The sequence below is a fragment of the Pilimelia columellifera subsp. columellifera genome, assembly GCF_039532605.1.
Classification (GTDB): Bacteria; Actinomycetota; Actinomycetes; order Mycobacteriales; family Micromonosporaceae; genus Pilimelia; species Pilimelia columellifera.
The window spans coordinates 55,905-113,254 of record NZ_BAAARY010000002.1 but is presented as its reverse complement, the minus strand read 5'-3'; the positions used below and the strand labels follow the sequence as shown (position 1 = coordinate 113,254).

Sequence of the window (57,350 nt, the reverse complement as noted above, 5' to 3'; positions counted from 1 at the left end):
GGGCGCCCGGCCGTCGTCGGCGGCGCGGCGGTCCGGCGCCGGCCGTAGCCGATGCGCCCGTGACGAGTCGGGGCGGCTTACCGACGCTCGACTCGGCCCGCGCGTTACGCTCTGCGCAGTTGCCGTGCGCGATCGCGCCGGCGGCGTGCTGGGACGCTCACGGAGCGTGTGAGTGGACCGCTTCCGGTTCGCCCGTCGCCGTGGCGCCGGCGACAACCGTGAGAGGGGAGCACGCAGATGTCACGCGGTCGATCCGCCGGACGTCCCGGAGGCGCCCGGGCCGGGCGTTCCGGAGCTGCCCCGGGGCGCTCCGCCGCCCCACGCGGCGAGGCCGCGGCCCGGGTGCGGACCAACCGGGCCAGCAGTCCCGAGGCCGTCAGGCGCGACCGCGTCCGCGCGATCGTGGAGCCGGTCGTCGTGGCCGCCGGGTACGACCTTGAGGACCTGGCGATGTCCCGGGCCGGCCGCCGGCACCTGCTGCGCCTGACCATCGACGCGGACGGCGGAATCACCCTCGACGCGGTCGCCGTCGTGTCCCGGGCGGTGTCCGCGGCGTTGGACGCGGCGGAGGAGTCCGGCGGTGTGCTCTTCGACGGCGAGTACAGCCTTGAGGTGGGCTCGCCCGGAGTGGACCGCCCGCTGCGACTGCCCCGGCACTGGGGGCGTAACGTCGGACGACTGGTGCGGGTGCAGGTCCGGGCGGAGGATGCCGAGCGGCGCCTGACCGGCCGGGTCGTCGCCGCCGATGACGAGGGCGTTTGCCTGGACGTCGACGGCGACGAGCAGAGCTTCGGCTACGAGCGGCTCGGCCCGGGCCGGGTGCAGATCGAGTTCAACCGACTGGACGAGGTCACGGACGACGATCTCGATGAGATCGCTCCGGACGAGGACGAGGAGAGTGACCAGAGGTGAACATCGACCTCGCCGCGTTGCGGGCGTTGGAGCGGGAGCGGGAGATCCCGTTCGACACCATCCTGAACGCCATCGAGACCGCGTTGTTGACGGCCTACCGGCACACCGAGGGCGCCCAGTCGCACGCCCGGGTCGAGATCGACCGGAAGTCTGGCGCCGCGCTGGTCTACGCCCAGGAGATGGCCGAGGACGGCACGGTCGCCCGCGAGTACGACGACACGCCGCACGACTTCGGGCGGATCGCGGCGATGACCGCCAAGCAGGTGATCCTCCAGCGGTTACGGGAGGCCACCGACGAGGCCCACTTCGGCGAGTACGCCGGCCGGGAGGGCGACCTGGTCACCGGCGTCGTCCAGGCTCACGAGACCCGGGTGGAGAAGGGCATCGTCAGCATCGACCTCGGCAAGATCGAGGCGGTGCTCCCGCAGTCTGAGAAGGTGCCGGGGGAGCAGTACCCGCACGGGATGCGGGTGCGGGCCGTCGTGGTCAATGTCGCGCGAACGATGCGCGGGCCGCAGATCACCGTGTCCCGGACCCACCCGAGCCTGGTGAAGCGGTTGTTCGCGCTTGAGGTTCCGGAGATCGCCGACGGGACTGTCGACATTGCGGCGATCGCCCGTGAGGCTGGTCACCGCACCAAGATCGCAGTGCGATCGACGGTGGCTGGCGTCAACGCCAAGGGCGCCTGTATAGGCCCGATGGGGCAGCGCGTTCGGGCGGTGATGAGCGAGCTGCACGGCGAGAAGATCGACATCATCGACTGGTCCGACGACCCGGCCCAGTTCGTCGGCAATGCGCTCTCGCCGGCCAAGGCGCTCAACGTGGAGGTCGTCGACCTCGCCACGCGTACGGCCCGGGTGACCGTCCCCGACTACCAGCTCTCGTTGGCCATCGGCCGCGAGGGCCAGAACGCCCGGCTGGCGGCGCGGCTGACGGGCTGGCGGATCGACATCCGGTCCGACGCCGAGCAGGCTCAGGCCGAAGTCGCTCCGGCGGGCGCGGGCGGTCAGTCGAGCCAGGGTGAGCCAGGCGGCGCGCGGCGCGCGACGTAGGGGTAGACTTCCGGGGAAACGTTGCGTATGCACTCGTGGCGTGTCGTCCCGACGATCGCTCCAGGCAGACCGTTCGTGTCATCTGCGCCGGTTCGTGTCACCAACACGGGCCTGCGCGCTGGGCCCGGCGCCCCGCTCCTGTGGGCGCCCTGACCCGGACGACGGGCTTCCAGCGAGGTTGGGTGGGTTTTGGCAAGGCGTAGTCGTGCCGGAGCGGCCGCGGACGAGAGTCCGGGGGCTCCGACACAGGCCGGGCCGGTACGCACCTGCGTCGGCTGTCGGCAACGCACACCAATGCAAGACCTTCTGCGTGTTGTTGTGCGCGGCGCCGGGTCGGAGTTGACACTCCAGCCCGACCCGCTACGACGACTGTCAGGGCGGGGCGCGCACCTTCACCCCGATCTGGCCTGCTTCGCGTTGGCGGAGCGCCGCCGCGCTTTCGGGCGTGCGTTGCGCGTTCCTGGCGTCCCTGACGCCGGTCCGCTCGCCGAGCACCTCCGCGCGGTCACCGTGCCGCGCGGGACCACCGACGGCGCCGCCCCTGGGGCGTCGCCCGACAGCAAGGTAGGACGACCGACATGAGCACACGATGAAGTCGCACCAATGATCGGGCTTCAAGTGCAGTTATGAGGTCGATGCGGGCTGTCCGCACGACCTCAGAGTGAGGAGTGCAGTGGCAGGTAAGGCCCGCGTACACGAGCTGGCAAAAGAGCTCGGGGTCGAAAGCAAGACAGTTCTCGCCAAGCTCAAGGAGATGGGCGAGTTCGTCAAATCTGCGTCGAGCACGGTGGAGGTCCCGGTAGCCCGGCGCCTGCGCGCCGCGTTCGAGGCCGCTGGTGGAGCTGCCCCGGCCGCTCCCGCAGCGCCGGCGGCGCCGGCCACCCCGGCCGCCCCGGCAGCAGCTCCGACCGTCGCCGCCACGCCGGCGGCGCCGAAGTCGGCTGCTCCCAAGCCAGGACCGCCGAAGCGGCCCGCCGCTCCGGCGGCGCCGAAGGCTCCGGCGCCCGCCGCGCCCATGCCGGCGCCGGCCGGCAAGAGCGCCCACGACATCGAGGTCGCCGCAGCGGAGGCTCGCGCGGCGGCGCTCAAGAAAGAGCAGGAGGCGGCCGTCAAGGCCGCTCAGCAGGCGGCGAAGCAGCGCGAGGCCGACGGCCCCGTCAGCCCTACGCCGACGACCTCCTCGCCGCGTCCCGGTCCCGGCGCGATGCCGCCGCGGCCAGGCTCCCCGGCTGCCTCGCCGCGTCCCGGCGCCCCGGGCGCCGGTGGCGCTCCGGGTCGTCCCGCGCCCGGCGGTCGCCCGCCGTCGCGTAGCGGCGGCAACAACCCGTTCGGCATCACCCCGCCCGGCGGCCGTCCGTCGCCCTCGAACATGCCTCGACCCAACCCGGCCGGCATGCCGCCGCGACCCAGCCCGGCGTCGATGCCGCCGCGGCCGAGTCCGGCGTCAATGCCGTCGCAGCGCCCCGGCCGTCCTGGCGGCGGCCCCGGCGGCGGCGGTCGCCCGGGCGGTCCCGGCGGCGGCGCCGGTCGTCCCGGCGGGGCCGGCGGTGGCTTCCGTGGCGGTCCCGGTGGCGCCGGCGGTGGCGGTGGCGGTGGCTTCCGTGGTGGTCCCGGTGGCGGGGCCGGCGGTGGCTTCCGTGGCGGTCCCGGTGGCGGCGCTGGCGCTCCCGGCGCTGGCGGCGGCGGGTACCGTCCTGGCGGTCCCGGTGGCGGCGGTGGTCGTCCCGGTGGCGGCGGTCGTGGCCGTGGCGGCGGCGCCGCTGGCGCCTTCGGTCGTCCCGGTGGTCGGCCGACCCGCGGTCGTAAGTCCAAGAAGCAGCGTAGGCAGGAGTTCGACAACCTGTCCGCCCCGACGATGTCGTCGGGCGCCCCGCGGGGTCAGGGCCAGGTCGTCCGGCTCTCCCGTGGCGCGTCGCTGTCGGACTTCGCCGACAAGATCAATGCCAATCCGGGCTCGCTCGTCCAGGAGATGTTCAACCTGGGCGAGATGGTGACGGCGACGCAGTCGTGCTCTGACGACACGCTGCTGCTCATCGGCGAGCACCTGGGCTTCGACGTCCAGATCGTCAGCCCCGAGGACGAGGACCGTGAGCTGCTCGCTCAGTTCAACATCGACCTCGAGGCCGATGTCGACGTCACTCGCCTGGTCAGCCGGGCGCCGGTCGTGACCGTCATGGGTCACGTCGACCACGGTAAGACCAAGCTCCTCGACGCCATCCGTAAGGCGGACGTCGTCGCGGGCGAGGCCGGCGGCATCACCCAGCACATCGGCGCGTACCAGGTGCACTTCGAGCACGACGGCCAGGAGCGCGCGGTCACCCTGATCGACACCCCGGGTCACGAGGCGTTCACCGCCATGCGGGCCCGTGGCGCCCAGGTCACCGACATCGTGATCCTGGTCGTCGCCGCCGACGACGGCGTCATGCCGCAGACCATCGAGGCGTTGAACCACGCCAAGGCGGCTGAGGTGCCGATCGTCGTCGCGGTCAACAAGATCGACAAGGAAGGCGCCAACCCGGACAAGGTGCGCCAGCAGCTCACCGAGTACGGCCTGGTCGCCGAGGAGTACGGCGGCGACACCATGTTCGTCAACGTCGCCGCCAAGCCCGGCATCGGCATCGACGAGCTGCTGTCGGCTGTCCTGCTGACCGCCGACGCGTCGTTGGAGCTGACCGCTCCGATCGACGGGCCGGCTCAGGGCGTCGCGGTGGAGGCCCACCTGGACAAGGGTCGGGGCGCTGTCGCCACGGTCCTGGTCCAGAAGGGCACCCTCCGCGCCGGCGACTCGATCGTCGCCGGCGGCGCGCACGGTCGCGTCCGGGCGATGCTCGACGAGCACGGCAACCAGGTGAAGGAGGCCGGGCCGTCGCGTCCGGTGCTGGTCCTGGGCCTGACCTCGGTTCCCAGCGCTGGCGACACGTTCCTGGCCGCCTCGGACGACCGCACGGTGCGGCAGATCGCCGAGCAGCGGCAGGCCCGCCGCCGCGCGGCGAGCTTCGCCAACTCGCGCGGTCGGGCGACGCTCGAGAACTTCATGGACCAGATCAAGGAGGGGGAGAAGAGCTCGCTCACGCTCATCCTCAAGGGCGATGTCTCCGGTTCGGTGGAGGCCCTTGAAGACGCGCTGTTCAAGCTCGACATCCCCGAGGAGGTCCAGCTCAAGATCCTCGACCGTGGCGTCGGCGCGATCACCGAGAGCAACGTCATGCTGGCGTCGGCCTCGGACGCGATCATCGTCGGCTACAACGTCCGGGCGCAGGGCAAGGGCATCGAGACCCTGGCCGAGCGCGAGGGTGTGGAGATCCGGTACTACACGGTCATCTACCAGGCCCTGGAGGAGATCGAGGCGGCCCTCAAGGGTCTGCTCAAGCCGGAGTTCGAAGAGGCCGAGCTGGGCAGCGCCGAGGTCCGGGACGTGTTCCGTTCGTCCAAGGTCGGCACGATCGCCGGTTGTGTGGTCCGTTCGGGCATCATGCGGCGCAACGCCAAGGCCCGGCTCATCCGCGACGGCGTGGTGGTGGCGGACAGCGTCACCATCTCCTCGCTCAAGCGGTTCAAGGACGACGCGACCGAGGTCCGTGAGGGCTTCGAGTGTGGTCTGACGCTGAGCAACTACAACAATGTTCAGGTCGGCGACGTCATCGAGATCTTCGAGATGCGCGAGAAGCCGCGCGCCTGACAACGCCGAGCAGGTAGCACCACGGATGGGCCGGACGCCACAGGCGCCCGGCCCATCCGCCTACCCATTCCCTCCACCCGTCGAGGACGGGTGGGTAGGGTGGCTGGCCATGTACACCGGAACTGCTGTTTTCGACATGCTGCTGCCGGGGGACTCGCGGTCACTCAAGCAGAAGCGCTCGTATGTGCGTCCCATTCTCGCGGCGCTGCGCCGTCTTGAGGTGGCGGTGGCCGAGGTGGGAGCGCACGAGCTGCATGGACGGGCCCAGATCGGCGTCGGCGTGGTCGCTGCCGACAGTGGTCATGTGCGCGAGGTGCTCGACGCCTGTGAACGGCTGGTCGCCGCCCGTCCGGAGATCGAGCTGCTCTCGGCGCGGCGCGCGCTGCACACCGACGAGGATTGACCGGTTCCGGCACCGCCGTACACGCCATCACAGGGCGGACCTGCGGTGCGCTGGCCACCGTCCGGCGCGGGTAGGGTCGTTGTGGAAGGCGCGGTTCCGCCGTGGCGGACAGTGGCCCGGTGGACGGGGCGCGCGGACGGCGGCGCGGCCCGGGGTTCGTGTGACGGCCGCGCCAGGTGGCCGATTCCCCGGCTGGGATGGTACGCGGCGGGCGTTTGCAGGCCCGGTGGGACGAGTGGAGGTGTCCGAACGATGACGGACCAAGCGAAGGTGCGCCGGCATGCGGAGCGGGTCAAGGAGCTTGTCGCTTCGGTGGTGCGCACCCAGATCAAGGACCCCCGACTGGGGATGCTCACCGTGACGGACGCCAGGATCACCGCGGACCTGCGTGAGGCCACAGTCTTCTACACGGTGCTGGGCGGATCGGCCGCCGAGGTGGGCACCGCCGCGGCGTTGGAGAGCGCCAAGGGCCTGGTCCGTAGCACCGTGGGCAAGGCGCTGGGGCTGCGGCACTCGCCGACGATCAGTTTCGTGCTCGATCATGTGCACGAGAACGTCCAGAAGATCGACGAGCTGATCCATCTCGCCCGGGACGCCGACGCGGAGGTGCAGCGCCGGGCGGCGGCTGCCTCGTTCGCTGGCGACGCCCAGCCCTACCGCCTCGACGAGGACGACGACACCGACGGGGACAGCGACCGCGTCCCCGGCGACAGCCGGGACGGAGCCGCAACCACCCCCGGAGCCGGTGGCGTTGCCGGGGCAGTGGGCGGCGACGTCGATGCGGGCCGTGCCAGGGGCGAGCGGTGACGTCGACCGGGCCGGACGAGTCAGCCTGGGCGGCGGCGGTGGCCGCCGTGGAACGGCAGGCCCTGGACGCCAAAGTGCTGCTGATCTGCCATGTCAACCCGGACGGGGACGCCCTGGGAAGCATGTTGGGGTTCGGGTTGGGACTGCTGCGCCGCGGCCACACCAACGTGCAGGCGGTCTTTCCCGGCCCGTTGTTCATCGCGGAGCCGTTCCAGGGTCTGCCGGGCCTTGACCTGCTCGTCGCTGAGGGCGACGCGTGCCCTGAACCCGATCTGGTGGTCTGTTTCGACGCTGCCAGCCAGGCGCGGCTCGGCGGGCTGGTCGACCGGTTGGAGCGGGCGGGCGTGTCGATCGTGCTCGACCACCACGCCTCGAACCCGGGGTTCGGGGATATCCCGCTGGTGGATCCGGCCGCCGCGGCTACCTCCGTCGTCGCCGCCCAGTTGCTGGACCGGCTCGGTGTCGAGCTGGACGCGGCGATCGCCGAGTGCCTGTATGTGGCGTTGGTGACCGACACCGGCTCGTTCCGGTTCGCGTTGACGACGCCGGCCGTCCACGAGTTGGCGGCGCGGCTGGTGGCCACCGGGCTGCGTCCCGAGGAGATCTCCCAGCGGGTGCTCGACAGCCGCCCCTTCGGCGCGATCAAGCTGTTCGGGGACGTCCTGAGCCGGGCCGAGTTGGAGCCGGCCGCGGCCGGCGGCGTCGGGCTGGTGTGGACGTTTGCCACGTTGGAGGACCTGATCCGGCACAAGCAGGAGCCGTACGTCATGGAGGCGCTCATCGAGGCGGTACGGGGCGCCGCGGAGGCGGACGTGGCCTGCGTCTTCAAGCAGGTCGCCGAGCGTGAGTGGTCGGTGTCGATGCGCAGCAAGGGAGCCCGTGACGTGAGCCGCGTCGCGGTCTCGCTCGGCGGCGGCGGCCACCGGCTCGCCGCCGGCTACAGCTGCGCGGGCACGCTTGCGGATGTCGTCGAGGCGTTGCGTGCGGAGCTGACCCTCGCCAGCAGCTAGGTAGACGCCGTGTCCACGGTGGAGAGAGGGTCGCCGGGGGCGCCGGAGGCGTCGTTGGGCCGACTGGTCCGGCTCGCGGCGCCGACGCTGGTGGTCCTCGCTGCGGAGCCGTTGTACCTGCTCGTCGACAGCGCCGTGGTCGGCCGCCTCGGCGCGGTGGCCCTGGCCTCGCTGGCGGTCGGTGGCGGACTCATGGCGGTCTGCGCCTGGCTGGGCAATGTCCTGGCCTACGGCACCACGAGTCGGGCGGCCCGTCAGTTCGGGGCCGGTGATCGGGCTGCCGCGGTGGCTGAGGGCGTTCAGGCGTCCTGGCTGGCGCTGGCCGGCGGGTGCCTGATGATCCTTGTCGGACAGCTTTCGGCCGGGCCGGCGTGTCGGGCGTTGGCCGGGTCGTCGGAGGTCGCGGCCGGGGCTGAGGCGTGGTTCCGGGTCGCTGTGCTGGGCGCGCCTGGCCTGTTGCTGGCGACGGCCGGGAACGGGTGGCTGCGGGCGGTGCAGGACACCGCCCGTCCGCTGCGTTACGTGCTGGGTGTCAATCTGCTGTCGGCGGCGGCGTGTCCGTTGCTGGTGTACCCGGCGGGGTTGGGCCTGACCGGATCGGCGGTGGCCAACGCCGGGGCGCAGACGCTGGGCGGGCTGCTGTTCGTCCGCGCGCTGTTGGCCGAGCGGGTGTCGCTGCGGCCGCGCCCCGCCGAGCTGGGGGAGCAGCTGCGGCTCGGTAGGGACCTGCTGCTGCGCGGTCTGGCGTTCCAGGCGTCGTTCCTCACCGCGGCGGCCGTGGTGGCCAGGTTCGGGGCCGCATCGCTGGCGGCGCACCAGATCGCGCTCCAGTTGTGGATGTTCTGCGCGTTCTGCCTGGACGCGGTGGCGATCGCGGCGCAGGCGTTGGTGGGGGCCGCGCTGGGCGCCGGGCAGGCGGCGCAGGCCCGCGCGCTGGCCCGGCGGGCCGCGTCGCTCGGGGCCGGCTGTGGGACGGCGGTGGCCGTCCTCATCGCCGCTGGTTGGCAGGTCATTCCGCGGTGGTTCACCGACGACCCGCGGGTGTGGGCGGCGGCCGCCGACGCGTGGCCGTGGTTCGCGGCGATGCAGCCGCTGGCCGGCGTCGTGTTCGCCCTGGACGGCGTGCTCATCGGCGCCGGCGACGCCCGGTACCTGCGGGACGTGACGATCGTTGCGGCGGCGGGGGTGTTCCTGCCGGGCGCCCTGGCGGCCGGCTGGTGGGACCTGGGCCTGGGCGGGGTGTGGGCCGCGCTCGCCTTGTTCGTCGTGGCGCGGCTGGCGCTCCTGCTGGCCCGCCTGCGGCACGGCGGATGGGCGGTCACCGGCTCCCGTCGCTGATCTGTCACTCTGGTCGGCGTGACTACGGACGGACTGATCATCGTGGACAAGCCGGGCGGGATGACCTCCCACGACGTCGTGGCCCGGATGCGCCGCTTGGCCAGGACCCGCCGGGTCGGCCACGGCGGGACGCTCGATCCGATGGCCACCGGAGTGCTGGTGATCGCCGTCGGCCGGGCGACCCGGCTTCTCACCTACGTCATTGGCGCCCGCAAAAGCTACGACGCGACGATCCGGCTCGGCCAGGGCACCGTCACCGACGACGCCGAGGGCGAGGTGACGAGCGCCGCTGACGCGTCCGGCGTCTCCGACGCCCAGATCACCGCGGGCCTGGCTGCCCTCACCGGCGACATCCAGCAGGCCCCGAGCGCCGTCAGCGCCATCAAGGTGAACGGGGTGCGCGCCTACAAACGGGTCCGCGACGGCGAGGAACTGGCGTTGGCCCCGCGCCCGGTGACCGTCCACGAGCTGATCACGCACGACGTCCAACGGGGCGCCGGTCCGGTGGTGGACGTGCGCGTCTCGGTGACGTGCTCGGCCGGCACCTATATCCGGGCGATCGCCCGCGACCTGGGAGCCGCGCTGGGCGTCGGGGGGCACCTGACCGCGCTGCGACGCACGGCCGTCGGCGCCTTTCCCCTCGCTGACGCGGCGACCCTGGACCAGTTGGCGGAGCGCGACCCGGCGGAGATCCTCACCCTGCCGATGGCGGACGCGGCCCGGCGCTTCCTGCCCCAGCGGCAGGCCGACGACCAGGAGACCAGGACGCTGTCGCACGGCGGCCCGTTGGCGGCTGCCGGCCTGGACGGGCCCTACGCGGTGTTCGGCCCGGACGGCGCGCTGCTGGCGGTGGTCAGCGAACGCGACGGCCGGGCCCGGCCCGAGGTGGTCTTCAATGCCGCCTGACCCGGCGTCCTAGCCGCTGGGGCGGTCCTGCCGTCGTTTGAGGTGGGCGGCGAGTATGGCGACGAGATCCGCGGCTACGTACGGCTTGTCGAGGAACCCGTCGCAGCCGGCGGCCATCGCCGCGGCCCGTTCGGCGGGCAGCACGCTGGCGGTGAGGGCGACGACCTCGGGGCGGCTGTAGTCGTCGCGGCTGGACAGCTCGGTGGCCAGGGTGAGGCCGTTGCCGTCGGGCAGGTTGAGGTCGAGCAGCACAACGTCCGGCGGGTCGCCCGCCAACGCCGCCCGCGCGGTCGCCAGCGTCGCCGCCTCCACCAGCTGGATCTCCTTGACGGCTGGGTCGGTGGCCCGGGCGAGACTCGCCCGCACCAGCACCCTGTTCAGCTCCTCGTCTTCGACGAGTAGCACCTGACGCCCGGTCATGTCGCCCCTCCGGCGGTGTCGTGGATGGTGGCCGCCCGGCTGGCGAGCGCCTCGTCATGGTCGTCCGCGTTGTTCGGTGCGGAGTGACGTGCCCCGCTGCGGGATTGGTGGTCGTTGTCGACATGCCGCCGCGGACGGACGGCCGGATTATCCGCCCGATTGTCCGTATCTGTCGACTGGCGGTCTGACGGCGTGTCCGGTAGGTGGCGGTCCAGGGCGGCGAGCAGGTCGGCGGGGTCCACCGGTTTGACGAAGTAGCCGGCGGCCCCCATCGCCAGCCCGGTGCGCCGCTCGTCGACGACGGTGACGATGACGACCGGCACGCCAGAGAGGCCGGGATCGTTCTTGAACTGGCGCAGCACGTCCCAGCCGTGCATCCCGGGCAGCACCACGTCGAGCAGGACGAGCTCCGGCGGCTGCGCCCGGGCCGTCCGGAGTCCGGCCTCGCCGCTGGCGGCGAGGACGACCTGGAAACCGGCTGCGGTGAGGTGGGTGCGCATCAGCTCGGCGGCCCGCAGGTCGTCCTCGATGACCAGCACCCGACCGCGCTGGCCGTCGCCGTCGATGTCGGGGCGCTCGGCGCTGGCCGGCGCGGCTGCCGGCAGGTAGAGGGTGAAACGGCTGCCCTCGCCGAGGGTTGATTCGAGACGGATATCGCCGCCGTGGGCCTGGGCCAGGCGGCGGGTCAACGCCAGTCCCAGTCCGGTGCCGGCCTGGCGTTGGGTGGCCGAGCCGACCTGTTGGAACTCCTCGAACACCCGGCTCTGGTCGTCGGTCTCGATTCCGACGCCGGTGTCGGTGACCGCCACCAGGACGTGCGGGCCGTCCGCGCCGCCGGAGAGGGTGATGTGGCCGCCTTCCGGTGTGAACTTGATCGCGTTCGAGAGGAGGTTTTCGAGCATCTGGCGGAACCGGACCGGGTCTACGTGCGCGGTGAGCGGGGGCAGGTCCAACCGGGTGCGTAGCCGTTTGTTGTCGACCAGCGGCCGCAGCGCGGTGATGAGGTCGCCGGCGGCGATGTCGACCCGCAGCGGGACCGGCTGGAGGTCGAGGCGACCGGCTTCGACCTTGGTGAGGTCGAGCACGTCGTTGATGAGCCCGAGCAGATGCCGGCCGCTGGAGTGGATGTGGTCGACCCAGTCGGCCGGGACGACGCGGTTGTCCTCCTCGGCACGCTCGCCGCGCATGAGGTCGGAGAAGCCGATGATCGCGTTGAGGGGTGTGCGCAGCTCGTGGCTCATGCTCGCCAGGAAGCTCGACTTGGCCTGGCTGGCCTCGGTGAGCGCCCCGACCGAGTCGGCCAGCTCCTCGGCCAGCCGACCCCGTTCGGCGATGACCGCCCCGCGTTCTGCCAGGATGCCGGCCTGGCCGCCCAGGTCGGCGAGCATGCGAAGGTCGTCGTCGTGGAACAGGCTGCGTTGCTCGTCGATGACCAGCAGCGCGCCGCTGGTGTCGGGCGGGACGATGAGCCCGATCGCGGTGAGGTGCTGCCCGGGGTACGCCTGGGTGTAGTGCCGGGCCAGCGGCCCGCCGGCCCCGGGCTGGCCGAGGACCAGGGGTTGCCGGGCTTTGAGCAGCTCGTCGAGGTCGCGGGCGCGGCATCCGGCTGGCGGTCTCATATCGGACCCGGCTGCGGTCGGCTGGATGAGGTGGTCGCCGGCGCGGATGAGCACGGCGACGCCCCGTGATCCGGCGACGGAGCGGACGATCTCGGCGTAGCGGCGCCAGATCTGGTCGCTGGTGTCGGTGGCCGGGGCGCGCAGGATCTCCTCCCAGACGGTGTAGGCGGCCGCCGCCGACCACTGCCGGCGCAGCCACTGCGGCGGGAAGAAAGCGATGAGGTAGCCGGCGGCGGAGGCCAGCGCGAGCAGTCGGCTGGAGGTGGCCAGCGCCGGTCCGGTGACCACGCTCGCGCCCAGGGCGCCGCCGGCCGCGGCGAAGCCGGCGGTGGACCAGGCGGCCAGGTGCAGGCGGACGGTGGCCGCGCCGGTGCGCCGTCGCGCTTCGGCCCACAGGTAGACCGCCGCCACCCCCTCAGCGATCATGAAGACCACGATGAAGCTGAGGATGAGGCTCCAGGACAGTGGCCGCGGCGCGAGCAGCGCCGGGACGGCGGCCCCGAGGTAGCCGAGAAGCGTGGCGGTGGTCAGCCAGCGCGGCACGGCGTGCAGGCGGTTGATAAGGCGCAATGTCAGGTAGGGCTGGAGGAGCAGCATCGCCTGCGCGACGGCGACGACGGCCGGGTGCGCCCGCTGGCCGAGCATGCCCACGAGGTCGATGGCGAACAGGGCGGCGGCGGCGGCGAAGAGGATTGTGACGTCGCGTTGCATGGCGTCCCGGGTGCGCAGGTAGCCCCAGAGCGCACGGAAGAAGATCACGGCGAGTAAGAACTCGGCGATCAACGTAATCAACTGGTTACCGTCCATCACATCCCCAGGCAAACTGTAACCAGGGCAGCGCCTGCCCGGTCGTCCTCTGGTGTGATGGGCTCAGGTGGGCCCGCCGGATCCGACGGATGGTCGGCACGGAACCGGGCGCGCGGGCGGGAGATGTCGTGAACGACACCGAGGAGCTGGCGCGGCTTCGGGCACAGGTCGGCCGGACCGCGCACGATCTGGCGAACGTGCTCGGGATCGCGCTCAACTACACGCTGTTCCTGGAGGAGGACCTGCCACCGGAACCGGACCACCCCGCGCGGCAGAGCCTGCCCCAGCTTGAGTCAGCCGCGCGCCGGGCCGTCGAACTGGTCCGCCAACTCCAGGACGAGCTGGCGACGCCGTCCGGAGGCGGACGCGAGGAGCCGATGGCCCGCTCGTAGGCTGCCGGTATGCAGCGATGGCGGGGATGGGACGCGGCGCCGGCCGACTGGGGCCGTTCGGTGGTCACGATCGGCGTGTTCGACGGCGTGCACCGCGGGCACCAGGCGACCATCGGTCACGCCGTCGACCGGGCGCGGGAGCTGGGCCTGCGCAGCGTCGTGCTCACCTTCGACCCACACCCTTCCGAGGTGGTCCGGCCCGGGTCTCATCCGGCGGTCCTCACCTCGGCCTCCCGTAAGGCCGAGCTGGTCGAGCAGTTGGGCGTGGACGCGCTCTGGGTGCTGCCGTTCACCCCGGAGCTGTCCCGGCTGCCGGCGCCGGAGTTCGTCCATGACCTGCTGGTCGAGCGGGCGCACGCCGCGGTCGTGGTGGTGGGCGGCAATTTCCGCTTCGGTCATCGCGCCGCCGGGGACGTCGCCTTGTTGGGGCGGTTGGGGCGGCGGTTCGGGTTCCAGGTCACCAACGCGCCGCTGGTCGGCGGGCAGAGCGCCGAAGTGTTCTCGTCGACCCATGTGCGGGCCTGCGTGGCCGCTGGGGACGTGGCCGCCGCGGCGGCGGCGCTGGGTCGGCCGCACCGGCTGGAGGGCGTGGTCGTCCGGGGCGACCAGCGCGGTCGCGAGCTGGGCTTCCCGACGGCCAACCTGCTCACCGAACGGTACGCGGCGGCGCCCGCCGACGGTGTCTACGCGGCGTGGCTGGTGGGGCACGGGCCGGCTCCGCTCATGGCGGCGGTCTCGGTCGGAACCAACCCGACGTTCTCCGGCGTGGAGCGTCGGGTCGAGGCGTTCGTCCTGGACTTCGACGGTGACCTGTACGGCGAGCGCCTGGCGCTGGACTTTGTCGCCCGGCTGCGCCCGATGGTCGCCTACGACGAGGTCGGCGCGTTGGTCGACCAGATCCGGGTCGACGTGGAGCAGACCCGTGAGCTGCTCGCCGACGGCTGACGGCGACGCTGGCGTCGGTCGGACGCGGCGGGGCGCCTGATAGTGTGGGCTCGCGTCGGAAGCCCGACGCGAGGTTGCGCGAGCTGCCCGACGCCGTGGCCGTGACAACCCTTCAACCCCACCAGAAACAGGGAGATCATGGCGATCGATCAGGCAGCCAAGGCCAAGATCCGCGAGGAGTACGCGACTGTCGAGGGTGACACCGGTTCACCTGAGGTTCAGGTCGCGGTCCTCACCAAGCGTATCGCCGAGCTTACCGAGCACCTCAAGGTGCACAAGCACGACCACCACAGCCGCCGGGGGCTGCTGCTGCTGGTCGGCCGTCGTCGGCGACTGCTCAACTACATCCAGAAGAAGGACATCGCCCGCTACCGGACGCTCATCGAGCGTCTCGGTCTGCGGCGCTGACTCCCGCAGCCGCCGGCGGCCACGATGGCCGTCGGCGGCTGGTCAGTTTCACCAACGGGGCCTGAGAACGATCACTGGCGGGGGATGCCGGTGTAGCACCGGTCCTCGGTAGTGGCTCCCGGACCGCCGGCGTACCGCTGGCAGACATCGCCGGGCGCTTCGATCGAAGACCGGCCGCATGCGCGGCTTCCCCTCGGTGCGTGGCCCCACGACCGAAGGAGCACACCATATCCATGACCGGGCAAACCACTCTCGGCACCGCGCACAGCAGGGCGATCATCGACAACGGCGCGTTCGGCGTCCGTGAGGTCGTCTTCTCCACCGGGCGGCTCGCCCGCCAGGCCGCCGGCTCCGTGCTCGCCCAGCTTGACGACACGGTCGTCATGTCGGCGACCACCGCTGGCAAGCAGCCCCGCGAGGGCTTCGATTTCTTCCCGCTCACCGTGGACGTCGAGGAGCGGATGTACGCCGCGGGCCGGATCCCCGGCTCGTTCTTCCGCCGTGAGGGCCGCCCCAGCGAGGACGCCGTCCTCACCTGCCGGCTCATCGACCGTCCGCTGCGTCCGTCCTTCGTCAAGGGCCTGCGCAACGAGGTCCAGGTGGTCTGCACCGTGATGGCGCTGGACCCGGCCCACCCGTACGACGTCGTGGCGATCAACGCCGCGTCGCTGTCGACGCAGATCTCCGGCCTGCCCTTCTCCGGCCCGATCGGCGCCACCCGCATGGCGCACATCGACGGCCAGTGGGTCGCCTTCCCGACCATCGAGGAGCTGGCCCGGGCCACCTTCGACATGGTCGTGGCCGGTCGGGCGCTGCCCGACGGCGATGTCGCGATCATGATGGTCGAGGCCGAGGCCACCGAGAACACGGTCAAGCTGGTCGCCGGTGGCGCCGCCGCCCCGACCGAGGAGGTCGTCGCCAGCGGCCTGGAGGCCGCGAAGCCGGCCATCCGTGAGCTGTGCCGGGCCCAGGGCGAGCTGGCGGCCGTCGCGGCCAAGCCGGTCCAGGAGTTCCCGGTCTTCCTGGACTACCAGGACGACATCTACAACGCCGTCGCCGACGCCGTCCGCGGCGAGGTCGCCGAGGCCCTCAAGATCGCCCCCAAGGCGGAGCGCGAGGAGGCCCTGGACCGGATCAAGGCCAAGGCGGTCGAGCAGGTCGGCGGCAGGTTCGAGGGCCGGGAAAGGGAGCTGTCGGCTGCCTTCCGGTCGCTGACCAAGTCCGAGGTGCGCTCACGCGTGCTGCGGGAGCAGGTCCGCATCGACGGCCGGGGGACGCGCGACATCCGTCCGCTGACCGCGGAGATCCAGGTGCTTCCCCGGGTTCACGGCTCGGCGCTGTTCGAGCGCGGCGAGACCCAGATCCTGGGCGTCACCACCCTCAACATGCTCCGGATGGAGCAGCAGCTCGACACGCTCTCCCCGGAGAAGCACAAGCGCTACATGCATAACTACAACTTCCCGCCCTACTCGGTCGGCGAGACCGGCCGGGTCGGCGCGCCCAAGCGACGCGAGATCGGTCACGGAGCGCTCGCCGAGCGCGCTCTCATCCCGGTGCTGCCGACCCGCGAGGAGTTCCCCTACGCGATCCGGCAGGTCTCCGAGGCGTTGGGCTCCAACGGCTCCACCTCGATGGGCTCGGTCTGCGCGTCCACGATGGCGCTGTTGAGCGCCGGCGTGCCGCTGAAGGCGCCGGTCGCGGGCATCGCCATGGGCCTCATCTCCGACGAGGTCGACGGCAAGACCCGCTACGTGACGCTGACCGACATCCTCGGCGCCGAGGACGCGTTCGGCGACATGGACTTCAAAGTCGCCGGAACCCGTGACTTCGTCACCGCGCTGCAACTGGACACCAAGCTCGACGGCATCCCGTCGGACGTGCTGGCCGGGGCGCTGTCGCAGGCGTACGAGGCCCGTCAGACGATTCTCGACGTCATGCAGGCCGCGATCGACTCGCCGGCGACCATGTCGGAGCACGCTCCGCGGGTCACCACCGTCAGGATCCCGGTCGACAAGATCGGGATGGTGATCGGGCCGAAGGGCCAGACCATCAACGCGATCCAGGACGAGACCGGCGCCGAGATCTCCATCGAGGACGACGGCACGATCTACGTCGGCGCGACCAACGGCCCCGCGGCCGAGGCCGCGGTCGAGCGGATCAACGCGATCGCCAACCCGACGATGCCCAAGGCGGGCGACAAGTTCCTCGGCACCGTGGTGAAGACAGCCGCGTTCGGCGCCTTCGTCTCGCTGCTGCCGGGGCGCGACGGCCTGCTGCACATCTCCAAGGTCGGCGAGGGCAAGCGGGTCGACAAGGTCGAGGACTTCCTCAACGTCGGCGACCGGATCGAGGTGCAGATCGCGGACATCGACGCCCGCGGCAAGATCTACCTGGACCGGGTCCGGGCTGACGGCGACGCGGCCCCGGCCGAGGTGGCCGACGGTGACCGTCCAGCCCGCGCCCCTCGTGAGGACGGCGAGCGCGCTCCCCGTGAGGGCGGTGACCGGGCCCCGCGCGAGGGCGCCAAGGACGGTGGCGGCGAACGTCGTCGTCGGACGCGGCGCGACTGATTCATCAGGATGACACGATCCTCCTCCCGGGCCGGCGTCACGCAGACGCCGGCCCGGGCCGGCTCCCCCGGCCCCACCAGCCTCGATGCCTCCGGCGCTCTCGGCGGCACGATCCGCCGCACCGTGTTCGACAACGGTCTGCGGGTGCTCACCGAGGCCATTCCCGCGATGCGTAGCGTCTCTTTCGGCATCTGGGTGGCGATCGGCTCGCGGGACGAGACCGCCCAGAACAACGGCGTCTCGCACTTCCTGGAGCACCTGCTGTTCAAGGGCACCCGCTCGCGCACGGCGCTGGACATCTCCTCCCAGATCGAGGCCGTCGGCGGCGAGACGAACGCCTTCACCGCAAAGGAGTACACCTGCTACTACGCCCGGGTGCTCGACCTTGACCTGCCGCTGGCGATCGACGTCATGTGCGATCTGGTCGCCGACTCGCTCCTGACGCCCGAGGACGTCGAGACTGAGCGCGGCGTCATCCTCGAAGAGATCGCCATGCACGACGACGAGCCCGGCGACGAGGTGCACGACCTGCTCATCGGCGCCCTGTATCCGGGTCACCCCCTCGGTCGGCTGATCTCCGGCACCGAACAGTCGATCGCCGCGATGACGCGCGACCAGATCGTCGGGTTCTATCAGAGCCGCTACACCGCGCCCCGGGTCGTCATCGCCGCCGCCGGCGGCCTCGACCACGACGCCGTGGTGGACCGGGTGCGGGCCGCGCTGGTCGGAACGCCGCTGGACCCGGGCGCCGCGTCCGGCGCCCCAGAGGCGCCGCGTCCGTCCATGCCGGAGGTTCCGGTGACGACGGCAGCGCCGGTGGTGCGGCACAAGGACACCGAGCAGGCGCACCTGGTGCTCGGCGGGGCCGGCTACGGCCGCATCGACGACCGACGCTTCGCCCTCGGCGTCCTCAACAACGTGCTCGGCGGCGGGATGTCCAGCCGGCTGTTCCAGGAGGTCCGCGAGAAGCGCGGGTTGGCGTATTCGGTGTACTCGTACAACAGCCAGCACGCCGACGGTGGCATCTTCGCCGTCTACGCCGGCTGCGCCCCGGCCAAGGCCGACGAGGTGCTGTCGTTGGTGCGGCGCGAGCTGTCCCGGGCCGCCCGCGACGGGATCACCGACGAGGAGCTGGCCCGCGGCAAGGGTATGCTCCGTGGCTCCCTTGTGCTCGGTCTGGAGGACACCGGCTCGCGGATGAGCCGGCTGGCCAAAGGTGACATGCTCTACGACGACCATCTCTCCGTGGACGACCTGCTCGCCCGCATCGAGGCGGTGACCGTCGCCGAGGTGAACGCGGTGGCGGCCGACCTGCTCAGCCGGCCGATGTCGCTGGCGGTCGTGGGTCCGTTCACGGAGCAGGATTTCGGCTGACGGAGAAGGCGGGACTGATGACCGAGGAACTGGCGAAGGACCCGATCCGGGTGGGCGTGCTCGGGGCGCGTGGGCGGATGGGCGCGCATGTATGCCGGGCCGTCGATGGGGCCGCCGACATGGAGCTTGTGGCCATGATCGATCAGGGCGACTGGCTCTTCAACGCCTCCGACGCCAGCGCGGAGGTCGTCGTCGACTTCACCACGCCTGATTCGGTCATGGACAACCTGCACTGGTGCATCGACCAGGGCATCAACGTCGTCGTTGGCACCAGCGGCTTCACCAAGGCCCGGCTGGACCGGGTCCGCAGCTGGCTGTCCCACAAGCCGGAGCTGGGTGTAGTCATCGCCCCGAACTTCGCCGTCGGCGCGGTGCTCATGATGGAGTTCGCCGCCCGCGCGGCCGCGTACTTCGAGTCGGTGGAGATCATCGAGCAGCACCACCCGAAGAAGCTGGATGCCCCCAGCGGCACCGCCCTGGCCACCGCCCACGAGATCGCGGCCGCCCGTGCCGCCGCGGGCCTCGACGCCGTCCCGGACGCCACCACGGACGAGATGGCCGGCGCCCGGGGCGCGATGGTCGACGGGGTCCGGGTCCATTCGGTGCGTTCGTCCGGTCTGGTGGCCCACCAGGAGGTGCTGTTCGGCGCGACGGGGGAGACGCTGACGATCCGGCACGACTCGTACGACCGGGTGTCGTTCATGCCGGGGGTGCTGTTGGCGGTCCGTCAGGTTCTCAAGCGTCCCGGCCTGACCGTCGGCCTCGGCTCGTTGCTGCCCTGACGGAGGTGTCGACCGCACGGGCGATGGCGTGCCCGCAACCGTCGTTGCCTAGAGTGCTGGATCTGATGGACGAGTTGACTGAAGACGGCGCCCCCGGCGGCGCGACCCTGGGAATTGATCCGCTGCGGCTTGCCGAGTGCCTCGCGGTGCTCGCCGAGGCTGACGAGCTGCCCTCGGACCACCCGGATGTGCTGACCCTGCGCCGGGCCACGTCCCGGCTGTACAAGGGGGTGCGTCAGCGTCGGCGCAGCGAGCGCCGGAAGGCGATCACCGCGGCGGACGAGGCGGTCACCGCCCGTACCGCGACCGGTTCGCCGGAGCGGATCGACGACGAGACCGCCGGCATCCTGCTGTCGCCCTCGGCCGAGACGCCGACGGTCGGCACGCTGCTGCGCCCGCGGTCCTGCTACGTGTGCAAGGCCCGGTACACCGACGTCGACGCGTTCTATCACCAGATGTGTCCGGAGTGCGCCGCCGACAACCGGCGCCGGCGGGACATCCGGGTCGACCTGTCGGGGCGCCGGGCGTTGCTGACCGGCGGTCGCGCCAAGATCGGCATGTACATCGCGTTGCGGCTGCTGCGCGACGGCGCGCACACCACCATCACCACCCGGTTTCCGGCGGACGCGGTGCGTCGGTTCACCGCGATGCCCGACAGCGCCGACTGGATCGACCGGCTCACTGTCGTCGGCATCGACCTGCGTGATCCCGGGCAGGTCGCGGCGTTGGCCGACGCGGTCGCCGACGCCGGACCGCTGGACATCCTCATCAACAACGCGGCGCAGACGGTGCGGCGCAGCCGCGGCGCGTACGCCAATCTCATCGCGGCCGAGTCGGAGGCGTTGCCCGGCGGCCGGCTTCCTGAGCTGGTCAGCTTCGGCTACGTGCCCGGCGGGGGCAGCCCGGCCGAGCTGGTGGCCTCGCTGCCGCACCAGCGTGGGAACCTGTCGGCGACGGCGTTGACCGAGGCGGCCCTGGTCGCCGGGTCGGCGACCAGGGCCCGGATCGAGGCCGGCGTGGCGATCGACGCCGGTGGTCTGGTTCCGGACCTGGACGCCTCGAACAGCTGGCTGGCCAAGGTCGACGAGGTCGACCCGATGGAGCTGCTGGAGGTGCAGCTGTGCAACGCCACCGCGCCGTTCATCCTGGTCAGCCGGTTGCGTCCGGCGATGGCCGCGGCGGCGGCCCGGCGGAAGTACGTGGTCAACGTCTCGGCGATGGAGGGCCAGTTCTCCCGCCGTTACAAGGGTCCGGGCCACCCGCACACTAATATGGCCAAGGCGGCGCTCAACATGCTCACCCGCACCTCGGCCGCGGAGATGTTCGAGACCGACGGCATCCTCATGACGGCCGTGGACACCGGCTGGATCACCGACGAGCGCCCGCACCCGACGAAGATGCGGCTGCACGAGGAGGGGTTCCACGCCCCGCTGGACCTCGTGGACGGGGCGGCGCGCGTCTACGACCCGATCGTGCGTGGCGAGGCCGGCGAAGACCTGTTCGGCTGCTTCCTGAAGGACTTCACGCCCTCGCCCTGGTGACGCACGCGCGACGACAGCGCGGCCTCTGAACCGACCGGCTACTGGGCGACCGGGGTCACGCCGACGGTGGGGCGGGTAAGGCGGTACAGCCGCAGCCCGGCGCTGTGGATCTGGGCGATGTATCCCTGGCCCGGCAGCGCCGCGACGTGCTTGGCGTACTCCTTGGGCGAGATCGGCCAGCCGCCGGGATCGTCCTTGACCAGCACCCACGCCGGCCGCGTTCCCATGACCAGGGCGTCAGGGAACAGGTACACCTGGGCGCGGGTCACCAGGTAGGGGGCGACGAGGTTGTCAGCGGCCACCGACGCGCCGTCCGGGACGCTCGCCAGCACATACCGGACCTCGGCCGCGTTCCGCGGGGCTTCCCAGGTGGCTGGCCGGGCCAGTTGGCCGATCGGCTGCTCCTCGACGGTCCAGCCGACGGCGATGGCCAGCAGCGCCGCGACCGCGACGAGGCTGAGCCGGCTGCCCTCACCGAGCCAGTTCCCCCGCAGCCGCCCGATTCTGACCCGGGCGACGGCCCGGCGCCACCACTGGTCGCGTTGGAGACGACCGAGCCCGTCGAGGAACGCGGCGAACAGGACCGGCATGAGGATCGCGTTGTACTGGTACTCGGTGGACCAGTAGGCGGGCTTGACAGCCCAGAACCGCGCCGCGAGCGGCAGCGCGACGAGCAGCGCCAGCGGCGAGCGCGCCGCCACGAACGCGGTGATCGCGAACAGGATGAACAGCAGCTCCCATTTCTCCCTGGGGACCAGCAGCCGGAGCAGCCCGTTGCTTTCCGGCGCCACCGAGTTGAGGTAGTCGTACTGGCCCTCCACATTGAACGAGGGAATGATCACGAACAGGGTGAGCGCGCCCGCCGCCGCGGCGCCGACGGCCAGCATCGCGCCGACGCGCCGGCCGCCCTCCCAGAAGATGTAGGCCCCGATCGCGGCGATGATGAGGAACTGGTCCTCCTTGACCAGCAGCATCGGCAGCGCCCAGAGCGTCGCCGGCAGCCAGCGCCGCTGGAGCAGGGCGCTGACGCTGAATGCCAGCAGCGGCACCGAGAAGGCGATCTCGTGGAAGTCGAACAGCACGGCCTGCTGAGCGCCGAACGACAGCCCGAACGCGGCCCCGACGGCTGCCCCGAGGACCAGTCCCAGCCGCTGCATCGCGACCCGGGTGATCGGCCAGACCGCGACGGCGAACAGCAGCGCCTGTCCCACGAGCAGCGTCGCCGGGGTGGGGAAAAGTTTGTAGAACGGCGCCAGCAGCGCCAGGACGGGGTGGAAGTGGTCGCCTAACAGGTGGTAGCCGTCGGCCTTGAGCTCGGCGATCGGCGCCCGTCCCTCGGCGTAGGCGCGCACCGCCTGGGTGAAGATGCCAAGGTCGTAGCCGCTGGCCCCGAGGTTGGCGAAGCGGAGCAGCGAGACGGCGGAGTAGAGCGCGAAGAAGACGACGCACAGGGCGCCGGTCGTGAGCCGGGCTCGTCTCAGGTCAAGCTTCGGCTGACTGTCAGTCACGTTCGTGGCACTCCCTCGTTCGCCTGGCCGCGCGTCCGTCGGGTCGGCGCGGGCCGTACGCTGACCGCATGGCTCTCGGCTTTGTCCGCCCGGCCCGTCCCACCGAGGCCGGCGAGATCGCGCGCATCCAGATCGCCACCTGGAAGATCGCTTACCGCCGGATGCTACCCAGGCAGGTCCTGGAAAGCCTTGACCAGGAGTCGGTGACCCAGGCCTGGGCGGAGGCGGTGGCGTCGCCGCCATCGCGGCGGCATCGGGTGCTGGTGGCCGTCGAGCAGGCCGACGAATCCTATCTGGTGGGATTCGTGGCTTCCGGGCCGGCGGACGCTCACGCTACCGCCCCGGACGAGTCGGCGCTGGGCCCGGACGTCGCCGCTGTCACCGAGCTGCTGGTGGAGCCGCGTTGGGGCCGCCGCGGACACGGTAGCCGGCTGCTGGCCGCCAGCGTCGATCTGTGGCGCTCCGATGGCTACGACACCGCGGTGGCCTGGGCGTACGAGCAGGACGCGGCGACCGGGAAGTTTCTGCTCGGCGCCGGCTGGGCGCCGGACGGGGCGGTCCGCGCCCTTGATGTCGACGGACTGTTGGTGAACCAGCAGCGGCTGCACGTCGATCTGACCGCCACCGCCTGACGTGGTGGCCGACCTCTCGGTGGCCCAGGCCCGGCGGATCGCCTTGGCCGCGCAGGGCTTCGCCGACCACCAACCACGCGGCACGCCCGATATCCGGCATCTGCGCCGGGTGTTGGCCCGGACCGGGCTCCTCCAGATCGATTCGGTCAACGTGCTGCGGCGCGCCCACTATCTGCCGATGTTCAGCCGTCTGGGCGCCTACCCGACGACACTGTTGGACCGGGCCGCCTACCGCCGCCCGGCCGAGCTGTTCGAGTACTGGGGGCACGAGGCCTCCCTCATTCCGGTGGTCACGCAGCCGGCCCTGCGTTGGCGGATGGCCGCTGCCGCCGACCACGCCTGGGGCGGGATGCGTCGGGTCGCCCGCGAACAGCCGGAGCTGGTCGCCTGGGTGCTGGACGAGGTACGCGACAAGGGGCCGCTGACGGCGGCCGAGATCGAACACGACGTTCCCCGGGTCGCCGGCAACTGGGGCTGGAACTGGTCGGCGGTCAAGCAGGCGCTGGAGTGGCTGTTCTGGTCCGGACGCGTCGGCGTGGCCGACCGGACCAACAGCTTCGCCCGCCGCTACGACCTGCCCGAGCGGATCCTTCCGGCGGCTGTCCTGGCCGCCCCCACGCCGCCGGTGGGCGAGGCGATGCGGACTCTGGTCGGGACCGCCGCCCGGGCGTTGGGCGTCGCCACCGAGGCTGACCTGCGCGACTACTTCCGGCTTCCGACGGCCGCTGCCCGGGCCGCCGTTCGGGAGTTGGTGGAGGCCGGAACGTTGGCGCCGGTCCAGGTGGCCGGATGGCAGCCGCCGGCCTACCTGTACGTCGCCGCCCGCGCGCCCCGGACCGTGCCGGCGAGCGCCCTCGTCAGCCCGTTCGACCCGTTGATCTGGGAGCGGGCCCGCACTGAGCGGCTGTTCGGGTTCCGGTACCGGATCGAGATCTACGTCCCGGCCGCCAAGCGGCGGCACGGCTACTACGTGTTGCCGTTCCTGCACGACGAGCGGCTCGTCGCCCGTGTCGACCTCAAGGCGGACCGCCGGGCCAGCCTGCTACGGGTCCCGGCCGCGTGGATCGAGCCGGGGGAGGACCCCGGATCGACGGCGGCCGCGCTCGCCGCCGCGCTACGGCGGCTCGCCGACTGGCTCGGCCTGGGGGCGATCGTCGCTCCTGAAGCCGGCGATCTCGCGCCGACGCTCACGGCCGCTCTGCGCTGAGCGGCTGACCTGCGCTGAGCGGCTGACCTGCGCTGAGCGGTCCTGCCACCCGCGCGGTGTAACGTGGTGGCGGTGTCCGAATCGACGGTCGCCGCCCCTGCGCAGGCCCCCCACCCGCCCACCGGTGGGCGGGCGCCGTACGGTTCGCCGCCGCATCTCGACCCCCACTTCCCGTACGCGCCGCAGGGCCGGCTCGCTGGCTGGACGGCGCGGCTTTCCGCCAGGGCGCCGCGGTGGCTGGCCCCGGCCGGCGCCCTGGCCTGTTTCGGTGGCGCCGTGGCCTATGTGCTCGTGTCAGACCCGACCGACAGTCGGGCTGACGCCCTGCCCAGCTGCCTGCTGAAGTTCACCACCGGCCTGGACTGCCCCGGGTGCGGCGGCACCAGGGCTTTCTACTACCTCGTCCAGGGCAACGTCCCGGCCGCCGCCAGGCATCACGCCCTGTTCGTCTTCGCCGTGCCGTTCCTGCTCTACCTGTATGCCGCCTGGGCGACCCGCGCCGTGTTCGGCCGCCAGCTTCCGACGCCCACGTTCGGCCCGCGGGCGCTGGCGATCACCCTCGCTGTCACCGCGGTCTTCTCCGTCGCCCGGAATCTGCCCTGGTCGCCGTTCTCCTGGATGTACGTCTGACCGTTTCGCCCGAAGGCTCACCCGTCAGCGGTGTGACTGTGGCGATCGCCGCCGAGCCGCGCGAGGTCCGCCTTCGGCCCCGGGTAGGCTCGGCCGTCGACCCGAGACCGGGCGTCGACCTCGAAAGGAGCGCCTCGACCGTGTCTGAGATCGTCCCGCCGCAGGTGCGGCTCATCGGCTGGACCCAGTTCGCCCCGCCGGAGGACGTCCCGTGGTCCACCGACGCCGACGGCGGCCAGGCGCTCGCCGAGTTCGCCGGGCGGGCCTGCTACCAGTCCTGGAGCAAGCCGAACCCGGCGACAGCCACCAACGCCGGCTACCTCCGGCACATTCTTGAGGTCGGACACCTGTCGGTGCTGGAGCACGGCACGGTGAGCTTCTACTTCACCGGGGTGTCCCGTTCGTTCACCCACGAGCTGATCCGGCACCGGCACTTCTCCTACTCGCAGCTCTCCCAGCGCTACGTGCCCGAGCGCGACGCCGCGATGGTCGAGCCGGCGGTCATCGCCGAGGACCCGCAGCTGCACGCGAAGTTCCTGGCCGCCGCGCAGGCCAGCGTCGATGCCTACAACGAGCTGCTGGAGGGTCTGGAGGCGAAGTTCGCCGACGTCCCGAACGCCACGCTGCGTCGCAAGCAGGCCCGGCAGGCCGCCCGAGCGGTCCTGCCGAATGCGACCGAGACCCGGATCGTGGTTACCGGCAACTACCGCGCCTGGCGGCACTTCATCGCGATGCGGGCCACCGAGCACGCCGACGTGGAGATCCGGGAGCTGGCGATCGAGTGCCTGCGCCAGCTCCAGAAAGTGGCTTCGAACGTCTTCGCCGACTTCACCATCACCACCCTCGGCGACGGCACCGAGGTCGCGGCCAGCGCCTTCGCCTGGGAGTCCTGAGCGACCGGTCGGTCGGTCGGCGTCGTCCGATAGGTTGTCAACCATGACGCAACCGAATACGGAGCCGCCGACCGTCCTGTCGTCGCAGCCGCAGGCGCCGCCGTTCGGCCGCCTCATCACCGCGATGGTCACCCCGTTCCGCCCGGATGGCTCGCTGGACGCGGAGGCTGCTGCCCGGCTGGCCACGTTCCTGGTCGACGTGCAGGGCAACGACAGCCTCGTCATCAACGGCACGACCGGCGAGTCCCCGACGACCTCCGACGCGGAGAAGTCCGATCTGCTCCGGGCGGTCGTGGACGCCGTCGGCGACCGCGCGCGGGTGCTCGCCGGGGTCGGCACCAACGACACCACGTCCACGATCCGGCTCGCGCGCGACGCCGCGAAGGCCGGCGCGCATGGGTTGCTGGTGGTGACCCCGTACTACAACAAGCCGCCGCAGAGCGGCCTGCTGCGCCACTTCACCGCGGTCGCCGACGCCGCCGAGCTGCCGGTGATGCTGTACGACATCCCGCACCGGTCGGTCGTTCCGATCGCCACCGAGACCCTGGTCCGGTTGGCTGAGCATGAGCGGATCGTCGCGGTCAAGGACGCCAAGGGCGATCTCGCCGCCACTTCCTGGGTGCTGCGCCGCAGCGACCTGGCGATGTACTCCGGCGACGATGTCATGACCCTGCCGGGGCTGGCGATCGGCTGCGTCGGCGTCGTGGGCACTTCGACGCACCTGTGTGGGCGGCCGACCAAGCAGCTCATCGAGGCGTTCCTGGCCGGTCGGGTGGCCGAGGCCACCGACCTGCACCAGCGGCTGCTGCCGCTGCACACCGGCATCTTCCGCACCCAGGGCCCGATCCTGGTCAAGGCGGCCATGAACGCTCTGGGTCTGGCCGCCGGCCCGGTGCGGTCGCCGCTGGTGGATGCCACGGCGGCAGAGTACGACCAGCTGCGCGACGACTGCGCCGCTGCCGGAATCGACCTGCCGGAGGCAGCTGCATGATCGTCGCCCACCCTGAGCTGAGCCCGCCGCCCCCGCTGCCCGACGGCGGCCTGCGGATCACCCCGCTCGGTGGCCTGGGCGCCATCGGCCGCAACATGACCGTCTTCGAGCACGCCGGCAAGCTTCTCATCGTCGACTGCGGCGTGCTGTTCCCCGACGTCGACCAGCCCGGCGTCGACCTCATCCTGCCGGACTTCGCCCCGATCCTGGACCGGCTGGCCGACGTGCAGGCCATCGTGCTCACCCACGGGCACGAGGACCACATCGGCGCGGTGCCGTATCTGCTCGCCCACAAGCCCGACATCCCGCTGGTGGGTTCGCAGTTCACGCTGGCGCTGGTCGAGGCGAAGCTGGCCGAGCGGCGGATCCAGCCGTACACGCTGACGGTGACCGAGGGCCAGACGGAGAGCCTCGGGCCGTTCTCCTGCGAGTTCTTCGCGGTGAACCACTCCATTCCGGACGCGCTCGCGGTGGCGATCCGCACCACGGCCGGCCTGGTGCTGCACACCGGCGACTTCAAGATGGACCAGTTGCCCCTGGACGGCCGGCTCACCGACCTCAACGGGTTCGCCCGGCTCGGCGCCGAGGGCGTCGACCTGCTCCTGTCGGACTCCACGAACGCCGAGGTTCCGGGCTTCGTGACCCCCGAACGCGAGATCGGGCCGGTGCTGGAGCGCACTTTCGCCAAGGCCAGCGGTCGGATCATCGTGGCGTCGTTCGCCTCGCACGTGCACCGCGTCCAGCAGGTCTTCGACGCCGCGCAGCTGCACGGGCGCAAAGTGGCGCTCATCGGTCGGTCGATGGTCCGCAACATGGGTATTGCCCGTGATCTGGGACTGTTGCGTATCCCCAAGGGCCTGGTCGTCGGCATGGACGAGTTGATGACGTTGCCGCCGGAGCAGATGGTTCTCATGTCGACCGGCTCGCAGGGCGAGCCGATGAGCGCCCTGGGACGGATGGCCACCGGGGACCACCGCCACGTGACGATCGAGTCCGGCGACACGATCGTGCTGGCCAGCTCGTTGGTCCCGGGCAACGAGACGGCCGTGTACCGGGTGATCAACCAGCTCTCCCGGGCCGGCGCGACGGTGATCCACAAGGACGTCGCGAAGGTGCATGTGTCGGGTCACGCCCCGGCGGGGGAGCTGCTGTACCTGCTCAACATCGTCCGCCCGAGCAATCTCATGCCGGTGCACGGCGAGTGGCGCCACCTGCGGGCCCATGCCCGGCTCGGGATCGAGTCCGGTCTGGACCCGGACCGGATCGTGCTGTGTGAGGACGGCGACGTCGTCGACCTCGTGGACGGCCACGCTCGGCTCGTCGGCCGCGTGCGCAGTCGGTACGTCTACGTCGACGGGCTGGCGGTCGGGGACGTCAGCGAGTCTCTGCTCACCGAGCGCAGGATCCTCGGCGATGGCGGTTTCATCGCCACCACCGTCGTGGTGGATTCGGTCAACGGCAAGGTGGTTGGCGGTCCGACGCTGTCCACGAAGGGCTTCTCGGAGGACCCGTCGGCGTTTGATCCGGTGCTGCCGCTCATCACCGAGGCGCTGAACCGGGCAGCCCAGGACGGCATCACCGACCCGCACCAGTTGCAGCAGATCGTGCGCCGGACGGTCGGCCGTTGGGTGAACGAGGCCTACCGCCGCCGGCCGATGATCGTCCCGAACGTCGTCGAGGTGTGATCCGGCCGGTGGGCGGGGCGTGAACGCCCTGCCCACGGGTCGCGATCTGCGGTCATCCGGTCTTGTGCGTCCAGTGTGGCGCGGGTCACAATATGTTGACCCGCCCTGCGGGGACCGATAGCCCCGGAGGCCCCGATGGATGTTCGGGCGTCACGTCGTGTCATCTCCCTCCTGTCGTTTCTCCTTGTCGCTGCCACGACGGCCGTGGTCGCCCCAGCCTCAGCTTTCGCCGCCGCGTCCCCGACGCGGTACGTATCGCTCGGTGACTCCTACTCGGCGGGCGTCGGCGCCGGTGACTACGACGCCGCGTCCGGGTCTTGCCGGCGCAGCCGGCACGCCTACCCCCGCCAGTGGGTCGCCGCGCACGCCGGCGCCGTCGCCACCTACCTGGCCTGCTCCGGGGCGGACACCGCCACGCTGCTGCGGGACCAGGCGCCCGGCGTGCCCGTCAACGCGACGCTGGTCACCGTTTCGATCGGCGGCAACGACGTCGGCTTCGGCCAGGTGATCGCCGCATGCGTGGCCAGCGGCGAGTCGAAGTGCGCCAACGCCGTCAACACCGCCACCGGCAAGATCGAGAACGCGCTGCCGGCCCGGTTGGACGCCGTCTACCGGGACCTCCGGCGTCGCGCCCCGGGCGCCCGGCTGGTCGTCCTCGGCTATCCGCGTCTGTACGAGCTGAACATGGCCTGCGCCTCCGCTGTCAGCGCGACGAAGCGTCGCCGGCTCAACGGCGCCGCCGACGCGTTGGCGGCGGTCACCAAGGCCCGGGCCGAGGCCGCGGGAGCGGCGTTCGTCGATGTCCGCCCCCGGTTCGTCGGCCACGGCCTGTGCGGCGCCCCATCCTGGATCAAGGGATTGATCCGTGGCATTCCGCACGAGTCCTATCATCCGGACCGAACGGGCCAGATCAGCGGATACCTGCCGGCGCTCAGCGCCGCGGCCGGCTGACGGCCGGCGGACCGGCGACCGCGGACACGCATTCGGCGCGGCGTGTCGAGCACGGTTTACCGGCCCCGTTACGGTAGGCGGATGGCGGGCCGTACCTCTCAACCGAGCCGTCGCCGCACGCCCGCGGCGCGCGGGACGGCGACGCGCGCCGCCGGCACGGCGAAAACGTCCGCGACGACGCGCGCCAACGCCGCCCGGGGCAAGGGTCGGACACGCACCCCGTCCCGGGCCCGACGTTCAGCCGGCGGCGGTGTCGCCGCCGGCATGGGCCGCGCTGTCGGCGGGCTGTGGATGGGCGCCGCGCACGGCGTCGGCTGGTTGGCCCGCGGTGGCCGCGCCTCCGACGACGACACCGGCCCCGGCCTGGCCCCCGAACACCGCCGCGACGGCGCCGGCCTGTTCGTGCTGGGCCTGGCCATCCTCACCGGCATGGCGATCTGGTTCTCGCTGGCCGGGCCGGTCGGGCAGGTCGTCAACGACGGGGTCCGGCTGTTCATCGGGGAGATCGCGGTCGCTGTCCCGCTGCTGCTGCTGTACGGCGCCGCCCGCCTGCTGCGCGCCCCCGCCGAGCAGGAACCCCGGGGCCGCGGGCCGATCGGGTGGTTGTCGCTGGTCGCCTCGACGGCCGCGCTGCTGCACCTGGGCCGCGACCCGCAGGATCTCACCCAGATGGACGCCGCCGGCGGCCTGATCGGCCGGGCGCTCGGGGGAGCGCTGGAACGTCTGGTGACCGCCTGGGTGGCGGTGCCGCTGCTGGTCCTGCTGCTGCTGTTCGGCCTGCTCGTGGTCACCGCGACGCCGATCAACCGCATCCCGCAGCGCATCGCCGGGTTGCGTGATTTCCTCGGCCCGCCGGTCGACCCCGACGACGACCTCGACGACGATGACGACGACGTTCCGGCCCGCCGCCGCAGGTCCTCGCCCCGCCGCCGGCAGGCGGCCGCCATGGATGACTCGCCGACCGACGAGGCCGAGGTGCTGCACGACACCGTCGTCGTTCCCCGGATGGCGAAGCCCCCGAAGACCGCCGTCGCCCGCCAGCCGCCGCCGCCCCACTCGGCCCCGCCGGCCGAGGCCGAGCAGCTGTCGATCCACGCGGTCGTCGGCGACTACCGGCTGCCGCCGCCGGGACTGCTGGTCACCGGTCCGCCGGCCAAGACCCGCAGCAAAGCCAACGACGAGGTGATCGTCGCGCTCCGCAGCGTCTTCGAGCAGTTCGACGTGGACGCCGCCGTCACCGGCTTCACCCGCGGCCCCACCGTCACCCGGTACGAGGTCGAGCTGGGCCTCGGCGTGAAGGTGGAGCGGATCACCGCGCTGTCGCGCAACATCGCCTACGCGGTGAAGTCCCCGGACGTGCGGATCCTGAGCCCGATCCCGGGCAAGAGCGCAGTCGGCGTGGAGATTCCGAATGTGGACCGCGAGGATGTCGCGCTCGGCGACGTGCTGCGTTCGGCCGAGGCCCGCGCCGAGCGGCACCCGATGGTGGTGGCGGTCGGCAAGGACATCGAGGGCGGTTACGTCGTGGCGAATCTGGCCAAGATGCCGCACATCCTCATCGCCGGCGCGACCGGCGCGGGCAAGTCCTCCTGCCTGAACTCCCTGCTGGTCTCGGTCCTGGCCCGGTCCACCCCGGATCAGGTGCGGCTGCTGCTCATCGACCCCAAGCGCGTCGAGATGACCGGCTACGAGGGCATCCCGCACCTGGTGACGCCCATCGTCACGAACCCCAAGAAGGCCGCGGACGCCCTCGACTGGGTGGTCCGCGAGATGGACATGCGCTACGACGACCTGGCCGCGGCCGGCGTCCGGCACATCGACGACTACAACCGCAAGGTCCTGGCCGGCGAGGTGACGGCCCCGCCGGGCAGCGAGCGGGAGATCCGCCCGTACCCGTATCTGCTGGTCGTCGTCGACGAGTTGGCTGACCTCATGATGGTCGCCCCACGTGACGTCGAGGACGCCGTCGTCCGGATCACCCAGCTGGCCCGGGCGGCCGGCATCCACCTGGTGCTGGCTACCCAGCGGCCGTCGGTCGACGTCGTCACCGGCCTTATCAAGGCGAACGTGCCGTCGCGGCTGGCCTTTGCCACGTCGTCGCTGTCGGACTCGCGGGTCATCCTCGACCAGCCGGGCGCGGAGAAGCTCATCGGGCGTGGCGACGGCCTGTTCCTGCCGATGGGCGCCTCGAAGCCGCAGCGTATCCAGGGCGCCTGGGTCTCCGAGAAGGAGATCGCGGCGATCGTCAGGCACTGCAGGGATCAGCGGGAGCCCGAGTTCCGGCCGGACGTCACCACGGCCGTCGTCGATCCGAAGCAGAAGGTCGACGAGGAGATCGGCGACGACCTGGCCCTGCTCGTCCAGGCGATCGAGCTGGTGGTGACGTCGCAGTTCGGCTCCACCTCAATGCTCCAGCGCAAGCTGCGGGTCGGTTTCGCCAAGGCCGGCCGGTTGATGGACCTCATGGAGTCGCGCGGCATCGTCGGACCGTCTGAGGGCTCCAAAGCCCGCGACGTGCTCATCAAGCCGGATGAACTGGACGAAACCCTTGCCGCCCTCCAAGTCGGCGCCTGACCGGGCCCCGCCCGGGGCGTGAAGGGTGGCTGAGGCTGCCGGTACCCTCGTGTGGTGTCTGACTCCACTGCCTCCTCCGCGCCGGCCGGCCGCCGGGTCGCGCTGCTGACCCTGGGCTGCGCCCGCAACGAGGTGGACTCCGAGGAGCTGGCCGCCCGCCTGCACGCCGACGGGTGGCAGCTCAGCCAGGAAGCCGACGGCGCCGACGTCGTCGTCGTCAACACCTGCGGTTTCGTGGAGAAGGCGAAGCAGGACTCGATCGACACCCTGCTCGCCGCCGCCGACGGCGGGGCCCGGGTCGTCGCTGCCGGCTGCATGGCCGAGCGGTACGGTCGGCAGCTCGCCGACAGCCTCCCCGAGGCGTCCGCGGTGCTCAGCTTCGATGACTACCCGGACATCTCCGCCCGACTCGGCGCGGTGTTGGCCGGCGAGGAGCTGACCGCGCACGTCCCCCGGGACCGGCGCGAGCTGCTGCCGATCACCCCGGTGGCCCGCCGCGACCAGGCTGTTTCTGTTCCCGGCCACGGCGCCCGCACGATCGTCGACGATGCCACCCCCGCCCACCTGCGCCCGGTGCTGCGGCATCGACTCGTCGGCGGCCCAGTCGCCTCGTTGAAGCTGGCCAGCGGCTGCGACCGTCGCTGTTCCTTCTGCGCGATTCCCGCCTTCCGCGGGGCGTTCGTGTCCCGGACCCCGGACGAGCTGCTGGCCGAGGCCCAATGGCTGGCCTCCACCGGCGTCCGGGAGCTGGTGCTGGTCAGCGAGAACTCCACCTCGTACGGCAAGGACCTGGGCGACCCGCGCGCGCTGGAGAAGCTGCTGCCGCAGCTGGCGGCCACCGCCGGCATCGTGCGGGTGCGGGCCAGTTACCTTCAGCCGGCCGAGACCCGTCCCGGCCTGGTCGAGGTCATCGCCACCACGCCCGGCGTCGCCCCGTACTTCGATCTGTCGTTCCAGCACTCCGCCGAGCCGGTGCTGCGCCGGATGCGGCGCTTCGGCTCCACCGATCGCTTCCTGGAACTGCTCGCCTCCGCCCGTGAGCTGGCGCCGGACGCCGGGGCGCGGAGCAACTTCATCGTCGGTTTCCCCGGCGAGACCCGCGCCGACGTGGCCGAGCTGACCCGCTTCCTCACCGCCGCCCGGCTGGACGCCATCGGCGTCTTCGACTACAGCGACGAGGACGGCACCGAAGCCGCGACGTTGGACGCCAAGGTCCCGGCGGCCACGGTCCGCCGCCGCTACGACCGGCTGCTGTCGCTGAGCGAGGAGCTGTGCGCCCAGCGGGCCGAGGACCGGATCGGCTCGCTCGTCGAGGTCCTCGTCGACGCCGTCGACGCCGACGCGGACGCGGCCATGGGGGTGGAGGGTCGGGCCGCCCACCAGGCGCCCGAGGTAGACGGGGCGACGACGCTGGTGGCCAGCGGCGCGGGGGCGCCTGGCCGGGTGGAGCTGGCGGCGCTGCGTCCCGGGGATCTCGTCCGGGCCCGGGTCACCGCCACCGAGGGCGTCGACCTCGTCGCCGTCCCCGTCGAGATGATCGACGCGGCGGTCCGACCGTGACCGGGGGCACAGAGCTGGCGTCGTCCGGCCGAGTGCCGCCGTTGCTGAATCCGGCCAACGCGCTCACCGCGCTGCGGCTGCTGCTCGTCCCGGTGTTCATGCTGTTCGTAGCCATCTCGGAGATGGTCTCGCCGGGTTGGCGGGTGGCGGCCTGCCTTACCTTCGGGGTGGCCTCGGCCACCGACGCCGCCGACGGTTGGATCGCCCGTCGTTACGGCCTGGTGACCTCGTTCGGCAAGGTCGCCGACCCGATCGCCGACAAGGCCCTCACCGGCGCCGCGCTGGTGCTGCTGTCGGTCTACGACCAACTCCCCTGGTGGGTGACGCTGACGATCCTGGTCCGTGAGTGGGGCGTGACGGCGCTGCGGTTCTGGGTGATCCGGCACGGCGTCATCGCGGCCAGTCGTGGCGGCAAGGTCAAGACGATGCTCCAGTTCGCGGCGATCGCCTGGTACCTGTGGCCGATGCCGTCGGCGCTGGCGGCGGTCGGGCCGTGGCTCATGGGCGCGGCGGTCGTCGCCACGGTCGTCACCGGCGCCGACTACGTCGTCCGGGCCTGGCGTCTACGGCGCATGGCCCCGGCGCGGTGACCGCGCGGTGACCGACGGCCGCGCGGCGATCGCCGCCGCGCTGCTGGGCGGGCGCGGCGAGACAGTCGCCGTGGCCGAGTCCCTCACCGGCGGCCTGCTCAGCGCCGCACTGGTGGCGGTGCCCGGGGTCAGCGCCGTGTTCCGGGGCGGGGTCGTCGTCTATGCCACCGATCTCAAGGCGTCCCTGGCCGGTGTGCCGGCGCCACTGCTGGCTGAGCGTGGTCCGGTGGACCCGGACGTGGCGCTGGCTCTCGCGCGGGGCGTGCGCGCCCGCTGCGCGGCGGACTGGGGCGTGGCGACCACCGGCGTCGCCGGACCGCGGCCGCAGGGCGACGCGCCGGTGGGCCTGGTCTATGTGGCGGTGGCTGGCCCCCGGGGCGCCGTGGTCCGGGAGCGCCACCTCGACGGCGGTCGCGCGGAGATCCGCTCGTCAGCCGTCGAGGCGGCGCTGGCCCTGCTCATCGACGCGGCGCGCGCGGCCTGACCCGCTGCCCGCCGCGACGCGCTACCGGGCCCGGTCCGGCGTCGCTGTCAGCTGGCGCCTTTCCAGTCGACGAGTTGGACGATGACCCCGTTGGGGTCCTGGACCTGGAACGACCGCTCCCCCCAGCCCTCGACCGTCAACGGCATGGTGATGGCCACGCCTTCGGCCTGAAGCCGGGCCAGCTCGCCTTCGAGGTCATCGACGACGAATGCCACGATCACCCCGGCGGCGTGGGTGTCCCGTTGATCGACGGGCAGGGTGGGCAGCCCGCGCCGCAGGTAGGCGACGTTCATGCCGGCGTCGTCGCGGGTCAGCGAGGCGAAGCCGTCGGCGGCCATCTCCTCCCGGAAGCCGAAATGGCGGATGAGGAAGGCGCTGGACGCGGGGACATCGTCGACGGTGAGCGCGACGGCGGCTGATGTGATCTTCATGCGGCTCCTTCGAGTCGGACAGGTATCTCGTACATGGTACGTCGTACATCGTACGACTGCCACTGCGTGCGGCATGCGCGACAATGCTGTCGTGGCGAACGAACGCACTGGCGCCGGCGACCCGGCCCGAACCCTGGCCCTGCTCTGGCGCGACCGCGCAGCGCAGTCGCCGCGCGGCCCGCGGCGCGGCCTCAGCGTCGATGCCGTCATCGCCGCCGCCACCGAGCTGGCTGACCGCCACGGCCTCGGCGCGCTCACCATGCGGGCGGTCGCCCAGGCGCTCGGCGCCGCCCCGATGACGCTCTACACCTACGTGCCAGGCAAAGCCGAGCTGATCGATCTCATGCTCGACGCCGCGTACGCCCGCATGCCCCGGACCGAGACCGCCGGAGCGCCCTGGCGGCGACGGCTCACCGCCGTCGCCGACGACAACCGCGCGCTGTTCGCCGCCCACCCCTGGGCCGCCGCCGTATCCACTGCACGACCGACCCTCGGACCCGGGGCCATCGCCAAGTACGATCACGAGCTGTCCGCACTGGAGGGCCTCGGGCTCACCGACGTCGCCATGGACGACTGCCTCACCCACCTGCTCACGTTCGTCCAGGCCAGCGCCCGGGCCAACGCCGAGGCGGTCGCCCTGCGGGCCGACACCGGCCTCGACGACCAACAGTGGTGGGACGCCGCCGGCCCGCTGCTCGCCCAGGTCCTGGACCCGTCCGCCTACCCGCTGGCGACCAGGGTCGGGGCCGCGGCCGGCGCCGCCCACGGGGCCGCCCACGACTCGGATCACGCCTACCGGTTCGGGCTCGCGCGGGTGCTGGACGGGCTCAGCGCGCTCATCGACACCGAACCGCCGATCGCGGACCCGGCGGGGATGGTGTCGCGCCCGGCCGGAAGCGGTACGGTTACCTGAAGCCCGAGGAGGTGCGATGGTCCTGCTGCGACGAGTGATCGGCGACGCGCTGCGCTCCCGCCGGCAAGGGCAGCACCGGACGCTGCGCGAAGTGTCCACCGCGGCGAACGTCAGCCTCGGTTACCTGTCCGAGATCGAGCGTGGCCAGAAGGAAGCGTCCAGCGAGCTGCTGTCCGCGATCTGCGAGGCGCTCGGCGCCCGGCTCTCCGAGGTGCTCGGCGAGGTCAGCGACACAGTCCGCGTCGCGGAGCAGATGCAGGGGCTGCTCGTGCCCGTCGGCGGCGACGGGGCGATCGCCGCGGGCCCGCCGCCGGCCAAGGCCGAGGCCACCGCGTCGGTACGCCGTGAGCCCCCGTTGACGCCGGGCATGCGTCCGGCCAGGGTCTCCCGCTCCCGTCAGCCACAGGTCGCCCACGCAGCCTGAGCCACAGCTGCCAGCTGGGCCGAATGCGCGCCACGGCCGCCGTGCCGAGCTACGGCGCAGGTTGGCAATGCGGGCACCAGTAGCAGACGCGTTCGCCCTCGTCGTCGCGGCGGATCGTGACGCCGCAACGACGGCACGGCCGGCCAGCCCGCCCGTACACATAGGTGGTCTCGCCCCGGCGCAGTGATCCGGTGGTGCTACGTGTCGCCCGGCCCGCGTTCGCCCGCAGCAGTGTGTGGGCCAGCGCCACCAGGCCAGCGGGGTCGGGCACGTCGCCGATCGGTGTCCACGGCCAGACGCCACGCAGGAAGAGCAGCTCAGCCTGGTAGACGTTCCCGATGCCGGCCAACCGCCGCTGATCCAACAGCGCTGCCCAGGCCGGCGTCAACCCGGCGGCGACGAGCCGCCGGGTCGCCTCCGCGGCGTCCCAGTCGTCGCCGAGCAGGTCCGGACCCAACGCCCCCACCAGCTCCGCCTCCCGCGCCGTCGGCGCCAATGCCAGATCGTGCAGGTGGTAACCGACCGCGCATACCCCGGGGGCGCGCAGGACCGCCCGGATAAGATGCGCCGGCCCGCCACCCCAACGCTCGCCCTCGGCGAACACCCGCCAGCGACCGTCCATCCGCAGGTGACTGTGCAGGGTCACCGTGCGACCATCGTCGGCCCGCAGCCGTAGCAGCAGCCGCTTGCCCCGGCTGACTACCCCGGTCACCGTCCAGCCGGTCAGGTCGACCGTGGCCAGCGACGGCACCCGCAGATCAGCGCCGGTCAGCACCTGACCGGCCAGGGCGTCCGACAGGGCCCTGGCAGCGCGGAACACAGTGTCGCCTTCGGGCATCCAACCACCCTACGGGCGTCCCGGGTCCAAAGGCCCTGGCCCTCCGCCGCCCGGTCGCTAGGCTGCGCCACATGGGCTTGGCAGCGCGCGACAACCCGGCAGCGCCCACCGACGCCGCGGTGCAGATCACCGGACTGGTCAAGACGTTCGGCAGAACCCGGGCGCTCGACGGATTCGACCTCACCGTCCGGGTCGGGGAGGTCCACGGCTTCCTCGGGCCCAACGGCGCCGGCAAGACCACCGCCATGCGGGTCCTGCTGGGCCTGCTGCGCGCCGACTCCGGCGCAGCCCGCCTGCTCGGCGGCGACCCGTGGCGGGACGCCCCGAGCCTGCACCGCCGGCTCGCCTATGTGCCCGGCGAGGTGTCACTGTGGCCGGAGCTGACCGGCGGCGAAGTCATCGACCTGCTCGGCCGGCTTCGCGGTGGCCTCGACCGTGCCCGCCGCGACGACCTCGTCGCCCGCTTCGACCTCGACCCGACCAAACGCTGCCGCAGCTACTCCAAGGGGAACCGGCAGAAGGTGGCGCTCATCGCGGCGCTCGCGTCCCCGGTGGAGCTGCTGCTGCTCGACGAGCCCACCGCCGGCCTGGACCCGCTGATGGAGGAGCAGTTCCGGCAACTCATCCGCGCGGAGCGTCTGGCCGGGCGGACGGTGCTGCTCTCCAGCCACGTGCTGACCGAGGTCGAGGCGCTGTGCGACCGGGTCACCATCATCCGGTCCGGACGCACTGTCGAGTCAGGCAGCCTCGACGACCTGCGACACCTACGCCGGGTGACGGTGACCGCCCGGGTCGCCCAGGCGCCCGACGGCCTGACCGGGCTCGACGGCGTCCACGACCTGGTCGTGGCGGGCGACCGGGTCACCTTCCAGGTCGAGGCGGCCGCGCTGGATCCGGCGCTGCGGGCGCTCGCCGCCGCCGGGGTGTCGGCGTTGACGTCCCAGCCGCCGACGTTGGAGGAGCTGTTCCTGCGCCATTACCGCACGGACGCGCCATGACCGTCGACGCCTGGCGGGGCCTCGGCCCGCTCGTCCGGCTGGCCGCGCGGCGGGATCGGCTCCGGTTGCCGGTGTGGACGCTGGTGTTCGCCGCCATCGTGGCGTTCTCCGCCAAGGCGACCGTCAGCCTCTATCCGGACGTGGCGAGCCGCGTGATCGCCTCGGCGGCTGTCAACAACACGCCGTCGTTGGTCGCTCTGTACGGGCGGATCTACGACCCGGCGTCCTTGGGTGCGGTCTCCATGATCAAAATGGTGGCGTTCGGGGCGTCGCTGGTGGCGATCCTGGTGATCACCACAGTGGTCCGTCATTCCCGTGCCGACGAGGAGGCGGGGCGAACCGAGCTGCTTCGTGCCACCGTCGTCGGCCCCTACGCCCCGCTAACCGCCGCCCTCGTCATCGGCGTCAGCGCCAGCGTCGCCATCGGCGGCGCCGCCGCGCTGGGCCTCGCCGCCGCCGGCCTGCCCGCCGTCGGATCGGCCGTGTTCGGCGCCGGTTGGGCCACCACCGGCATCGCCTTCGCCTCCGTGGCCGCCGTCGCCGCGCAACTGGCCCGGTCGGCCCGCGCCGCCACCGCGCTGGCCGCCGCCACGCTGGGCGGCGCCTACCTGCTGCGCGCCATCGGAGACACCGCCACCGCCGACGGCCACTGGGTGAGCTGGCTCTCCCCGGTCGCCTGGGGCCAGCAGGCCCGGCCCTTCGCCGGCGACCGCTGGGCGACGCTGTCGCTACCGCTGCTGTTCGCGGCTGCCACCACCGCCGTCGCGTTCACGCTGGCCCGCCGCCGGGACCTCGGCGCCGGTCTCATCGCCGACCGGCCCGGCCCGCCCAACGCCGCGCCCCGACTCCGCGGCCCACTGGCGCTGACGTTCCGCCTCCAACGCGGCCTGCTCATCGGCTGGTTGGTGGGCTTCACCGTGCTCGGACTCGTCTTCGGCAACATCGCCTCCAACCTCGACGGCCTGCTCGACAGCCCCATCGCCCGGGAGATGATCCGGCTGCTCGGCGGCACGAGCAGCCTCACCGACGCGTTCATCGCCGCCGAGCTGTCCATCCTCGCCACCGTCACCGCCATCTACGGGATGCAGACTGTGCTCCGCGCCCGTTCGGACGAGACCGACGGGCGGGCCGAGCTGGCGCTCGCCACCACCGTCACCCGACCACGGTGGATCGGCGCATATCTGGTCGTCACGCTCCTCGGCGTCACCGCCCTGCTTGCCGCCGCCGGCCTGGCCGCCGGGCTGGCCCACGCCAACAACACCGGACGAGCCGCCGACATCGGCCGCGTGCTCGGCGCCGCGCTCGCCCACCTCCCAGCCGTGGCGGTCCTCATCGGCGCCGCTGCCGCTATCGTCGGCTGGTTGCCCCGTCACGCCGCCGCCACCGGCTGGGGGACGCTCGTGGCGGTCGTTGTGCTCGGCCAGGTCGGGCCGGTTCTCGAACTGCCGCGGCTGGTGCTCGACCTGTCCCCGTTCGCGCACGTGCCGCGGCTCCCCGGCGGGGAGTTCGCTGCCGTTCCGCTGCTGTGGTTGGCCCTGGCCGCGACGCTCCTGGCGGCGCTCGGCGTGGTCGGCTTCCGGCGCCGCGACCTCAGCTGACCCGCCACCCGTTTCAGCGCTCGGCCAGCAGCCTGAGCAACTGCGCCTCCCGCTGGGGGGACAAGCCGGCCTTGCGGTCACGGTCCAGTCCCAGCTGGCGCTCCCAGACGAGGATGTCGGCCAACATCTGCTCCCGCCGTCGGTGCCGCAGTCCCGCCGCCACCGCGGCGGTGGTGTCGCGGGCCTGCCAGCCCGCCCACTCCGGGTCAACGATCCACATCGTCAGCGACTCCGGTCCCATGTACTGGGTGACACCCTGGTCCACCAACCATCGCGGGTCGGCCTCGATGACCGGACCGTCGTGCCCTCCGATCCGGCGTGACAGCTCGATCCACTCGCCGAGCGACAGGACCGGTCCGTAGGCGTTGAAGACTCCGATGACGCGGCTGGTGGCGCAGTCGACCAGCCAGGCTGCCAGGTCCCGTACGTCCACCGCCTGGGTGGGCTGCCCCGACGGCCCCGGGACCAGCATCGGGCCGTGCGGGTCGCGCGCCGCACGGGCCACCCACGCGCCAGCCCGGTCAGAGGGGTCGCCGGGCCCGGCGATCAGCCCACTGCGGGCGACCAGCAGGCGGTCGCCGAGCGCCGACTGGCACGCCTGCTCGCACGCCACCTTGGCCGGGCCGTACTCCTCGCGGGTGACCCGGTCAGCCTCGGTCGGCGCCAGCAGCGGCGCCGACTCGTCAGCGCCCGGGGTGTCCTGAGCGGCGTACGCGTTGCCGGACGACACGTAGGTCCAGTGACCGGCCCGGTCAGCCAACGCCCTCAACGCCTCCCGGACGAACCGGGGTTGCCACGAGACCTCGATCACCGCGTCCCAGCCGTCGCCCGCGACCTCCTCGTACGCGCCGCGTTCGGCGCGGTCGGCGACGACCAGCCGGGCGCCCTCGGCCACCCCGCCCGCCTCGCCGCGTGCCAGGCAGGTCACCCCATGCCCCCGTTGCACCGCCTGACGGGAGACTTCCCGACCGAGCCACGCCGTCCCACCGAGAACCAGAATCCGCATCGTTGGATCCGACCACAGCCAGCGGAACGGCGCTGACCGGCGCCGCCGGGTTTCGCTGTGGGCGGATGCCCCCGGCCCGGCGGCCCGTCCCCGCTCGGCGATCAGCCGCTGGCCGGGTCGCAGCGGCGCCAGTGAGCTCATACGGGTGCGTCCGGGTCAGCCGCGGAGGCGGAGGCCCCGTGGGGTGACCCGGAAACCGGCGGCGGTCAGCGCCTCGGCCAGCGGCCCGGCGTGCACTGACGCGCCGTCGGCGCGCTCCACCGACATTGCCCCCAACGCCCCGGACCGCACCGCGCCCGCCAGCGCCGCCCCCGCGGCGGCGAGCGTCACCGGATCGTCGGAGTACGACAACAGAGTCCGGCCGCCGCGTTCCACATAGAGCGCCAGCTCGCCGTCCACTGTCACCACGAGCGCGCCGGCCTTGCGTCCGGGCAGGTGGCCGCGGCTGCCATCGGCGGACTCGGCCCGCTCCGGCCAGCCGATCGCCGCGCCGTACGGGTTCGCCGGGTCAGTCGCGGCGAGGACCAGCGCCGCGCCACGCGGTCGCTCGCCGCCCGCCCGCGTCCGCTCGCCGCCCGCGCGGAGCCGGTCGACGGCCCCGGGCAGCGCGAACTGCGCCGCGCCGAGCCCCTCGACAAAGTACCCGCGGCGGGCCGCGCCGCGCTCCTCCAACGCCGCGAGCACCGGGTAGACGGCGGCGAACCCGCCCGGCGCGCCCTCAGCGGCGACCGTGCCGCGGGTGAGCACCCCGTACCGTTCCAGCAGCGCATCGGCGTGCGCGGCGGCCCGACGGGTCGGATCCAGGTCGCGGTCCGGCAGCCGGGACCACCGGCCGGCGGCGCTCGGCGGTCCGCCGCGCGCGGGCAGCCTCGGGCGTCCGGGCCGCTGGTAGCGGGTCCGCGCCGGGGCCGGACGAGACCGGTGCGCGCCGCCGCCGGCCACCAGCGCCCGCAGCGGCGCCAAGGTGTCGTTGGTGAGGCGCCCCGACCACACCAGATCCCAGACGACGGCGGTCAACGTCGCGTCGTCGGGCGGCGGGTCCGCCGCCGTCCCGACCCGCGTCGCCAGGTCGCGGAAGAACAGCGCCTGCCCGTCGTCCAGGGTCGCGAGCACCGTCTCATGCAGCGGGGTCAGCGCCAACGACTCCCCGACCGGCGGCAGCAGCAGGTCGGCGGCGTCGGTGTAGCTCAACGTCACCCAGCCGTCCGCGCCGCCCAGGGCCCCTGAGCCGGCCCACACCAGCTCGCCGCTGGCGCACAGCTCGTCGAGCATCGCCGGCGAGTAGTCGGCCACCCGGGCCGGCAGCACCAGCCGTTCCCACGCCGACGCCGGCAACGCCACCCCCTGCAACTGCTCGACCGCCGCCGCGACCGCCGCCACCCCGCGGGCGTTCCCGCCGATCTGCTGCCACCGGGGCAGGAACCGCGCCAACGCCGCCGGCGGCACTGGCTCGATCTCCTTACGCAGCGCGGCCAGGCTGCGCCGACGCAGCATTCGCAGCACCTCGGCGTCGCACCACTGCGCGCCGGTCTCCACCGGGGTGAACTCGCCCGACACCACCTGCCCACGGCCGCCAAGACGCCGCAGCGTCTGCTCCACCACCGCCACGCCCAGCCCGAACCGGGCCGCGCAGTCCGCCGCCGTGAACGGCCCGTGCGTGCGCGCGTAGCGGCCGATGAGATCACCGAGCGGGTCCGTCACCGGCGTCAGGTGCGCCTCCGGCAGGCCCATCGGCAAGGCCACCCCGAGCGCGTCGCGCACCCGGGCGGCGTCCTCGATCGCCAGCCACCGCTCCTGTCCGGCGATCCGGACCCGCACTGCTCGCCGGAGCGCCGCCAGATCGGCGGCCCACGCCGGGTCCGCGCCCCGGTCGGTCAGCTCCGCCTCGGACAGATCACCCAGCACCCGCAGCAGCTCCGCCACATCCTCGGCGTCCCGGGGCCGGCGGGCCGGCGTGGCCCACCGCAGCTCGGCCTCGGCGGCGGCGATGACCTGCGGGTCGAGCAGCTCGCGCAGGTCCACCCGGCCCAGCAGCTCGCCCAGCAGGGTGGCGTCCAGCGCCAATGCCGCCGCCCGCCGCTCGGCCAGCGGCGCGTCCCCCTCATACAGGAACGCCCCCACGTACCCGAACAGCAGCGACCGGGCGAACGGCGACGGCTTCGGCGTCTCCACCTCCACCAGCCGCGCCCGGCGCCCGGCCACGTCCCGCATGAGCTGCGCCAACGCCGGTAGGTCGAACACATCCTGTAGGCATTCCCGGGCGGCTTCCAGGGTCACCGGGAAGTCGGCGTGCTCGCGCGCCACCTCCAACAGCTGCGAGGCGCGTTGCCGCTGCTGCCACAGCGGTTGCCGGCGTCGCGGGTCGCGTCGGGGCAGCAGCAGCGAACGCGCAGCGCACTCCCGGAACCGGGACGCGAACAGGGCCGACGCCCCGACCGTCTCACGAACGATCGTTTCGATCTCGTCAGCGTCGAAGACCACCAGATCGGCGCCCGGCGGCTCGTCGGTGGTGTCCGGCAGCCGGATGACGATGCCGTCGTCGGAGGGCATCACCTGGGCGTCGACACCGTAACGCTCGCGCAGCCGGGCGCCGATCGCCAGCGCCCATGGCCCGTTCACCCTGGCGCCGAGCACACAGTGGACGGCCATCCGCCAGTCGCCCAGCTCGTCGCGGAAGCGCTCCACCAGCACCGTCCGGTCGTCCGGGGTCTGCCGGGTGGCTTCCCGCTGCTCGCGCAGGTACGCCACCAGGTTGTCGGCGGCCCACTGGTCCAGGCCGCCGGAGCGCAGCGCGGCCGAAGCGGACGGGTCGTCCTGTTTGGCCAGCGCGCTCAGTCGTCCGCCGATGGCCCGACCCAGCTCGACCGGTCGGCCGATGCTGTCGCCCTTCCAGAACGGCATCCGGGCGGGCGCTCCGGGAGCGGGGGAGACCAGCACCCGGTCCGGGGTGATGTCCTCGATCCGCCACGACGAGGCCCCGAGCAGGAACACATCGCCCACCCGGGACTCGTAGACCATCTCCTCGTCCAGCTCGCCGACCCGTCCGCCGCGTTCGGCGCCGACGAGGAAGACCCCGAACAGGCCCCGGTCGGGGATGGTGCCGCCGCTGGTCACGGCCAGTCGTTGCGCCCCGGGCCGTCCGGTGAGGGTGTCGGCGGCCCGATCCCACACCAGCCGCGGACGCAGCTCGGCGAAGGCGGTGGACGGGTAGCGGCCCGAGAGCATGTCCAGGACGGCGTGCAGGGCCGAGTCGGGCAGCTCCGTGTACGGGGCGGCCCGGCGCACCAACGCCGCCAACTCGCCGACCGGCCACTCGTCCAGGGCCACCATGGCGATGATCTGCTGGGCGAGCACGTCCAGCGGGTTGCGGGGGCAGCGCGTCGATTCGAGCGCGCCGTCGGCCATCCGCTGCGCCACCACCGCGCAGGAGAGCAGATCGCCTCGGTGCTTGGGGAAGACGACGCCGCGCGACACCGCCCCGACCTGGTGTCCGGCCCGCCCGACGCGTTGGAGACCGGCGGCGACGCTCGGCGGCGCCGCGATCTGGATGACCAGGTCCACCGCCCCCATGTCGATGCCCAGCTCCAGACTGGACGTGGCGACGACCGCCGGCAGCCGCCCGGCCTTGAGCGCCTCCTCGATGTGCCGGCGCTCCTCCCGGGAGACGCTGCCGTGGTGCGCCCGGGCGACCACCGGCGCCGCGCCATCGGCCACCCCCGACTGGGCCATGATCTCGGCGGGCATCCGGACCGGGCCGCTGTCCGGGGGCGGCGCGTCGGGCGTCAGGTCCTGTCGGCGTTCAGCCGCCAGCTCGTTGAGGCGGGCGCAGAGGCGTTCGGCGCCGCGTCGCGAGTTCGCGAAGACGATCGTGGACTGGTGCGCCTCGACGAGGTCGAGGACCCGTTCCTCGACCGCCGGCCAGATCGACGTCTGCCGTGGCGCGTCGGGGTCGTCGCCGGTCTGTTCGTCCAGGGCGGTCATGTCGGAGACGGGCACCTCGACGGTCAGCGCGATCGTCTTGGCCGTCGGCGGCGCGACGACCGTCACCGGCCGGGCGCCGCCGAGGAACCCGGCGACCTCGTCGACCGGTCGGACGGTGGCCGACAGCCCGATCCGCTGGGCTGGGCGGGGGAGCAGCGCGTCGAGGCGCTCGAGTGACACGGCCAGGTGCGCGCCGCGTTTGGTGGCGGCCACCGCGTGGACCTCGTCGACGATGACCGTCTCCACGCCCCGCAGTGACTCGCGGGCGGCTGAGGTGAGCAGCAGGAACAGCGACTCGGGCGTGGTGATGAGGATGTCCGGCGGGGTGCGCGCGAAGGCGCGGCGTTCATCGGCGGGGGTGTCGCCGGTGCGCATGCCGACCGTGATGTCCGGCAGGGTCGTGCCGAGCCTGGCTGCGGCCTGGCCGATCCCGGCCAGCGGGGCGCGCAGGTTCCGTTCGACGTCGAACGCCAGAGCTTTGAGCGGGCTCACGTAGAGCACCCGGCAACGGCGCAGCCGGTCCTCCGGCGGCGGGGTTGCGGCCAGCCGGTCGAGCGACCACAGGAACGCGGCGAGGGTCTTTCCGGAGCCGGTCGGCGCGACAACCAGGGCGTTCTCGCCGCCGCTGACGGCCTGCCAGGCGGCGGCCTGGGCGTCGGTGGGGGCAGCGAAGGCGTCGCCGAACCAGGCCCGGGTGGCCGGCCCGAACCTGGTCAGCGGGTCGCTGTTGACGGTCATGCCCCCATCCTGCCGGCCCGGTGGGACAGACGTCCCGCTGCAGCGGGGCGGTACGCCGCCGACGAAGATCGCAACGAGCTGCTGGCCGGCATCGGGCTCGACGCTCGGAGCGATCCGGGCCGCTCCTGGTCAGAATTCGTTGTACATCAGGTGCAGGCCCACCGGGCCCAGCTTCGGGTGGATGAACGCGCGCGGGACGGTGCTGAGGACTTCGAAGCCGTGCCGTCGGTAGAGCCGCACCGCGATCTCGTTCGACTCGACGACCGCGTTGAACTGCATCCCGACGTATTCGCCGCTCTTGGCCCAGTCCAGCGCGTCGCGGCATAGCGCCGTGCCGACGCCACGGCCGCGCGCCGTGGCGCTCACCATGAAGCTCGCGGTGGACACGTGTGCGCCGGGACCGGGACGGTTCGGGCCCGTCTTGGCGGTGCCGAGCACCTTGCCGCCGCCGTCCTCGACGGCCACGATCGTGCGTCCGGGCGGCGACTCGATCCATATGGATCTGGCCTGATCCTCGGTCATCGCCGGGTCATACGGGAAGGTCTCCTGCTCCTGAACGACGTCGCGGATGATTTGCCAGACGCCGACCCAGTCCCGTTCCTCGAAATTGCGTAGCAGCACCGCAACACCCTACTGCGTATCCACTGTCCTGGTCGGTCCGAGCAGCGCCGACGATATCTTGCCGCCGTGGCGCACCGGCTCGGCGTCCCGGCGGTCACCTCGACGCCGCCTGGGCCAAGTTCCCGACGATGCAGTTGCAGCTGTTCAACCCGTACGACGTGCCCAACACCTGAGCACGACCCGCCTCAGCGTTGTCGAGGCCGTCACCGCCGACCGGGCACCGGCTTCAACCGGGCCCTGCCGCCGGTCGCGGACGGAGCGTCTCAGCGCCTGGGCAGATATTCCGGCGGGCTCCCGACGACGTTGACGTCGGGCGTCGGCGTCCCGGCGACGAGCTGCATCGGGACCACTCCGGCCCAGTGCGGCAGTCCGTGGTCGTCGGGGTCGTCGTTGACGCCCCCTGAGCGGATCTTGCAGGAGACCTGGTCGAGGCGCAGCCGCAGCAGCCCGGTCTGGGCGCTTTCCCGCTCCGAGGGTGGGCGGCTGTCGGCGGCCCGGCCGGCGCCCAGTTTCTCGACGAACGCGCTCAGCGCGCGTGCCTTCTCCGCTGGGTCGGTGACGACCTCGGCCATTCCATGCGCCACGACGGCCCGGTAGTTGGCGCTGTGGTGGAAGTGCGAGCGCGCGTAGACGAGCCCGTCGAGGAGGGCGACGTTGAGGCAGACGGGCATGCCGCCGTCCTGCCTGGCTGCCAGCAGGGGACCGCTGCCGGTGGACCCGTGGACGTAGATGTCCTCGCCGAGGCGCGCGTGCATGAGTGGCAGGCTCGCCGGCCGCCCGTCGACGACGAACGCGAGGTGGCAGAACCAGGCTTCGTCGAGGATGGCGTGGACGGTGGCGCGGTCGTAGCCGACCCGGTCGCGGTTACGGTGGGGCGTGGTGGCGACGGCGGGCTGGTAGGTCGGCATCGGGGCTCCTCGGCGTTGACCGGCTGTAGCGGTGACCGATTTTTTTTGTTCTGGTACAATTTTCAGATTGTGTCGAGACATTATCAGATCACTGGGGCGAGCGCTGCCGCCCTCGTCGCCAGCATCGAGACCGGCGTCCACACCGGGGCCCTGCCTGCCGGCACCGCGCTGCCCGCGGTGCGGGCGCTCGCCGCCGACCTCGGCGTCGCCCCGGGCACCGTCGCCAAGGCCTACCAGGACCTGCGGCAACGCGGCATCATCGAGACCGCCGGCCGCAACGGCACCCGGGTCCGCCCCCGGCCGCCGGTCACCCACCACAGCGCCCTGGCCGCCGCCCCGGCCGGCGTCACCGACCTGTCCGTCGGCGATCCCGACCCCCGACTACTGCCCGGCTACGCCACGGCCCTGGCCACCCTGGTCGACCATCCCGTCACCTACCGCGACGGCGGTCCGCTGCCAGCGCTCGTCACCGCCGCCCGCGAGCGCCTGCGCGCCGACGGCCTCCCCGACGGCCAGATCGCCATCACCAACGGCGCCCTCGACGGCATCGACCGCATCCTGGCCGCCCACCTGCGCCCCGGCGACAGGGTCGCCGTCGAGGACCCTGGCTGGGCCAACCTGCTCGACCTGCTCGCCGCCCACGGCCTGCGTCCGGTCAGCCTCCCCGTCGACGACGCCGGACCCACCGCGGACGGTCTGCGCCGCGCGCTGACCAACCGGCCCAGCGCCGTCATCATCACCAGCCGTGCCCAGAACCCCACCGGCGGCGCCGTCACCGCCGACCGGGCCCGCGCCCTCGCCGCGCTCCTGCGCGCCCACCCCGACCTGCTCACCATCGAGGACGACCACGCCGCCGAACTGGCCCACGAGCCGCTGTCCGTGGTGGCCGGCGCCACCGGGCGTTGGGCGTTCGTCCGCTCGGTCAGCAAGCCCTACGGCCCCGACCTGCGCCTGGCCGTCGTCACCGGCGACCCCGACACCGTCGCCCGCGTCGATGGTCGCCTCCGGATCACCGCTGGTTGGGTCTCCACCCTCCTGCAACGACTCGTCCTGGCGCTCTGGACCGACCCGGACGTCACCGCCACGCTCACCACCGCCCGCGACAGCTACGCCCACCGCCGGCTCGCCCTCGTCGCGGCGCTTGCCGACCGGGGCGTCGCCGCCCACGGCCGCACCGGCATCAACGTCTGGATTCCGGTCCCCGACGAGACTGCTGCCGTCGCCGGCCTGCGTGACCACGGCTACGCCGTCGCGCCCGGCGCCCGGCACCGTACCGCCAGCCCCGCCGGCATCCGGGTCACTGTCAGCCCGCTCGAACCCGGCGACATCGCGACGTTCGCCGATGCCGTTGCCGCGGCGCTGCGTGGTCCGGCCGGCGGCTCGACCCGGTGACGCCCGGCTAGGATCGCCCTTTTTCCCCGGGTGGAGGACACATGACGAGCACCATCGCGCCCAGCCGGCCGGGAGCCACCGGCGTCCAGCGCCGCACTCTGTTGCTGCTGTTCGCCACCCAGATCATCGGCGGAACCGGCGTCGCCATCGGCATCTCCGTCGGCGCCCTGCTCACAGCCCGGATCGTCGGCACCGGCCTGTCCGGGCTCGCCCAGAGCGCGGCCGTCGTGGGCGGCGCCCTGCTCGCCATCCCCGCGACCCGGATCATCCAGGCCCGGGGGCGACGCCCCGGCCTGGTGCTCGTCTACACCCTCGGCGCGTCGGGCAGCGTCCTGGTCGTCATCGCCGCGACCACCGGAAACGTGCCGCTGCTGTTCGTCGGGCTCCTGCTGTTCGGCGGCGGGACCACCGCCAACCTCCAGGCCAGGTACGCCGCCGTCGACCTCGCCGCCGCGCCCCGCCGGGGCCGGCAGCTGTCCCTCATCGTCTGGGCCACCACCATCGGCTCCGTCGCCGCGCCGCACCTGGCTCCCTACGCCGACGGCGCTGTCGCCGGGCATGGCCTGGCCGCCCTCACCGGGCCGTTCGTCGTCAGCGCCCTGGCCTTCCTGCTCGCCGGCGCGCTCCTGTTCGCCTTCCTGCGACCCGACCCCCTGCTCACCGCCCGTATGCTCGCCGACCAGCCGGCGTCCCCGAGCCAGCGCGGCAGCCTGCGGCTGGCCGCCCGCACCATCCTGGCCCATCCGGAGGCCAAACTCGCCGTGACCGCCGTCGCCGTCGGCCACCTTGTCATGGTCGGCGTCATGGCGATGACGCCGGTGCACCTCGGCGAACACCACCACTCCGAAGCGGAGCTGCTGCGCATCGTCGGCATCGTCATCAGCGCCCACATCGCCGGCATGTACGCGCTCTCGCCCGTCGTCGGCTGGCTCACCGACCGGGCGGGGCGCCGCCCGGTCATCGCCGGCGGGGCGCTCACCCTGGCGGCCGGCTGCGCCTTCGCGGCCACCGCCGGGCACGACACCACCTGGCTGACGGTCGGCCTGGTGCTGCTCGGACTCGGTTGGTCGGGCACCATGGTGGCGGGGTCGACGCTGCTCACCGAATCGGTGCCCATCGCCCAACGGGCCGCCGCCCAGGGCCTGTCCGACCTGGTCATGGGGCTTGCCGGCGCCAGCGCCGGGGCGGTCAGCGGCTTCGTGGTCGCCGGCCCCGGGTACGACGTGCTGGCGGCCGCCGCGGGCAGCGCCACGCTGCCGTTGGCGGCGCTGGCCCTCGTCGCGGCGCGGACCGACCGGTCCGCCCCCGTCCCCGCCGACAAGGAGTGCGCGTGCGGTTGACAGACCTGTGGGACCGGCTTGACCGGACCTTCGGACCCGAGTACGCCGCCAGCGTCGCCGCCGACCAGGTCCTGCCCCAGCTCGACGGGCGGACCATCGTCGCCGCTCTCGACGCCGGGGTGCCCGCCGTCACGGTGTGGCGCGCGGTCGTGGCCGCCTACCCTGACCGGGTCCCCGGCCGGCTGCGCTGAGCTGCGCCGACGCGCATTTCACGGGTTCGACTACTCCTCGAACACCTGTTCGGTTATTGTCCACAGCGACGCGCTTGTCCACAGGTCGGGCCACCGCCGGTGGCCGCTGTCGGACCCACCGCCTACGGTGTGGCGCGTGACGACGAAACGACCGGCTAAATCGGCGAACTCAGGGATGGCAGCCATGGCCACAGGGCCAGACCGCACGCGGGCGCTGGATCTGGCGCTCGCCCAGATCGACAAGCAGTTCGGCAAGGGCTCGGTGATGCGCCTCGGCGATCGCCCGGTCGTGGAGACCTCGGTGATTCCCACCGGCTCCATCGCGCTCGATGTCGCGCTCGGCATCGGCGGTCTGCCCCGGGGCCGGGTCATCGAGGTGTACGGGCCGGAGAGCAGCGGTAAGACCACGGTCGCCCTGCACGCGGTCGCGAACGCCCAGAAGGCTGGCGGCATCGCCGCCTTCATCGACGCCGAGCATGCGCTCGACCCGGACTACGCTAAAGCGCTCGGGGTCGACACCGACGCGATGCTGGTCTCGCAGCCGGACACCGGCGAGCAGGCGCTGGAGATCGCGGACATGCTCATCCGCTCCGGCGCTGTCGACATCATCGTCATCGACTCGGTGGCAGCCCTCGTGCCGCGCGCCGAGATCGAGGGCGAGATGGGCGACAGCCACGTCGGCCTCCAGGCCCGGCTGATGAGCCAGGCGCTCCGGAAGATCACCGGAGTGCTCAGCACCACCGGCACCACCTGCATCTTCATCAACCAGCTCCGGGAGAAGATCGGCGTCATGTTCGGCTCGCCGGAGACGACGACGGGCGGGCGGGCGCTGAAGTTCTACTCGTCGGTCCGGCTCGACATCCGACGGATCGAGGCCCTCAAGGACGGCACCGACGTGGTGGGCAACCGCACCCGCGTCAAGGTCGTCAAGAACAAGTGCGCGGCGCCGTTCAAACAGGCTGAGTTCGACATCCTCTACGGCCGGGGCATCTCCCGCGAGGGCTCGCTCATCGATGTCGGCGTGGAGCAGAACATCATCCGCAAGTCCGGCGCCTGGTACACCTACGAGGGTGAGCAACTCGGCCAGGGCAAGGAGAACTCGCGCAAGTTCCTCAAGGAGAACCCGGACATCGCCAGCGAGATCGAGAAGAAGATCTTCGAGAAGCTCGGCGTCGGCGTGGGCGCCGGCAGCGATGAGGCCGGTGGCCTCGCGCAACCTCCCGTCGACTTCTGAGTCGGCTGATCACAGACATGGCAGGTCGTCGACGAGGCGCACGCGCGGGGAGGGGCTGGGACGCGGCCCCGCCCCGCGCCGCCGCTCAGCCGGCCGGCGACCGTGAACCGGCCGAGCACGCCCGTGAGATCTGCCTGCGGCAGCTCGCGGTGCGGCCGCGCACCCGTGCCGAGTTGACGACCGCGCTACGCCGCAACGAGATACCTGATGAGGTCATCGCCCAGATCCTCGACCGCTACACCGAGGTGGGCCTCATCGACGACGAGGCGTTCGCACAGGCGTGGGTGACCAGCCGACACCACGGCAAGGGCCTGTCGCGGCGCGCGCTCGCCAGCGAGCTGCGCCAACGTGGCGTCGACGACGACTGCGCCGCGGCCGCCCTGGACGAGTTGGACCCGGGCACTGAAGCTGCTACCGCCCGCGCGTTGGTGGATCGCAAGCTCCGCAGCGCGCGCGGTGACGCCCAGAGTCTGTTCCGCCGCCTGGTGGGGATGCTCGCTCGAAAGGGTTACCCGGCATCGGTGGCGTTCGCTGTCGTCAAAGAGGCGCTCGCGGACCGGGACGCGGCCATCGAGGACCTGGATCCGGCGGAATGGGTCGACTGAGCCACCCGTCGGAGCGCCAGTCGAGGGCGTTTGGTCCGGACAGTCCTACAACGGTATGGATCGTGTGTTCTTGACCGAAGCGAGGCTCGGGTCCTAGCCTCGCGGTACCTAGGAGAACGCCCACACCTGCGTTGACGCACATAGACCTTCCCGTCACCCAGCACCGAGCTTGCTCCGCGCCACGGCCTGCCGGCGTGCCACCCGCGATGACCTGAGCGTCGTCGCGGGCAGCGCCAGCGAAGGAAAGAACGGCCGTTTGCCGGGCTCAGGGCTGTCGTCATCCGGTCGGAGTATCCGAGGATCCGGGCTGTGCCGCGCTGCGGCCAGCTCACATCGGTGAAGGAGGCCGCAGGTGACCGCAGTGGAGATGGCGTTGTTGGGGGGGATCGGGGTGCTCGCCCTGGCCATGCTCCTCGGCGCGGTCGGGGTGACGCGTGCCGTGCGCGCGAACGCTCGCCCTGACCCGACGCCGACGGGCGCCGTCGGCGGTCCCGGCGCGGCAGCGGTCCCGGGTCAGGCCGATGGCGTGGTCGCCGCGGACATCGCGGTCAGCGCCGCCCGCGCCGCGGCGCAGCGGGTCCTCGACACCGCCCGGGTCGAGGCGCAGCGGGCGTTGGACACCGCCCGCGCCGAGGCGGACACGATCCGGGAACGCGCGTTCCGGCAGGCCGAGCAGGACGCCGAGCAGGCGCGTCAGTCAGCGAGGCGGAGCGCGGAGCGGGAGCTGGCACAGGTCACCGATGCCGCCCGGGAGCAGCTGGCGGAGGTGGAGCGGCGGTCCGAGCGGCTGGAACGCCGTGAGAGCCTCAACGCCGAGGAGGCCGAGCGGCTGGCCCAACGGGATCGGCGGTTGACCGTCGCCGAGGACGAGTTCGCGGCGCGGGACGCCGACCTGACCAGGCAGGGTGCCGAGCTGGTCGACGCGCGGGCCCGGGTGGGTCAAGAGCTGGCGCGTGTCGCCGGTCTGTCGGTGGACCAGGCTCGCGCGGAGCTGGTCGCCTCGATCGAGGCGCAGGCGCGGCGGGACGCAGCGGTGTCGGCCAGGCAGATTGAGGCCCTGGCCCGCGACGAGGCGGAGTCACGGGCCCGGGCGGTGGTCGTCGAGGCGATCCAGCGGGTTGCCAGCGAGCAGACCGCGGAGAGCGTGGTCAGCGTGCTCCCGCTGCCGGGCGATGACATGAAAGGCCGGATCATCGGACGCGAGGGCCGCAACATCCGCGCCTTCGAGTCGGTCACCGGCGTGAACCTGATCATCGATGACACCCCGGAAGCGGTGTTGTTGTCGTGTTTCGATCCGGTCCGCCGTGAGGTGGGTCGGTTGACCCTGGAGAAGCTGGTTCTCGACGGCCGGATCCACCCGCACCGCATCGAGGAGGTGTACGTCGCGGCGCAGCAGGAGGTCGAGGTGCTGTGCCGGCGGGCGGCTGAGGACGCGCTGCTCGAGGTGGGCATCGGCGACATCCACCCGGAGCTGGTGAAGTTGCTGGGCCGGCTGCGATACCGCACCAGCTACGGCCAGAACGTGCTCAAGCATCTGGTGGAGTCCGCGCACATCGCCGGAGTGATGGCCGCCGAGCTGCGGCTGGCGCCGAAGCTGATCAAGCGGTGCGCGTTCCTGCACGACATCGGCAAGGCGTTGACGCACGAGGCGGAAGGGTCACACGCGATCGTCGGCGCCGAGGTGGCCCGGCGGTTCGGTGAGTCCGAGGAGGTCGCGCACGCGATCGAGGCCCACCACAACGAGGTGGCGCCCCGGACGGTCGAGGCGGTGCTGACCCAGGCCAGCGACTCCTGCTCCGGGGGGCGCCCGGGGGCGCGTCGGGAGAGCCTTGAGGCGTACGTGCAGCGGCTGGAACGGATCGAGGAGATCGCCGCCGGCAAGCCCGGGGTGGAGAAGGTCTTCGCGATGCAGGCGGGTCGGGAGATCCGGGTGATGGTGCGTCCGGACGAGGTGGACGAGCTGACGTCCTCGATGCTGGCCCGGGACGTGGCCAAGCAGATCGAGGAGGAGCTGACCTACCCGGGTCAGATCCGGGTGACGGTGGTGCGCGAGTCCCGCGTCACCGAGATCGCCCGCTGACCCGCCCGCCGGTCAGTCGCCGGCGGGCTCGGTGGCGACCTTGCCGGTGACCGATGGTTGTCCGGTGCGCATGAGCCGGCGGTCCAGCCAGTGCGCGAGGCCGGTGAGCGTGCTGTTGATGACGATGTAGATGGCGGCGATGACGATGGCGGCGGCCATGACGTTGACGTAGTTGGCGCTCAGGACGTTGACGCCGAGCTGAATCAGCTCCGGGTAGGCGATGATGTAGCCCAGCGCGGTGTCCTTGAGCAGGACGACGAGCTGGCTGATGATGACCGGGAGCATGGCCCGCGCGGCCTGAGGCACCAGAATGTGCCGCATGACCTGCGCCTTGTTGAGCCCGATCGCGTACGCGGCTTCGGACTGGCCGGCGGGCAGGGAGCGGATGCCGGACCGGAACGCCTCGGCGAGCACGGAGCCGTTGTAGAGGGTGAGTCCGATGACCACCGCCCAGTAGGCGGAGACGGGCCCGTCGATGAGGAACGGCAGTCCGTAGAACAAGAAGAAGATCATCAGCAGCAGCGGCACCGCGCGGCAGAACTCGATGATCGCGCCGGCGGGGATGCCGATCCAGCGGCGTTCGGAGAGCCGGGCGACGGCGAAGATGATGCCGAAGGCGAGCGCCAGCACCATGCCGGTCGCGGCAGCCGACAGGGTGCCCCACAGGCCGGGCAAGATGAAGTTGTTCCAGGTGTCGGCGTCCAGGAACGGCTTCCACAGCGCCGGCGCCCACTGGCCGGCGTTGTCGAACTCGCGGTAGAGCCACCAGAACAGACCGGCGAGGGCGACGCCGAATACGACGGTGAGGGCGCTGTTGCGGACGCGGGCGCGCGGTCCGGGGTGGTCGTAGAGGACGCTGCTCATCGCCGTGCCGCCAATCGGTTGCTGAGCCAGTTGAACAGGTACCCGGTCGGCACGAGCAGCGCGACGAAGACGCCGGCGAAGACCAGGAAGATGGTGATGACCTCGTCGCCGTTGTTGTTGATGAGCGTCTTCATCGCGTTGGCGGCCTCGGCGAGGCCGATGGTGCCGACGATGGTGGCGTTCTTGGTCAGGGCGATGAGCACGCTGCCGAGCGGGGCGACGACGGCCCGGCCGGCCTGGGGGAGCACCACCAGCCACAGGGTCTGTAGGAAGGTCAGCCCGATGGCGCGGGCGGCTTCGGCCTGTCCGGTGGGGACGGTGTTGATGCCTGAGCGGATGGCTTCGCAGACGAACGCGGCGGTGTAGGTGGACAGGCCGATGACGCCCAGCCAGTAGGTGTTGAGGTCGAGGTCGTCGGCGAGGTCCAGGCCCAGGGTGCTGAAGAGACCGAAGTAGCAGAAGTAGATGACGAGCGTGAGCGGGGTGTTCCGGAAGACGTTGACCCAGCCGGCGCCGAACCAGCGCAGCACCGGCACCGGCGAGACCCGCATGGCGGCGAGCAGGACGCCCACCAGCAGCGAGATGACGGCCGAGGCGCCGGTGAGTTTGAGGATCCAGGCGAACCCGGTGAGCAACAGCTGCCGGTTGTCCGGATCGGCGAACACATCCACGGGGGCTCCTGCTCCTTGCGGGTCCGTCGGTACTCGCGGGACGTGCCGGGTCAGGCGACAAACCACGTCGCCTGACCCGGTGTCACGCTCAGGCGCAGTTGGTGAGCTTCGTGGTGTCCAGCTGCGGGGCGGGCTTGCCGCTCTTGCCGAGGGTGTCGTCCCACGCCTTGGCGTAGGAGCCGTCGGCGGCTGCGGCCTTGAGGATCTCGTTCACCTTCTCGCAGCCGGCCTTGTCGGCCTTGGCCAGGCCGATGCCGTACGGCTCCTCGCTGAACGGCTTACCGACGATCTTGAACTTGCCGGCGTTCTGCGGCTGCGCGGCGTAGCCGGCGAGGATGATGTCGTCGGTGGTGACGGCGTCGATCTTCTTGTTCGCCAGCAGGGCGATGCACTTGGAGTAGGCGTCCAGCTCGGTGAGCTTGGCGTCCTTGTACTCGTCCTTGATCCGCTGCGCGGGTGTGGAGCCCGCCACCGAGCAGACCCGCTTGCCGGCGAGGGTGTCCGGGCCGGTGATGGTGGTGTTGTCGGCGGCGACGAGCAGGTCCTGCCCGGCCATGTAGTACGGACCGCCGAAGTTGACCTTCTGCTTGCGCTGGTCGGTGATCGTGTAGGTGGCGACGACGAGGTCGACCTGGCCCTGCTCAATGAACGGCTCGCGGTTGGCCGACACGGTAGTCTTCCACTCCAGCGCGGTGGGCTCCAGGCCCAGGCCCTTGCCGATGATCTTGGCGATCTCGATGTCGAAGCCCTCGTACTCGGCGCCGGTCTGCAGACCCAGGCCCGGCTGGTCGGCCTTCACACCGACGACGAGCTTCTTTTCCGTGGCGGCCTTGTCGATGATGCCCTTGGTCGCGCCGCTGTCCCCGCCGGAGTCGGAGTTGGAGTCCCCACCGCAGGCGGTCATGCCCATGGCCAGCGATGCGATCGCGGCGACGGCCGCGAGTCGGGTGATACGCATGTTCTCTCCTTCGTGGTGGGCCGCCACGTCGGTCCGCGGCGCCCGTTACCCCAGTGGCTTAGTGAGTGAGGATCTTGGACAGGAAGTCCTTGGCGCGGTCGCTGCGCGGATTGGCGAAGAACTCCGTCGGCGGCGCCTGTTCGACGAGCTGACCGTCCGCCATGAAGACCACCCGGTGCGCGGCGTGTCGGGCGAAACCCATCTCGTGGGTGACCACGACCATCGTCATTCCCTCGCCGGCCAGCGAGGTCATGACCTCCAGCACCTCGCCGACCATCTCCGGGTCCAGGGCGCTGGTGGGCTCGTCGAACAGCATCGCCTTGGGGCGCATCGCCAGGGCGCGGGCGATCGCGGCCCGCTGCTGCTGGCCGCCGGACAGCTGGGCCGGGTACTTGGCGGCCTGGTCGGCGATGCCCACCCGGTCGAGCAGCGCCATCGCGTGCTCCCTGGCCGCGGCCGGGGACTCCCCGCGGACCTTGACCGGCCCCAGAGACACGTTCTGCACAATCGTCTTGTGCGCGAACAGGTTGAACGACTGGAACACCATGCCCACATCGCTGCGCAGCCGGGCCAGGGCACGGCCCTCGGCCGGCAGCGGCTGGCCGTCGAAGACGATCCGGCCCTTGTCGATGGTCTCCAGCCGGTTGATCGCCCGGCACAGGGTCGACTTGCCGGAGCCGGACGGGCCGATCACGACGATCACCTCGCCGCGGCTGATCGACAGGTCGACGTCGCGCAGCACGTGCAGGGACCCGAACCACTTGTTCACGCCCTCGAGCACGATCAGTGGCGCCTCGTCCGCGCTTGCCATGGCTCACCGCTTCCGTGATCGTCGCCGATTCGCAGGTCACTTTAGGCGGGCATGTGCCCGGCCGCGTCCTCTGGCAGG

The 57,350-nt window shown here is 72.1% G+C and carries 49 protein-coding genes and 1 pseudogene; 37 read left to right on the top strand and 13 right to left on the bottom strand.

The features are described 5' to 3' along the window. The first annotated feature begins 237 nt into the window (after nucleotides 1–237). From ABD287_RS03465 to truB, 9 genes and pseudogenes are all read left to right on the top strand, one after another. Nucleotides 238–912: a ribosome maturation factor RimP gene (locus ABD287_RS03465; RefSeq protein ID WP_344168063.1), complete on the top strand. Its 675-nt coding sequence runs from the start codon at nucleotides 238–240 to the stop codon at nucleotides 910–912. After that, nucleotides 909–1,964: a transcription termination factor NusA gene (gene nusA / locus ABD287_RS03460; RefSeq protein ID WP_344168059.1), complete on the top strand. Its 1,056-nt coding sequence runs from the start codon at nucleotides 909–911 to the stop codon at nucleotides 1,962–1,964. The genes ABD287_RS03465 and nusA overlap by 4 nt, the downstream gene beginning before the upstream one ends. Before the next feature lie 189 nt (nucleotides 1,965–2,153). Further along, nucleotides 2,154–2,546 (top strand): YlxR family protein, encoded by a 393-nt coding sequence (locus ABD287_RS03455; protein WP_344168056.1) that lies wholly within the window; start codon nucleotides 2,154–2,156, stop codon nucleotides 2,544–2,546. A 91-nt stretch (nucleotides 2,547–2,637) separates the two neighbouring features. Continuing rightward, nucleotides 2,638–5,643, top strand: a complete 3,006-nt coding sequence (gene infB / locus ABD287_RS03450; RefSeq protein ID WP_344168053.1) for a translation initiation factor IF-2 — start codon at nucleotides 2,638–2,640, stop codon at nucleotides 5,641–5,643. Between the two features lie 109 nt (nucleotides 5,644–5,752). Beyond that, complete coding sequence (locus tag ABD287_RS03445) at nucleotides 5,753–6,046, top strand: DUF503 domain-containing protein (RefSeq protein ID WP_344168050.1); 294 nt, start codon at nucleotides 5,753–5,755, stop codon at nucleotides 6,044–6,046. Between the two features lie 252 nt (nucleotides 6,047–6,298). Continuing rightward, nucleotides 6,299–6,754 (top strand): annotated as a pseudogene (gene rbfA, locus ABD287_RS03440) (30S ribosome-binding factor RbfA); the annotation flags it as partial. A 95-nt stretch (nucleotides 6,755–6,849) separates the two neighbouring features. Then, nucleotides 6,850–7,863: a DHH family phosphoesterase gene (locus ABD287_RS03435; RefSeq protein WP_344168044.1), complete on the top strand. Its 1,014-nt coding sequence runs from the start codon at nucleotides 6,850–6,852 to the stop codon at nucleotides 7,861–7,863. Nucleotides 7,864–7,881: 18 nt separating this feature from the next. Continuing rightward, the gene (locus ABD287_RS03430) at nucleotides 7,882–9,201 is read left to right on the top strand and encodes an MATE family efflux transporter (protein ID WP_344168571.1); all 1,320 of its coding nucleotides are present in this window, start codon (nucleotides 7,882–7,884) and stop codon (nucleotides 9,199–9,201) included. Between the two features lie 18 nt (nucleotides 9,202–9,219). Then, nucleotides 9,220–10,107: a tRNA pseudouridine(55) synthase TruB gene (gene truB / locus ABD287_RS03425; RefSeq protein WP_344168041.1), complete on the top strand. Its 888-nt coding sequence runs from the start codon at nucleotides 9,220–9,222 to the stop codon at nucleotides 10,105–10,107. Nucleotides 10,108–10,116: 9 nt separating this feature from the next. Here truB and ABD287_RS03420 read toward each other — a convergent pair whose 3' ends face one another. Together ABD287_RS03420 and ABD287_RS03415 are read right to left on the bottom strand one after the other, a co-directional pair. After that, nucleotides 10,117–10,527, bottom strand: coding sequence for a response regulator (locus tag ABD287_RS03420; protein ID WP_344168038.1), 411 nt, complete (start codon nucleotides 10,525–10,527; stop codon nucleotides 10,117–10,119). After that, entirely contained in the window at nucleotides 10,524–12,938 is a 2,415-nt protein-coding gene (locus ABD287_RS03415; protein ID WP_344168035.1) for a hybrid sensor histidine kinase/response regulator, read from the bottom strand. Before ABD287_RS03415 ends, ABD287_RS03420 begins: the two co-directional genes overlap by 4 nt. 143 nt (nucleotides 12,939–13,081) lie before the next feature. Between ABD287_RS03415 and ABD287_RS03410 the strand changes: the two genes are divergently transcribed. The 7 genes from ABD287_RS03410 to ABD287_RS03380 all read left to right on the top strand — a co-directional run bounded on the left by ABD287_RS03410 (nucleotide 13,082) and on the right by ABD287_RS03380 (nucleotide 20,965). Then, nucleotides 13,082–13,345: a hypothetical protein gene (locus ABD287_RS03410; RefSeq protein ID WP_344168032.1), complete on the top strand. Its 264-nt coding sequence runs from the start codon at nucleotides 13,082–13,084 to the stop codon at nucleotides 13,343–13,345. Between the two features lie 9 nt (nucleotides 13,346–13,354). Next, nucleotides 13,355–14,290: a bifunctional riboflavin kinase/FAD synthetase gene (locus ABD287_RS03405; RefSeq protein WP_344168029.1), complete on the top strand. Its 936-nt coding sequence runs from the start codon at nucleotides 13,355–13,357 to the stop codon at nucleotides 14,288–14,290. Nucleotides 14,291–14,428: 138 nt separating this feature from the next. Beyond that, on the top strand, nucleotides 14,429–14,698 hold the full coding sequence (rpsO, locus tag ABD287_RS03400) for a 30S ribosomal protein S15 (RefSeq protein ID WP_344168026.1): 270 nt from the start codon (nucleotides 14,429–14,431) through the stop codon (nucleotides 14,696–14,698). Between the two features lie 233 nt (nucleotides 14,699–14,931). Beyond that, the gene (locus tag ABD287_RS03395; RefSeq protein ID WP_344168023.1) at nucleotides 14,932–17,268 is read left to right on the top strand and encodes a polyribonucleotide nucleotidyltransferase; all 2,337 of its coding nucleotides are present in this window, start codon (nucleotides 14,932–14,934) and stop codon (nucleotides 17,266–17,268) included. A 9-nt stretch (nucleotides 17,269–17,277) separates the two neighbouring features. Continuing rightward, a complete protein-coding gene (locus ABD287_RS03390) occupies nucleotides 17,278–18,642 on the top strand; it encodes a M16 family metallopeptidase (protein WP_344168020.1) in 1,365 nt (454 codons plus the stop codon). A 17-nt stretch (nucleotides 18,643–18,659) separates the two neighbouring features. Continuing rightward, nucleotides 18,660–19,424, top strand: coding sequence for a 4-hydroxy-tetrahydrodipicolinate reductase (dapB, locus tag ABD287_RS03385; protein ID WP_344168017.1), 765 nt, complete (start codon nucleotides 18,660–18,662; stop codon nucleotides 19,422–19,424). Nucleotides 19,425–19,489: 65 nt separating this feature from the next. Next, complete coding sequence (locus ABD287_RS03380; protein WP_344168014.1) at nucleotides 19,490–20,965, top strand: SDR family NAD(P)-dependent oxidoreductase; 1,476 nt, start codon at nucleotides 19,490–19,492, stop codon at nucleotides 20,963–20,965. A gap of 38 nt (nucleotides 20,966–21,003) precedes the next feature. Here the strand turns inward: ABD287_RS03380 and ABD287_RS03375 are convergent, their stop codons facing one another. Beyond that, nucleotides 21,004–22,473, bottom strand: coding sequence for a DUF2079 domain-containing protein (locus ABD287_RS03375; RefSeq protein WP_344168011.1), 1,470 nt, complete (start codon nucleotides 22,471–22,473; stop codon nucleotides 21,004–21,006). Nucleotides 22,474–22,541: 68 nt separating this feature from the next. Between ABD287_RS03375 and ABD287_RS03370 the strand changes: the two genes are divergently transcribed. The 11 genes from ABD287_RS03370 to ABD287_RS03320 all read left to right on the top strand — a co-directional run bounded on the left by ABD287_RS03370 (nucleotide 22,542) and on the right by ABD287_RS03320 (nucleotide 34,670). Next, nucleotides 22,542–23,105 (top strand): GNAT family N-acetyltransferase, encoded by a 564-nt coding sequence (locus tag ABD287_RS03370; protein WP_344168008.1) that lies wholly within the window; start codon nucleotides 22,542–22,544, stop codon nucleotides 23,103–23,105. Between the two features lies 1 nt (nucleotide 23,106). Further along, nucleotides 23,107–24,312, top strand: a complete 1,206-nt coding sequence (locus ABD287_RS03365; RefSeq protein WP_425565494.1) for a winged helix-turn-helix domain-containing protein — start codon at nucleotides 23,107–23,109, stop codon at nucleotides 24,310–24,312. 72 nt (nucleotides 24,313–24,384) lie between these two features. After that, nucleotides 24,385–24,942: a DUF2752 domain-containing protein gene (locus ABD287_RS03360; RefSeq protein ID WP_344168004.1), complete on the top strand. Its 558-nt coding sequence runs from the start codon at nucleotides 24,385–24,387 to the stop codon at nucleotides 24,940–24,942. 140 nt (nucleotides 24,943–25,082) lie between these two features. Continuing rightward, complete coding sequence (gene thyX / locus ABD287_RS03355; RefSeq protein WP_344168001.1) at nucleotides 25,083–25,835, top strand: FAD-dependent thymidylate synthase; 753 nt, start codon at nucleotides 25,083–25,085, stop codon at nucleotides 25,833–25,835. A 43-nt stretch (nucleotides 25,836–25,878) separates the two neighbouring features. Then, on the top strand, nucleotides 25,879–26,826 hold the full coding sequence (gene dapA / locus ABD287_RS03350; RefSeq protein ID WP_344167998.1) for a 4-hydroxy-tetrahydrodipicolinate synthase: 948 nt from the start codon (nucleotides 25,879–25,881) through the stop codon (nucleotides 26,824–26,826). After that, a complete protein-coding gene (locus ABD287_RS03345; RefSeq protein ID WP_344167995.1) occupies nucleotides 26,823–28,511 on the top strand; it encodes a ribonuclease J in 1,689 nt (562 codons plus the stop codon). The genes dapA and ABD287_RS03345 overlap by 4 nt, the downstream gene beginning before the upstream one ends. 135 nt (nucleotides 28,512–28,646) lie before the next feature. Next, nucleotides 28,647–29,462 carry an SGNH/GDSL hydrolase family protein gene (locus ABD287_RS03340; RefSeq protein WP_344167992.1) on the top strand — a complete coding sequence of 272 codons (816 nt, stop codon included), beginning with the start codon at nucleotides 28,647–28,649 and terminating at the stop codon, nucleotides 29,460–29,462. 81 nt (nucleotides 29,463–29,543) lie between these two features. Further along, nucleotides 29,544–32,036, top strand: a complete 2,493-nt coding sequence (locus tag ABD287_RS03335; protein WP_344167989.1) for an FtsK/SpoIIIE family DNA translocase — start codon at nucleotides 29,544–29,546, stop codon at nucleotides 32,034–32,036. A gap of 54 nt (nucleotides 32,037–32,090) precedes the next feature. Beyond that, complete coding sequence (gene rimO / locus ABD287_RS03330; RefSeq protein ID WP_425565493.1) at nucleotides 32,091–33,596, top strand: 30S ribosomal protein S12 methylthiotransferase RimO; 1,506 nt, start codon at nucleotides 32,091–32,093, stop codon at nucleotides 33,594–33,596. Beyond that, on the top strand, nucleotides 33,593–34,186 hold the full coding sequence (gene pgsA, locus ABD287_RS03325) for a CDP-diacylglycerol--glycerol-3-phosphate 3-phosphatidyltransferase (RefSeq protein ID WP_344167983.1): 594 nt from the start codon (nucleotides 33,593–33,595) through the stop codon (nucleotides 34,184–34,186). The genes rimO and pgsA overlap by 4 nt, the downstream gene beginning before the upstream one ends. Before the next feature lie 7 nt (nucleotides 34,187–34,193). Next, nucleotides 34,194–34,670: a CinA family protein gene (locus ABD287_RS03320; RefSeq protein WP_344167980.1), complete on the top strand. Its 477-nt coding sequence runs from the start codon at nucleotides 34,194–34,196 to the stop codon at nucleotides 34,668–34,670. 47 nt (nucleotides 34,671–34,717) lie between these two features. Here the strand turns inward: ABD287_RS03320 and ABD287_RS03315 are convergent, their stop codons facing one another. Further along, complete coding sequence (locus tag ABD287_RS03315; protein ID WP_344167977.1) at nucleotides 34,718–35,101, bottom strand: VOC family protein; 384 nt, start codon at nucleotides 35,099–35,101, stop codon at nucleotides 34,718–34,720. A gap of 91 nt (nucleotides 35,102–35,192) precedes the next feature. Here ABD287_RS03315 and ABD287_RS03310 point away from each other — a divergent pair, with 91 nt between their 5' ends. Then, entirely contained in the window at nucleotides 35,193–36,014 is an 822-nt protein-coding gene (locus tag ABD287_RS03310; RefSeq protein ID WP_425565492.1) for a TetR/AcrR family transcriptional regulator, read from the top strand. 16 nt (nucleotides 36,015–36,030) lie between these two features. Further along, nucleotides 36,031–36,438, top strand: coding sequence for a helix-turn-helix domain-containing protein (locus ABD287_RS03305; protein WP_344167971.1), 408 nt, complete (start codon nucleotides 36,031–36,033; stop codon nucleotides 36,436–36,438). 49 nt (nucleotides 36,439–36,487) lie between these two features. On the opposite strand, the gene ABD287_RS03300 is transcribed toward ABD287_RS03305, so the two are convergent. Continuing rightward, on the bottom strand, nucleotides 36,488–37,276 hold the full coding sequence (locus ABD287_RS03300; protein WP_344167968.1) for a DNA-formamidopyrimidine glycosylase family protein: 789 nt from the start codon (nucleotides 37,274–37,276) through the stop codon (nucleotides 36,488–36,490). A 71-nt stretch (nucleotides 37,277–37,347) separates the two neighbouring features. On the opposite strand from ABD287_RS03300, the gene ABD287_RS03295 reads away from it, so the two are divergent. Beyond that, nucleotides 37,348–38,274: an ABC transporter ATP-binding protein gene (locus ABD287_RS03295; protein ID WP_344167965.1), complete on the top strand. Its 927-nt coding sequence runs from the start codon at nucleotides 37,348–37,350 to the stop codon at nucleotides 38,272–38,274. Continuing rightward, entirely contained in the window at nucleotides 38,271–39,872 is a 1,602-nt protein-coding gene (locus tag ABD287_RS03290; RefSeq protein WP_344167962.1) for an ABC transporter permease, read from the top strand. Before ABD287_RS03295 ends, ABD287_RS03290 begins: the two co-directional genes overlap by 4 nt. Before the next feature lie 13 nt (nucleotides 39,873–39,885). On the opposite strand, the gene ABD287_RS03285 is transcribed toward ABD287_RS03290, so the two are convergent. The 4 genes from ABD287_RS03285 to ABD287_RS03270 form a co-directional block, all read right to left on the bottom strand. Then, nucleotides 39,886–41,019: an NAD-dependent epimerase/dehydratase family protein gene (locus ABD287_RS03285; RefSeq protein WP_344167959.1), complete on the bottom strand. Its 1,134-nt coding sequence runs from the start codon at nucleotides 41,017–41,019 to the stop codon at nucleotides 39,886–39,888. Between the two features lie 15 nt (nucleotides 41,020–41,034). Next, nucleotides 41,035–45,597 (bottom strand): ATP-dependent helicase, encoded by a 4,563-nt coding sequence (locus ABD287_RS03280; RefSeq protein WP_344167956.1) that lies wholly within the window; start codon nucleotides 45,595–45,597, stop codon nucleotides 41,035–41,037. A gap of 129 nt (nucleotides 45,598–45,726) precedes the next feature. Continuing rightward, nucleotides 45,727–46,218: a GNAT family N-acetyltransferase gene (locus ABD287_RS03275; RefSeq protein ID WP_344167953.1), complete on the bottom strand. Its 492-nt coding sequence runs from the start codon at nucleotides 46,216–46,218 to the stop codon at nucleotides 45,727–45,729. 263 nt (nucleotides 46,219–46,481) lie between these two features. Beyond that, nucleotides 46,482–47,126 carry a pyridoxamine 5'-phosphate oxidase family protein gene (locus ABD287_RS03270; protein WP_344167950.1) on the bottom strand — a complete coding sequence of 215 codons (645 nt, stop codon included), beginning with the start codon at nucleotides 47,124–47,126 and terminating at the stop codon, nucleotides 46,482–46,484. 69 nt (nucleotides 47,127–47,195) lie between these two features. Here ABD287_RS03270 and ABD287_RS03265 point away from each other — a divergent pair, with 69 nt between their 5' ends. The 6 genes from ABD287_RS03265 to rny all read left to right on the top strand — a co-directional run bounded on the left by ABD287_RS03265 (nucleotide 47,196) and on the right by rny (nucleotide 53,968). Next, on the top strand, nucleotides 47,196–48,518 hold the full coding sequence (locus ABD287_RS03265; protein ID WP_344167947.1) for an aminotransferase class I/II-fold pyridoxal phosphate-dependent enzyme: 1,323 nt from the start codon (nucleotides 47,196–47,198) through the stop codon (nucleotides 48,516–48,518). A gap of 41 nt (nucleotides 48,519–48,559) precedes the next feature. After that, nucleotides 48,560–49,858 (top strand): MFS transporter, encoded by a 1,299-nt coding sequence (locus ABD287_RS03260; protein ID WP_344167944.1) that lies wholly within the window; start codon nucleotides 48,560–48,562, stop codon nucleotides 49,856–49,858. Then, on the top strand, nucleotides 49,849–50,049 hold the full coding sequence (locus ABD287_RS03255) for a DUF3046 domain-containing protein (protein ID WP_344167941.1): 201 nt from the start codon (nucleotides 49,849–49,851) through the stop codon (nucleotides 50,047–50,049). The genes ABD287_RS03260 and ABD287_RS03255 overlap by 10 nt, the downstream gene beginning before the upstream one ends. A 184-nt stretch (nucleotides 50,050–50,233) precedes the next feature. Further along, nucleotides 50,234–51,283, top strand: coding sequence for a recombinase RecA (recA, locus tag ABD287_RS03250; protein WP_344167938.1), 1,050 nt, complete (start codon nucleotides 50,234–50,236; stop codon nucleotides 51,281–51,283). Between the two features lie 17 nt (nucleotides 51,284–51,300). Next, complete coding sequence (locus ABD287_RS03245) at nucleotides 51,301–51,888, top strand: regulatory protein RecX (protein ID WP_344167935.1); 588 nt, start codon at nucleotides 51,301–51,303, stop codon at nucleotides 51,886–51,888. Nucleotides 51,889–52,240: 352 nt separating this feature from the next. Continuing rightward, the gene (rny, locus tag ABD287_RS03240) at nucleotides 52,241–53,968 is read left to right on the top strand and encodes a ribonuclease Y (RefSeq protein WP_425565491.1); all 1,728 of its coding nucleotides are present in this window, start codon (nucleotides 52,241–52,243) and stop codon (nucleotides 53,966–53,968) included. A gap of 12 nt (nucleotides 53,969–53,980) precedes the next feature. Here rny and ABD287_RS03235 read toward each other — a convergent pair whose 3' ends face one another. The 4 genes from ABD287_RS03235 to ABD287_RS03220 all read right to left on the bottom strand — a co-directional run bounded on the left by ABD287_RS03235 (nucleotide 53,981) and on the right by ABD287_RS03220 (nucleotide 57,272). Further along, nucleotides 53,981–54,832 carry an amino acid ABC transporter permease gene (locus ABD287_RS03235; protein WP_344167932.1) on the bottom strand — a complete coding sequence of 284 codons (852 nt, stop codon included), beginning with the start codon at nucleotides 54,830–54,832 and terminating at the stop codon, nucleotides 53,981–53,983. Continuing rightward, nucleotides 54,829–55,503, bottom strand: a complete 675-nt coding sequence (locus ABD287_RS03230) for an amino acid ABC transporter permease (protein WP_344167929.1) — start codon at nucleotides 55,501–55,503, stop codon at nucleotides 54,829–54,831. The genes ABD287_RS03235 and ABD287_RS03230 overlap by 4 nt, the downstream gene beginning before the upstream one ends. 88 nt (nucleotides 55,504–55,591) lie before the next feature. Continuing rightward, nucleotides 55,592–56,461, bottom strand: a complete 870-nt coding sequence (locus tag ABD287_RS03225; RefSeq protein WP_344167926.1) for a glutamate ABC transporter substrate-binding protein — start codon at nucleotides 56,459–56,461, stop codon at nucleotides 55,592–55,594. Nucleotides 56,462–56,519: 58 nt separating this feature from the next. Then, nucleotides 56,520–57,272: an amino acid ABC transporter ATP-binding protein gene (locus ABD287_RS03220; protein ID WP_344167922.1), complete on the bottom strand. Its 753-nt coding sequence runs from the start codon at nucleotides 57,270–57,272 to the stop codon at nucleotides 56,520–56,522. Nucleotides 57,273–57,350 lie beyond the last annotated feature (78 nt).

Excerpts from the sequence above, each read along its gene's own strand:
- ABD287_RS03260 (WP_344167944.1), top strand. The coding sequence starts at position 48,560 with ATGACGAGCACCATCGCGCCCAGCCGGCCGGGAGCCACCGGCGTCCAG.
- ABD287_RS03335 (WP_344167989.1), top strand. The coding sequence starts at position 29,544 with ATGGCGGGCCGTACCTCTCAACCGAGCCGTCGCCGCACGCCCGCGGCG.
- ABD287_RS03235 (WP_344167932.1), bottom strand. The coding sequence starts at position 54,832 with ATGAGCAGCGTCCTCTACGACCACCCCGGACCGCGCGCCCGCGTCCGC.
- ABD287_RS03305 (WP_344167971.1), top strand. The coding sequence starts at position 36,031 with ATGGTCCTGCTGCGACGAGTGATCGGCGACGCGCTGCGCTCCCGCCGG.
- dapB (WP_344168017.1), top strand. The coding sequence starts at position 18,660 with ATGACCGAGGAACTGGCGAAGGACCCGATCCGGGTGGGCGTGCTCGGG.
- ABD287_RS03465 (WP_344168063.1), top strand. The coding sequence starts at position 238 with ATGTCACGCGGTCGATCCGCCGGACGTCCCGGAGGCGCCCGGGCCGGG.
- ABD287_RS03405 (WP_344168029.1), top strand. The coding sequence starts at position 13,355 with ATGCAGCGATGGCGGGGATGGGACGCGGCGCCGGCCGACTGGGGCCGT.
- ABD287_RS03225 (WP_344167926.1), bottom strand. The coding sequence starts at position 56,461 with ATGCGTATCACCCGACTCGCGGCCGTCGCCGCGATCGCATCGCTGGCC.
- ABD287_RS03280 (WP_344167956.1), bottom strand. The coding sequence starts at position 45,597 with ATGACCGTCAACAGCGACCCGCTGACCAGGTTCGGGCCGGCCACCCGG.
- recA (WP_344167938.1), top strand. The coding sequence starts at position 50,234 with ATGGCCACAGGGCCAGACCGCACGCGGGCGCTGGATCTGGCGCTCGCC.
- ABD287_RS03380 (WP_344168014.1), top strand. The coding sequence starts at position 19,490 with ATGGACGAGTTGACTGAAGACGGCGCCCCCGGCGGCGCGACCCTGGGA.
- ABD287_RS03420 (WP_344168038.1), bottom strand. The coding sequence starts at position 10,527 with ATGACCGGGCGTCAGGTGCTACTCGTCGAAGACGAGGAGCTGAACAGG.
- ABD287_RS03445 (WP_344168050.1), top strand. The coding sequence starts at position 5,753 with ATGTACACCGGAACTGCTGTTTTCGACATGCTGCTGCCGGGGGACTCG.
- ABD287_RS03370 (WP_344168008.1), top strand. The coding sequence starts at position 22,542 with ATGGCTCTCGGCTTTGTCCGCCCGGCCCGTCCCACCGAGGCCGGCGAG.
- ABD287_RS03300 (WP_344167968.1), bottom strand. The coding sequence starts at position 37,276 with ATGCCCGAAGGCGACACTGTGTTCCGCGCTGCCAGGGCCCTGTCGGAC.
- ABD287_RS03390 (WP_344168020.1), top strand. The coding sequence starts at position 17,278 with ATGACACGATCCTCCTCCCGGGCCGGCGTCACGCAGACGCCGGCCCGG.
- ABD287_RS03220 (WP_344167922.1), bottom strand. The coding sequence starts at position 57,272 with ATGGCAAGCGCGGACGAGGCGCCACTGATCGTGCTCGAGGGCGTGAAC.
- dapA (WP_344167998.1), top strand. The coding sequence starts at position 25,879 with ATGACGCAACCGAATACGGAGCCGCCGACCGTCCTGTCGTCGCAGCCG.
- ABD287_RS03285 (WP_344167959.1), bottom strand. The coding sequence starts at position 41,019 with ATGAGCTCACTGGCGCCGCTGCGACCCGGCCAGCGGCTGATCGCCGAG.
- ABD287_RS03295 (WP_344167965.1), top strand. The coding sequence starts at position 37,348 with ATGGGCTTGGCAGCGCGCGACAACCCGGCAGCGCCCACCGACGCCGCG.
- rpsO (WP_344168026.1), top strand. The coding sequence starts at position 14,429 with ATGGCGATCGATCAGGCAGCCAAGGCCAAGATCCGCGAGGAGTACGCG.
- ABD287_RS03315 (WP_344167977.1), bottom strand. The coding sequence starts at position 35,101 with ATGAAGATCACATCAGCCGCCGTCGCGCTCACCGTCGACGATGTCCCC.
- ABD287_RS03340 (WP_344167992.1), top strand. The coding sequence starts at position 28,647 with ATGGATGTTCGGGCGTCACGTCGTGTCATCTCCCTCCTGTCGTTTCTC.
- ABD287_RS03395 (WP_344168023.1), top strand. The coding sequence starts at position 14,932 with ATGACCGGGCAAACCACTCTCGGCACCGCGCACAGCAGGGCGATCATC.
- ABD287_RS03290 (WP_344167962.1), top strand. The coding sequence starts at position 38,271 with ATGACCGTCGACGCCTGGCGGGGCCTCGGCCCGCTCGTCCGGCTGGCC.
- ABD287_RS03245 (WP_344167935.1), top strand. The coding sequence starts at position 51,301 with ATGGCAGGTCGTCGACGAGGCGCACGCGCGGGGAGGGGCTGGGACGCG.
- ABD287_RS03270 (WP_344167950.1), bottom strand. The coding sequence starts at position 47,126 with ATGCCGACCTACCAGCCCGCCGTCGCCACCACGCCCCACCGTAACCGC.
- ABD287_RS03345 (WP_344167995.1), top strand. The coding sequence starts at position 26,823 with ATGATCGTCGCCCACCCTGAGCTGAGCCCGCCGCCCCCGCTGCCCGAC.